Origin of the sequence: Afipia clevelandensis ATCC 49720, assembly GCF_000336555.1 — a bacterium.
In the GTDB taxonomy this organism is placed as follows: domain Bacteria; phylum Pseudomonadota; class Alphaproteobacteria; order Rhizobiales; family Xanthobacteraceae; genus Afipia; species Afipia clevelandensis.
Window position 1 is genome coordinate 1,976,770 of sequence record NZ_KB375281.1, and the last position, 57,671, is coordinate 2,034,440.

Here is a 57,671-nt window from a genome sequence, read left to right on the forward strand (position 1 = left end):
CGCCGCGCAGGCGGACACCTATCCGAAAATGCTCCGGCTCAACGCGAAAGAGCACGGCAACGAGATCGCGCTGCGCGAAAAAGATTTCGGCCTCTGGCGTGTCTTTACGTGGAACGACTATCAGAACCGCGTGCGCGACTTCACCCTCGGCATGGTGGAGCTTGGCATCAAGCGCGGCGATGTGATCGGCATCATCGGTGACAACCGCCCGGACTGGGTGGCGGCGGAAGTGGCGGCCCATGCCGTCCGCGGCATGTCGCTCGGCATGTATCGCGAGTCGCTGCCCGAAGAAGTGCTCTATCTGCTCACCTACGGCGAAACCAAGATCGTGTTCGCCGAGGATGAAGAGCAGGTCGATAAACTGCTTGAACTGGGCGACCGCGCGCCGCATCTCAAGCACATCGTCTATTCCGATCCGCGCGGCATGCGCAAATACGACGATCCGCGCCTGATCGAAGCCGATGTACTGGCGAAGATGGGCCGCGACCGCGCCGCCCGCGAGCCACAGCTTTACGACCAGATGGTGGACGCGACCGCCGGCGACGACGTCGCCATTCTCTGCACCACCTCGGGCACCACCTCGAATCCCAAGCTTGCCATGCTCAAGGCGGGCTCGGTGCTGCGTCACTGCGCGACGTATCTGTCCTTCGACCCGAAAGGCCCGGACGACGAGTACGTGTCCGTGCTGCCGCTGCCCTGGATCATGGAGCAGGTTTACGCACTCGGCAAAGGCCTGCTGTCGCGGATGAAGGTCAACTTCGTCGAGCAGTCGGACACCATGATGCACGACTTCCGCGAGATCGCGCCGACCTTCGTTCTGTTCGCGCCGCGCATCTGGGAAGCCATCGCCGCCGACGTCCGCGCCCGGGTGATGGACGCCTCCTCGCTCAAGCAGAGCCTCTATGAGACCGGCATGAAGGCCGGACTCTCCGCGCTCGAAGCGGGCAAGAAGTCGATGGTGGCGGAAACGCTGGTGTTCCGCGCGCTGCGCGACCGGCTCGGCTTCACCCGCCTGCGCTCGGCCGCCACCGGCGGCGCGGCGCTGGGCCCGGACACCTTCAAGTTTTTCCGCGCCATGGGCGTGCCGCTGCGCACGCTCTACGGCCAGACCGAAACCCTCGGCGCCTTCACGCTGCATCCGGCAGATGCGGTCGATCCGGACACCACCGGCGTCCCGATGGGCGAGTCCGTCGAAATCCAGATCGTGGACCCGGACGTCAACGGCGTCGGCGAGATCGTGGTGCGCCACCCCAACATGTTCTCGGGTTATTACAAGAATGAGGCTGCCACCGCCGCCGACATGCGCGACGGCTGGATGCATTCGGGCGACGCCGGCTACTTCAACAAGGCGAAGCAGCTCGTTGTGATCGACCGCATCAAGGATCTGGCGCAGACCGCGCGCGGCGACCGCTTCTCCCCGCAATATATCGAGAACAAGCTGAAGTTCTCGCCTTACGTCGCCGAAGCCGTGGTACTCGGCGACGGGCGCGACTATCTCGCGGCGATGATCTGCATCCGCTTCTCGATCGTCTCGAAATGGGCGGAGAAGAACCGGATTTCGTTCACGACCTATACCGACCTTTCCTCGCGGCCGGAAACCTATGACCTGCTGCGCAAGGAAGTCGAGGCGGTGAACGCCACGCTGCCGCCCGCGCAGCGCATCTCGAAATTCCTGCTGCTCTACAAGGAGCTCGATGCGGACGACGGCGAACTGACCCGCACCCGCAAGGTCCGCCGCACCGTGATCAACGAAAAGTATGCCGACATCATTGATGCGATCTACGGCGGAAAGCCGGACATCGACATCGACACCGTGATCCGTTTCCAGGACGGCACCACGCAGCGCATCCGCTGCACCCTGCCGGTCATCGACCTCGGAACGCCACACAAGACGGCGGAGGCGGCCGAGTGAACACCCAGCTCCTGATTCAGCTTCTCATCAACGGTCTCGTTGTCGGCACGCTCTACGGCGTCGTCGCGATGTCCTTCGTGCTGATCTACAAGGCGACGCAGGTGGTCAATTTCGCGCAGGGCGAACTGCTGCTGGTCGGCGCATGGGTCTGCTGGGCGCTGCTCACCAAATACCATGTGCCGTTCTGGCTCGGCATGCCGATCACCCTGGTCTTCATGTTCGTGCTCGGCATCGCGATCCAGATCGTGATCCTGCGGCCGATGATCGGCGAGCCGATCATCTCGGTCATCATGGTGACAATCGGTCTCTCTACCGTGCTGCAGGCGCTGATGAAGTGGATTTTCGGCATCAACCTGCAGCCCTTCCCGCAGATCTTCCAGACCAAACTGGTCAATATCTTCGGGTTGCAGGTGCAGACGGTCTATATCCTCAGCCTCGTGGTCTCCGGACTGATGATGGCCGGCATGGCCTGGTTCTTCCGGGTGTCGAAATACGGCCTCGCCATGCGCGCGACCGCGTTTAACCAGCAGGTCGCACAGTCGCTCGGCATTTCGGTGAAGAGCGTGTTCGCGATGGCTTGGGCGATTTCGGCTACCGTCTCGGCGGTCGCGGGCATTGTGGTCGCGGTCGTCAACGGCGTCTCATCCGGCCTTGCCGCCTACGGCATCAAGGTGTTTCCGGCCACGATCCTCGGCGGCCTCGACAGCGTCGGCGGCGCGGTGCTCGGCGGCATCATCATCGGCCTGCTCGAGAACGTCGCCCACTTCGTCGACAGCGAATATCTGCACTGGGGCAACCTGTTCGAGATCGCGCCGTTCTACGCGCTCATCCTCATCCTGATGATCAAGCCTTACGGCCTGTTCGGCACCAAAGACATCGAGCGGATCTGAACCATGGCCGGCCAAACCCTCCTCCCCGCGGGCGACTATCGCAGCACCTACGCTGCGGACACGACGATCTTCCCGACCAGGACCAGCCGCAACATGCTGATCCTCGGCATCGTGCTGATCTGCTTTGCGCCCTACGTGCTGAACGAATACATGCTCAGTCTGCTGATCCAGATCGGCATTTTCGGCATTGCCGCGCTCGGCCTCAACATCGTGGTCGGATTCACCGGCCAGATTTCGATCGGTCACGCGGCCTTCTTCGGCTTCGGCGCATTCACCTCGGCCTATCTCTCGAACCACCACGTGCCGGTGTTCTTCTGCATTCCGCTGGCGGGTGTGGTGACCGCGCTGGTCGGCCTGATCTTCGGCCTGCCTGCTGCGCGCCTGAAAGGCCTTTATCTGGCGATTGCGACGCTGGCGGCGCAGTTTATCCTGATCGACTTCTTCAACCGCGCCGAATGGTTCACCGGCGGCAGTGTCCCCGCCATCGCCGAACCGTTCTCGATCTTCGGCAAGGTCCTGCGCGGCGACAAGCAGTATTTCTATGTCGTGCTGGCCTACGTGATCGTGTGCTTCTTGCTGGTCACGAACCTGATGCGCACCCGCGACGGCCGCGCGCTGGTGGCGGTCCGCGACCATTATCTCTCCGCCGAGATCATGGGCATTAACCTCACCAAATACCGCACCCTCTCCTTCGGCCTCGCCGCATTCTTCGCAGGCGTCGGCGGCGCGCTTTATGCTCACTACAATCAGGTGGTCTCCAACGAAGGTTTCGGCATCGACCGCTCGATCATCTTCCTGGCCATGATCATCATCGGCGGCGTCGGCTCGATCATGGGCACGCTGATGGGCACCGCCTTCATGGTGCTGTTGCCGGAATCGATGGAATGGGCGAGCGCCGCCCTCAGCGGCAGCTCTATCGACCATGTGCTCGGCCTGAAGAACAACATCGCCTGGCTGCGCGAAATCGCCATCGGCATGGTCATCATCATCTTTCTGATGTGGGAGCCCGACGGGCTTGCGCATCGCTGGAAACAAATCAAGGCTTACTGGAAACTCTACCCGTTCTCGCATTGAGGTCGGAACGGGCTCACAACAAAAAGACCTCGAGAGGAAACCGGAGGAAGACAACAATGAAGATGAGAGCACTTCTCGGCACCGCCGCACTGGCGGTTACGTTCGGCGCGACATCGGCGATGGCACAAAAAGCCATCTCGCTCGGCCACCTCGCCGACTATTCGGGCCCGACGTCGGACGTCGGAACGCCGTTCGGTCAGGGCGTCGCCGACGCCTTCGCCTATGTGAACAAGAACGGCGGCATCGCCGGCGCGAAGGTCAATCTCGACACGGTCGACTATGGCTATCAGGTGCCGCGCGCCATCGCGCAGTACAAGAAGTGGTCGGGCGGCGACAAGGTCTCGGCCATTCTCGGCTGGGGCACGGCCGATACCGAAGCGCTGAAGAAGTTCGTCGCCGAAGACAAGATTCCGGACATTTCCGGCTCGTACGCGGCGGCCCTGTCGGATCCGACCGGCGCGGGCGGCAAGACCGAAGCTGCGCCTTATAACTTCTTCTACGGCCCGAGCTACTCGGATGCCCTTCGCGGCATGCTGACCTGGGCGGCGGAGGACTGGAAGTCCAAGGGCAAGCCCGGCAAGCCGAAGTATGTCCACATGGGCGCCAACCATCCGTATCCGAACGCACCGAAAGCCGCGGGTGAAGCGCTCGCCGCCGAACTCGGCTTCGAGGTTCTGCCCGCCATCGTGTTCGCCCTCACCCCGGGCGATTACAGCGCGCAGTGCCTGACGCTGAAGAGCTCGGGCGCCAACTACGCCTATCTCGGCAACACCGCCGGCTCGAACATCTCCGTGCTGAACGCCTGCAAGGCGGCCGGCGCCGATGTCCAGTTCATGGGCAACGTCTGGGGCATGGACGAGAACGCCGCGAAGGCCGCGGGCGCTGCCGCGGATGGTGTGGTGTTCCCGCTGCGCACGGCTGTGGCCTGGGGCGGCAATGCTCCCGGCATGAAGATGGTGCAGGAAATCTCCAAGATGTCGGATGCGGCCGGCACGGCCTATCGTCCGGTGCACTACGTCGCGGGTGTCTGCACCGCGCTTTACATGAAGGAAGCCGTCGAGTGGGCCGCCAAGAACGGCGGCGCGACCGGCGAGAACGTCAAGAAGGGCTTCTACCAGAAGAAGGATTGGGTGCCGGCCGGAATGGAAGGCGTCTGCAATCCGTCGACCTGGACCGAGAAGGACCATCGCCCAACCATGAAAGTCGACATCTATCGCATGAAGGTGTCGGGCGCGACGGACGCACCGGTGGCCGATCTGGTCAAGAACGGCACGGTCAAGCTCGAGAAGGTGAAGACCGTCGACCTGCCGCGCAAGGCGGAATGGCTCGGCTGGTAAGACCTGCTCCCTCTCCCCGCTTCGCGGGGAGAGGGTTGGGGTGAGGGGCAACACTTCGGCTCGAAGCAGCGCCCCTCACCCCAACCCTTCGCTACGCTCAGGCTTCGACCTCCTCCCGCAAAAGGGGGAGAGGTTCAAAACCCAGGACGACCGACGTGCAAACCGAAACCGCGACCACCGCAAAGCCTGCTCCCGCCGCCGCCACCGCAGCGCCGCTGCTTGCCGTGAAGAACATCGAGGTCGTCTACGACAATGTCATCCTCGTGCTGCGCGGCCTCAGCCTCGATGTGCCCAAGGGTGCGATCGTCGCGCTGCTGGGCGCCAACGGCGCGGGCAAGTCGACCACGCTGAAGGCGATCTCCGGCCTGCTCAAGACCGAGGACGGCGAAGTCACGCGCGGCGAGATCATGTTCGACGGCGAGCGCATCGACGGCATCGACCCGGACAAGATCGTGCGCCGGGGCATTTTTCAGGTCATGGAGGGCCGCCGCATCATCGCGGACATGACCTCGCTCGAAAATCTGCGGCTCGGCGCGTTCACGCGCAACGACAACAAGATCAACGACGACATCGAGATGGTCTACAATTATTTCCCCCGCCTCAAGGAGCGCACCGGCCTTGCCGGTTATCTCTCCGGCGGCGAACAGCAGATGCTGGCGATCGGCCGCGCCATGATGGCGCGCCCGAAAATGATCCTGATGGACGAGCCGTCGATGGGTCTGTCGCCGCTGCTGGTGAAGGAAGTGTTCTCCATCATCAAGCAGATCAACCGCGACCTCGGCGTCACCATTCTGCTGGTGGAGCAGAATGCCCGCGCGGCGCTCTCGGTCGCGAGCCATGGCTACATCATGGAACAGGGCAAGGTGGTGCTCGACGGCACCGCCGACGAACTGCGCAACAACGAGGACGTCAAGGAATTCTATCTCGGCGGCGCTGGCGACCAGCGCAAGAGTTTCAAGAACCTGAAGAGCTTCAAGCGCCGCAAGCGCTGGCTGTAAGGCAGGACCGACACGTAACGGCGTCATCCTGAGGTGCGAGCCGCCATCGTAGCCAAGTTACACAGGCTACGCCTGATCTGGCGGCGAGCCTCGAAGGATGGGCTTCAACTAACAGGTCACCCTTCGAGGCGCGCAAGAGCGCGCTCCTCAGGGTGACGGATCGCGATACAGGCCAATCCGATGACCAGTCACTACGATGCCCTCGAAACACGTTCGCCTGCCGCGCGCGAGGCCGATCTGTTTGCCCGCCTCCCCGGCGTGCTGGCAGCCGCGGCGAAGGCGCCTGCCTATGCAGCGCATTTCAACGGCATCGACCTTGCCTCCATCACCAGCCGCAATGCGTTGGCGAAGCTGCCGGTGCTTCGCAAATCCGACCTGCCGGCGCTGCACAAGGCTGCCCCTCCGTTCGGCGGTTTTGTCGCCGCGCCTGCCGGATCGTTCGGCCGCCTGTTCACCTCACCCGGACCGATCTTCGAGCCGGAAGCCGCTGAAACCGATCCATGGCGCGGGGCGCGCGCCGTGTTCGCCGCAGGCTTTCGACCCGGCGATATCGTGCTCAACACCTTCAGCTATCACCTCACCCCCGGCGGCTTCATCTTCGATACTTCGGCGCGCGCGCTGGGCTGCGCCGTGATCCCCGGAGGCCCCGGCAACACCGAGCAGCAATTCGAGCTGATCGAAACCTATCGCCCTGTCGGCTATTCCGGCACGCCGGATTTCCTCAAAATCCTGCTCGATGCGGCGGACAAGACCGGGCGCGATGCCTCCTCGATCAGGCGCGCGGTGGTGTCCGGCGCAGCATTCCCGAAATCGCTGCAGGAGGAAATGAAGGCCCGCGGCGTCGACGCCTATCAGAACTTCGGCACCGCCGATCTCGGCATTGTCGCCTACGAGACCGCGGCCCGCGAAGGCCTCGTGGTCAACGAGAACATCATTGTCGAAATCGTGCGCCCGGGAACGGGCGATCCCGTGGCCGACGGCGATGTCGGCGAAATCGTCGTGACCACCCTCGATCCGCACCACCCGGTTGTTCGCCTGGCGCTCGGCGACCTCAGCGCCGTGCTAGCCGGAGCCAGCCCCTGTGGGCGGACCAACATGCGCATCAAGGGCTGGATGGGCCGTGCCGACCAGACGACGAAAGTGAAAGGCATGTTCGTGCGTCCCGAACAGATCGCCGAAATCGGCAACCGGCACCCCGAACTCGGCCGCCTGCGCCTGATCGTGACCCGCGAGAGGGAAACCGACGCGATGACGCTTTCGGCGGAAACTGCAACCCCCGCCGACGCATTGCGGGATGCGGTTGCATCGACCCTGCGCGCCGTGACAAAGCTGTCCGGCAATGTCACTTTGGTCGCCCCCGGTTCGCTCCCGAACGACGGCAAGGCGATCTCGGACGAACGCAAGAACGATTAGCGGACCACCGGCCCAACGGCGGTCCCGGCAGGAACAAGGGAAATCGCCGAAATGGGAATTTTCGAAGGTCTGAAGGTCATCGACTGCTCGAGTTTCATCGCAGCACCATCTTCCGCCACCGCGCTTTCCGACTTCGGTGCCGACGTCATCAAGATCGAGCCGCCTGGCGCGGGCGATCCTGTCCGCAACCTGCCCAATCTGCCTGGGTATCCGATCAGTCCGCACAACTACGCGTGGATGCTGCAGGGCCGCAACAAGAAGAGCCTCGCGCTCGATCTCTCCAGGCCGGAAGGCCAGGCCGTGCTGCGCAAGCTCGCCGCCGAAGCCGATGTCTTCATCACCAACTTCCCTCCCCCGGTGCGCAAGAAGCTCGGCGTCACCTATAAGGATCTCGCTCCTCTCAACGGCCGGCTGATCTATGCATCGTTCAGCGGCTATGGCGAAACCGGCGCGGAAGCCGACAAGCCCGGATTCGACAGCAACGCCTGGTGGGCGCGCTCCGGCCTGATGGACCTCGTGCGCGAAACCGACGAGACCACCCCGGCCCGCTCGATGCCCGGCATGGGTGATCATCCCTGCGCCATGTCGCTGTTCGCAGCCATCGTCACCGCGCTCTATCAGCGCGAGAAGACCGGCAAGGGCACGCAGGTGATGTCAAATCTCATGGTGAACGGCATCTGGTCGAACGGCATCTACGCGCAGGCCGCGCTGTGCGGCGCGACCTTCCAGAAGCGCCCGCCGCGCCAGCAGGCGCTGAACGCCGTGACCTGTCACTACAAGTGCGCCGACGACCGCTGGATCATCCTGTCGCTGCTCAACGAAGAGAAGCAGTTTCCGGTGTTCGCCAAGGTGATCGAGCGCGAGGACCTGCTCGCCGATCCGCGCTTCGAGACCAAGCCAGTGCGTCACAAGCATGCGGCGGAACTGATCGCGATCCTCGACAAGGTGTTCGCGAGCAAGCCGCTTTCACATTGGCGCAAGACGCTGGACGGCAACGGACTGATTTTTGGCGTTGTCGGCATTCCGCAGGATATTCCGGACGACGAGCAGATGCGCGTCACCGAAGCCGTGGTGCCGTTTGTGGACAGCGACCTGCGCACCATCAACACGCCGATCTTCATCGAAGGCGCGAAGAAGGTGCAGCCGCGCATGGCGCCGAATGTCGGCCAGCACAGCGACGAAGTGCTGAAGTCCGCCGGCTTCAACGATGCCGAGATCGCCAAGATGCGCGCGGCCGGGATCGTGGCGTAACTCCCTCTCTCCCCGCAGGCGGGGAGAGACAAGGAAGCGCGATCATCTACCCATCGTCATTGCGAGCGAAGCGAAGCAATCCACTCTTTAAGAGAAAGTATGGATTGCTTCGTCGCCATAGCGCGTTGAAGACGCGCGTAAACGCGCTAATGGCTCCTCGCAATGACGGAATTGAGCTACCTTTCCTTCGGAAAACAGAATCCGGTGCGCGTATCTTTCGCACCGGCAGCCTGACACGTCAGCGCTTCGGCGCAGGTCCATGACGCGAAGCTCTTGTCGGGCGTGACGTCCTCGCCCGCGACAGCGCACACAGCGCCCCAGCCGTTGACATAGGTCGTCCCGAGCAACTCATTCGACCTGCGTGCCTGCGGGCGTGCAGAGAATGCGCGCGAGAAATCTGGCGCACGGCCATCGCCGAATGCAGCGAGAATGTCACGGCGGCGTTCCTGATCGCCGAAGAAATGCGGCGATGCTGCCGCCACCACCGCACCCGCCGCCCATTCGGGGCGTTCCTTGCCCGGAAAATGAAAGCCACCGACCGCGCGGGTCTGGTGGCAGCCGCCGCAGGTCATGTCATCAAGACGGCGCGCGAAGCCTGCCGGAGATTGCAGATTTTCGAGCGGCGCGTTTGCCGACGCCTTTGCCAAAGCCGCAACAATTTCATCGTCCGCAAATAAATCGCGGGCCTTGTCCTCGGGATTTTCCTGCGCCGGCGTCACGTTGACGACGCTGGACGCGAGAAAGCGATCCGGCAGCACGATGGCTCCGCGATCAAGCTCCGCGATGTGCGCGGGATCAAGCAGCCACGCCTTGAAGTCCGCGAGCAGCTTTTCATCGCCGCGAATGCGCGTTGCGTCGATCTGGTTCTCCATCGGCGATTCCACGAAGTTCAGTCCATCGAAGCGGAACACCTTCATCAGGTAATCCGCCCTGCCCTCGAAATCGTTCGCATCGGCTGACGCCCGCGAGACCTGCACATTGATTTCGATCCGGTCGATGGCGTCACGGGTGATCCATTCCAGCGCACCGCCTTTTGCCGTGAGCATCGCGGACGGTTGATCAGCCAGCGCGAGCCAGCGCCGCGCCAGTTCGGCGCAGGTGATGTCCGCGCCTGCAGGCTTCGCCTTCATGACAAGATTGAGCGTCATCGGCAGTCGCGTCGGCGGATTGTTCTTGTCCGCAGAGTCATGATTGGCGATGGGCCGATAGATCAGCCGGATTTCGCCGCACGCATCGGGAGAAACAAACGCGCGGTCCATCCGGTTGACAATGCCGGCCAGATCGAACCGCGTGCCGGGCGTGTTCAGGGCATCGCGATCGAACAGAAACAGCCTGTCGAGATCGTCGTGATGATCGAGGACGTAGCTGTTGAAATCGCGGTCGGTCGCTTCCTGAAGCGGTACCATCGACGGCAGCGCGAACAGGTCCGCACTGGTGGCGCCGGGTTCGGCGCCGAGCAGTTTGCCGAGGCTCAGTCCAGTGTCGTCGAGCGGCTGCAGGATGCCGGGATCGGTGATGGCGACGCCGCGCTCCATTACCGCCGCGTGCACAGGCGTCACCGGTTGCAACATCGGCGACAGAACACACAACGTCCAAAGCATCAGGCGCATTTGCATGACCATGGTTGTGCGACGAGACCGGCCGTTTGCCAAGTCAAAGGTCGGAGAGCCGCTGCCGATAAAAACAACGGTGTCCCGGGAATAATTCTGAAATAGCCTAGACCGGCGCGCTGACGGGATCCGCGCTGTCCCGCCATTTGCGGAGCCGCGAGAGTGCGATCACCAGCAGCGCGAAACCTGCCAGTGCCCAGCAAAGGATCGGAGTCCATTGCAACAGGGCGTCATATGCGGAATTCCGGGTCAGGCCGCCGCTCACGGCAGCAATGCGCGCAAACGTCGCCACCGCCAGCGCCGAGAACATCAGTCCGAGCACCTTGCCTTCCGCGCCGCCGCTGACCGCGATGGCGGCAGCGACCGCGCTCATCAGGATGCAGCCCCACGCCGCGCCAGCGAGGAATTGCATCGCGATCATGGTGTTCAGCCCGGTCGCGTTTTCCATGCCGAACACCGCGCCTGCGCCGAGCAACCCCGCGCAGCCGATCACCAGCAAGCCGCCGAGGCGGCGCGTGATGAAACTCGCCGGGAACATCGCGATGTTGAATCCGATCCAGTAGACCGGCATCAGCCATTGCAGGTCCGGCTGCTTGGCAAAGCGCAGGAATAGCGGCGCGCTGTTGACGCTGAAATGCAACTGATAGCCGAGCGCCAGAACAAGTACAGCGGCGATGAAGATCAGCGCCAGTGTGCTCCATGATTTCGGAATCGTAAGCGGCTTACGCTCCGGCGCGACGAGCTTGCCTTCGCGCAACTGCTGTTCGATCCATGACATGGTCAGCGCCGTCACCAGCAACACCACGGTCGAGATCACGAACGGGATGCGCGGATCGTGATTGCGCAGCACGACGCCGAGATAGGGCGAGACCGCGCCCGCGATGCCGTAACCGAGCATGGTGAGGCATGACAGGATCGGGATCGACGGCTTCGCCGCGAACTTGCCGAGCAGCGCGAGCGGCGGCGCGCGCAGCGCGGAGGATGTGACGACCCATGTCAGCGTCAGCGCGATCAACGCGATCTTCGCATTGGGGCCGAGATCGGCGACGAACGGCAGCGCCAGGAAGGCGGCGCAAGAGACAACCGTCAGCCAGATGACAACACGGCTCAATCGTCCCGCAATGGGTGTCATGCGGTCGGCGGCGATGCCCATCAGCGTGTCGGTGATGGTGAAGATCGCCTGATCGACCAGAAGGATGACGATCACGGCGCCCGGCGGCAAGCCCACCTTGGCGGCAAGCTGCGGGAGGTAGATCACATAGATTGTCCAGCCCAGCGTGAAGAACAACTGCAGCAGCGCGAGATAAACGCCGACCTTGCCGGTTGGCGCATTCGCCGGCGGCGCATCCGAAGCCGCGTTCCTGTCCGCTGTACTTACCTGACTCATCTTCACCCCGATCAGCTTACCGGTCTCCGAGACTGCGGGCTGCCTTCCGCAGACAATCCCCATTGTAGCTGTTTGACGGCGCTGCCGCGAACAGGGTTCATCGAGAAATTCCATCGGGCCGCCAGACCCTTGCCGGGCGAATCGGCTTGCGGTGGAAATTTTTGCCATCCGGCGGGACTCTGTCCGAACGATTGGCTAACATCGGCGTTGATCAACACAGGGCAAGCGTAACCAAGGCAAGCTGAACAGCAGATTCGGAGCCGGACCATGACGACGGCCAAGCCAGAGACAGCAACTCTCCCGGTTGTTTCGTTCGAGGAGCAGTTGAAGCACGCCCGCGAACTTGTGGTCGAGGGACAGCGCCTGCTGTATGTCGCCAATCGCGACCTCAAGGCCGGACGCAACGTCGTCCGGCGCACCCAGCAGCTTCTTGCCGACACCGAAAGCGTGTTCAGCGCCAAGCGCCGCCTTCAGGCCAGCACCGGATCAATCGGGCTCGGCGGCACGCCGCCCGCCTCGATAGCCTCGCCCGCCGCAAGGCAAAGATCCTCCCTGTAACGCCCGGCGACGATCTGCACGCCGACCGGCACGCGGCCGACCAGACCGGTCGACACCGTCAGCCCCGGCATGCTGATGAACGGTAGCGCGATCTGCGGCATCTGTGCCCGGATCACCCGGTGCAGCGAGGCTTCGCCCTTGAGATCGAGTTGCCACGCGAACGGCAGTTCGCCGCATGGCGGCATCACAATCACCGCGTAGGTCTCGAAGAACATTTCCCACGCGCGCACCAGGGTCGCGCGCCGGGTCAACAGTTTTGAGAACACCGCAAGATCGAGCGAACGCGCCACCTTCTCCTGATCGCGCAGAATGGCCAGCGCGCCCGGATCGCCCTCGCGCTCGGCCATATCCCGCAGCGCATCATAGCCATCCGACAGCCAGAGTTTCATCTGCAGGTCGGCGGCTTCCGCGAACGGCGGTATCTCGGTGATCTCCTCGACAGTCCAGCCTGCGCGCTCCAGCCGCTTTCCGGCGTCGGCGACGGCGTCGCTAACCTCCTTGACCGTCTCCAGACCGTCAGGCCGCAGACAGATCGCCGCCCGCTTCTCGCGCGCCGGGCCTTCGAAGGGCGCGGGCACCCACCACGGATCGCGCGGATCGCGCTGCGCCATGGCGTGGAAGGCGAGCCGCACATCGCCCACGGTCCGCGCCAGCGGGCCGGATACCGCCGTAATCTGCGGGCCGATCGGCCGCTCGGGGGACGAAGCGTTGAAGGCCGGAATGCGCCCCAGCGTCGGCCGCAGGCCATGCACGCCGCAGGCATAGGCCGGATAGCGGATCGAGCCGGCGATATCGGTGCCATGGGCGATGTGCCCTATACCGGCGGTCAGCGCCGCCGCTGCGCCGCCGGACGATCCGCCGGGCGTGATCCCGGGATCGCGCGGGTTGCGCGTGTCGCCATGGACGAGATTGGTCGTGAACCAGCGGGATGAGAACGCCGGTGTGTTGGTACGCCCGACGATGACCGCCCCCGCCTTGCGCAGGTTATCGACCACGGGACTGTTGGTCTGCGCCACAAGGTCACGCTGCAGGGCGAGGCCGTTCGTGGTAGCGAATCCGGCCTGATCGACATTGACCTTGATGGTAATCGGCACACCCGCGAGGGTCCCCGCGTCCGCGCCTTTCGCAATCGCGGCATCGACCGCATCGGCCTGCGCCAGCGTCTCTTCCGGGCGATGAGCGATCACGGCGTTGATGGCCGGATTGACCGCATTGAGGCGGTCGATGGCGGCTGAGGCAGCCTCGCGCGCCGAGAGCTTTCTGGACCGGATCTGCGACGCAAGTTCAGTAGCGGAGAGACGCCAGATGTCGTTCATTTCAACTCCCATTCAACTGTTATTGGCGCTTCGATGGCGCGGCCTTATAGTCGGGGACAAAATACCCGCACGCAATGATTGCCCGTTCATTTGCCCATGACAAGGCCGCCGTCCCGGTGGCCGTTCTGCATTCATACAATCAGGATTTCGGCCATGAAGACTCTCATCGTTTCCGCCCTCGCAGCGATCCTTTTCAGCACCGCCGCCGCCAGCGCCGCCGGCCCCGGCGACAAGGTGAAAATCACCATCGAGAAATGGCGCAAGCCCGGCACCAACAATGTCGGCACCGCGGATATCAGCGTCACCAACGACAATGATTTTACGGTGAAGGATATCCGCGTCGGCTGTGACTACATGTCGAAGACCGGCGGCCGCAAGATCGAGACCGACCAGCGGCTGTCCGTCACGGTCAAGGCGAAGACCACCAAGCTGTTCAAGAAGGTCAAGTTTCCGTACATCGACCAGGAGACAGCGGCAGGATCGTGCAAGGTCGAAAGCGCGGCGCAGGGATAAGTTCTTCGTCATTGCAAGCGAAGCGAAGCAATCCAGAGAAAAAAGCTGGATTGCTTCGTCGCAAGTGCTCCTCGCAATGACGACCGCTACGCCCTTGCAGGACTTTCCTTCTTGCTGGCGAAACTGGCGAAGATCCGGTCAATCACCGGCCAGAACAGCAGCACAATCGCCAGCGTGGTGATGGTGCCCACAAGGCCGTTGGACCAGAACACCTTGATGCTGCCGCCCGAACCGATCATGGCGAGACGGAATGCGTCTTCCGCGCGGCTGCCGAGCACCAGTGCCAGCGTGAACGGCGCCAGCGGGATGCCGATCTTCTTGAACACATAGCCGACCACGCCGAACAGCAGCATCAGCCAGATATCGAACATCGCGTTCTGGATCGCGTAAGCGCCGATGGCGCAGGACACCACGATCATCGGCGCAATCGCCGCGAAAGGCACGCGCAGGATCGAAGCGAAGATCGGCACCGTGGTCAGCACCAGAACCAGACCGACGACGTTGCCGAGATACATCGAGGCGATCAGGCCCCAGACGAAATCCTTGTGCTCGACGAACAGCAACGGACCGGGATTGAGACCCCAGACCATCAGGCCGCCGAGCAGGATCGCGGCAGTGCCGGAGCCCGGAATGCCGAGCGCGAGCATCGGCAGCAGCGCGGCGGTACCCGACGCATGGGCGGCGGTCTCCGGCGCGAACACGCCCTCGATGCGGCCCTTGCCGAAAGATTCCTTGTCCTTGGAAAAACGCTTGGCGAGATTGTAGCCCATGAAGGAGGCAGCGATTGCGCCGCCCGGCGTGATCCCGAGCCAGCAGCCGATCACCGATGAGCGGATCAGCGTCGCCCAGTATTTCGGCAGATCCATCCAGACATTGAGAACGGTGCGCAGGCTGATGCGCGCCGCATGGCCGCGCAGCGCGAGCCGCTCTTCCATGGTGAGCAGGATTTCGCTGATGCCGAACAGGCCGATCACCGCGACCAGGAAGTTGATGCCACGCATCAGGTCGGTCGACTCGAATGTCATGCGCAACTGGCCCGACACCGTGTCGAGGCCGACACCGGCCAATAGCAGGCCCAGCGCCATCGAGATGATGGTCTTGTGCTTGGCTTCACGGCCAAGGCCGACAAACGAGCAGAAGGTGAGCAGGTAAACCGCGAAGAATTCCGGCGGGCCGAACTTCAGCGCGAAAGTGGAAATGGCGGGCGCGAGGAACGTAATCAGCATCACCGCGACCAGCGAGCCGATGAACGACGAGGTGAACGCGGCCGTCAGCGCTTCCGCCGCCCTGCCCTGCTGCGCCATCGGATAACCGTCAAAAGTGGTCGCGACCGACCACGCTTCGCCGGGGATGTTGAACAGGATCGAAGTGATCGCGCCGCCGAACAGCGCGCCCCAGTAGATGCAGGACAGCATCACGATGGCCGAGGTCGGGTCCATCGAGAATGTCAGCGGCAGCAGGATCGCGACACCGTTGGGGCCGCCGAGCCCCGGCAGCACGCCGACGAAAATGCCGAGCACCAGCCCGACCATCATCAAGGCGAGAATCTTCCAGGTGAAAAGAACCGCGAAGCCGTGAAACAGAAGGCCGAGTGCTTCCATGATCGTGTCCCCTCTTCCGGCCTAGCGTCCGAAGGCCGCTTCGAGCGGTCCCTTCGGCATGATGACGTCAAAGGCGATGTCGAATGTCACGAACATGATCGCGACGAAGATGAACGCGGTCAGCAGCGACTTCCACCATGCGATCTTGCCGGTGATGCCCATGAAGCCCGCGACCAAAAGGAAGCTCGCGACATAAAGGCCGAGCCACTGCATCGCGAGGCAGAACAGCAGTGTTGGCACGAACACCTGCAGCACACGTCCGAGCTGCGCGCGGGTAACGAACGTCTCCGTTCCCTCGCTGCGCTTGAGCGCGACGCTTACCAGGCCGAACAGCGCCGCGCCGCCCAGGATGATCGACAGATAGAACGGGAAATAGCCGGCCTGCGGGCCGGTATCGTCCCACGATGCGCCGGTGCGCCAGTTGTCCCACCCCAGCAGCGCGGCGAGCGCGAGCAGGACCACCATGACAGCCATTTCGACGGTGCGGTTGTTGACGACCGCTGGCGAATTCTCATCCGGCGCGTTCGGATCGTCGACGACGATTTCAATGTCCTTGGCCATGGGTCACGCATCTCGCTGGCTGAAGCCTCGACCCGCGTGCGGGGAGAGGCCGAACCGCGCATGCGGTTCGGGTGAAGGCAAATCGGGTGAAACTGAAATTCCGGTACGTGCTCCCTCACCCCGCGAACGGAGTGAGGGAGGAGCGCATCACTTCGCGACGAAACCCGCTTCGGTCATCAGCGACTTGTTCAGGGCGTCGTCTTCCTCAAGGAATTTGAGCATGTCCTTGCCGTTGATATAGACCGGCTTCAGAGCCTGCTTCTCCATATATTCCTTGTATTCGGCGGTCTGCGTCACCTTCTTGAACAGGTCGTCGTAGAATGCGGTCTGCTCGGGCGTGACCTTGCCGGGAAGGAACATCGCGCGCAGCATCAGATACTGCATGTCCAGGCCTTCTTCCTTGCAGGTCGGAATGTCGTTCCACGACTGCGTTTCGGTGACCTTGGTCTTGTATGAAATGCGTTCCTTGTCGAACACGCAGAGTGCACGGACCTGACCGGCGCGCCAGACCTCAAGGTTCTCCGACGGATTGTTGACGTTCGACTCGGTGTGGTTGCCGACGAGCTGGGTCGCAGCCTCGCCACCCGACTTGTAAGGCAGGTAGGAGAACTTCGCGCCGGTCTTCTTTTCCATGAAGACGGTGAGCACGTGGTCTTCACGCTTCGAACCGGTACCGCCCATCTTGAACGGGGTGCTCGAGGCCTTGGCGGCGGCGATGAACTCCTTCACCGTCTTCGGGCCGGAGGCGCTGTCCCACAGCACGAACTGGTCCATCGCGATCACCGACACCGGCGTGAGATCGCGCCAGTTGAACGGAATCTTCGCCGACAGCGGCAGCATGTAGATCAGCGAATAGGCAATCAGCACCTTGTTGGCATCGCCGTCGCTGCCCTTCATGTACATCAGCGCTTCCGCGCCCGACGCGCCACCCTTCAGCGACACGATGACCGGCTGCTTCATCAGATTGTTCTTCTGAATCGCGGCCTGCATCATGCGCGCCATCTGGTCGGACGCACCGCCCGCGCCAGCCGCGACCACGATTTCCACCGGCTTGGCCGGCTCCCAGGCCATCGCCGGCGTCGCCGCCAGCAGCGCAAGCACACTCGTCGCCCTGATGAGATTCTTCATGCCGTCTCCTCCTTGGTTTCCCGTTTGGCCGGGCGTGCGCCAGACCTTGTTGATGTGTCCGCTATGCTGCGGACTGTGAATTCAGAGCCGTCACGCCACCGCGTTACGCCACTGCCGCCTTCGCCCGCGTCCCGGATCGACCGGTCAGCACATCCATCGCCGCCAGCACGCCGCCCTTCTTGTGCGGCACCTTGGCGAGATCGAGCGCCATTTCGACACCGGACAGCGTACCCATCAGCATCAGGTCATTGAAGTGCCCGAGATGGCCGATGCGGAACACCTTGCCCTTGATCTTGCTGAGGCCGGCGCCGAGCGACATGTCGAAATTGTCGAGCGTCACCTTGCGGAACTGATCGGCATCATGCCCCTCGGGCATCACCACCGCGGTGAGGATCGGCGAGTATTCACGCGAATCGAGACAGAGATTTTCGAGGCCCCATGCGTCCACCGCCGCGCGGGTCGCAGCCGAATAGCGCTTGTGACGGGTGAACACATTGTCCAGCCCCTCTTCCAGCAGCATCGCGATGGCTTCCTTCAGGCCATAGAGCATATTGGTCGCGGGCGTGTAGGACCATGACCCGCTCTTGTTGGCGGCGATGATCTCGTGCCAGTCCCAATAGGAGCGCAGCGAAGCATTCTTCTTCGAGGCCTCCAACGCCTTGTCCGACACCGCGTTGAAGCCGAGACCCGGCGGCAGCATGAGGCCCTTCTGCGAACAGGACACGGTGACGTCGACACCCCAGCCATCGTGATCGTATTCGATGGAGCCGAGCGACGAGATGGTATCAACCAGCAGCAGCGCCGGATGCCTGGCGCTGTCGATCGCCTTGCGGATTTCGGGAATGCGGCTGGTGACGCCGGTGGAGGTCTCGTTGTGAACCACCATCACCGCCTTGATGGCGTGACTCTTGTCCTTGGCCAGATGCGCCGCGATGTCCTCCGGCTTTGCGCCATGGCGCCAGTCGCCCGGAATGAATTCAACATCGAGCTTCAGCTTGTCGGCCATCGCGCGCCACAGCGTCGCGAAGTGTCCGGTCTCGACCATCAGCACCTTGTCGCCCGGCGACAGCGTGTTGACGATGGCGGCTTCCCACGCACCGGTGCCCGAGGACGGATAAATGATGACAGGATTTTTCGTCTTGAAGACCTTCTTCGACGCGGCAAGCACATCCAGACCGAGTTGCGCGAATTCAGGGCCGCGGTGATCAATGGTCGGCATGTCCATCGCGCGGAGCACACGATCAGGGACATTGGTCGGCCCCGGGATCTGGAGAAAATGCCGTCCGGTATGGACAGAGGCGTTGGACATTGATCGGCGCTCCCTCAGGCTTTTGTTTACAAATTTGCATGCAATTTTTGTGCATCGCAAACTATTTCCAATTTCAAATTGTATTCATAATTTTGTTTCTGACAACAAGAAAATCGAGTATTACTCGTTTAACAAAGGAAAAACCTGCCAATCATGCGGTTTTTGAATATGCTACGGCAGATCACTGCCTTGGAGGATGTGCATTTTGAATAATCTTTTGCGTGCAAACTCCCTTGAGGTTGTCGAAACCTCCCCCGCGTCCCTGCACGACGATCTGCTTGGCCAGATCCGTGACTTTATTGTCGAGGGCCATCTCGAGCCGGGCAGCCGCATTCCCGAGCGTGAACTGTGCGAGCGGTTCAACGTCTCGCGCACGCCGCTGCGCGAAGCCTTGAAGGTGCTGGCGTCGGAAGGCCTGATCGAACTGTTGCCCAATCGCGGCGCGCGCGTACGGCAGTTTTCCGAACAGGATATCCGGCATCTGTTCGAGCTGATCGCCGGCCTCGATGCCCTCGCCGGCCGCGCGGCCTGCGAGCGCATTTCCGACGACGACATCGCACAGATCGAGCGCATGCATCTGGAAATGTACAGTCATTACATCCGGCAAGAACTGGCCGATTACTTCCGGCTCAACCAGAAGATTCATCAGGCCATCGTGGATGCCGCTGCGAACCCGTTCCTGAGTTCGAGCTACGCCACTGCCAACGCCATGGTTCGCCGCCTGCGCTATTCCGCCAATCTCGTGCGCCGCGACCGCCTGAGCGATGCGATGCGCGAACACGAAGCCATTGTGGACGCTCTGCGCCGCCGCGACGGCGACGAACTCAGCAAGCTGATGTTCGATCACATGCGCGGCAAGTGCGAAGCGGTCTGCGAATACATGCGCGAACACCAGCCGAGCGGGCGCGCGGCGGATGTGTCCACGCTGCGCGAGGAAAATTGACGTTGCTGCTCGTCATTGCGAGCGAAGCGACGAAGGCAGAGAAACTCCCTCTCCCCGATGGGGAGAGGTGAAGAAAGAGCGAGTTCGCTTCGCTCGCAATGACGACTTTTAGGGCCCCCAGAGTACCGAGAACCACATGGCTCATCAGAAAGCCGCAACGGGAAACGCCACCGCAGACAGCAGCGCCCTCGCCGCAAAGCTCGCGCGCGAAGTGTCCGGCGACATCCTGTTCAATCCGTTCGATCTCGGACGCTACGCCACCGATGCGTCGTTCTATCAGATCAAACCGTTCGGCGTGGTCGTGCCCCGCACCATGGACGATGCGCTGCGCGCCATGGCGATTGCGCGCGATGACGGACGGATCGTCACCCCGCGCGGCGGCGGCACCTCGCAATGCGGCCAGACCATCAACAACGGCATTGTCATCGACGGCTCGAAATATCTGAACAAGATCATCTCGCTCGATGTCGAGAAGCGCACCTGCGTGGTCGAGCCGGGCATCGTGCTCGACGATCTCAACCGGCAGCTCAAAAAGCACGGCCTGTGGTTTCCGGTTGACGTCTCGACCGCCTCGCGCGCCACCATTGGCGGCATGGCCGGCAACAATTCCTGCGGCGGACGTTCGCTTCGTTATGGCACCATGCGCGACAACACCATTTCGATGGATGCCGCGCTGGCCGACGGCACGCTTTTACATTTTGGCGAGATGCCGCGCGACACCGCCTGGCAGAATGTCCAGCAGCCGGGGCGCGATCTATTCCGCGACATGCTGGCGCTTGGCGAGCGCGAAGCGCCGGAGATCGCCGCGCAATTCCCGCATGTGCAGCGCCGTGTCGGCGGCTACAATCTCGACGCGCTGACGCCGCAGCCCATCAATAATATGGCGCATCTGCTGGTCGGCTCCGAAGGCACGCTTGCGTTCACGACTCGTGTCGAACTCAAGTTGTGGCCGCTGATCGGATCGAAGGTGTTCGGCGTCTGTCATTTCGGCAGCTTCTATGAAGCGATGGACGCCACCCAGCATCTGGTGAAGCTGAAACCGATCGCGGTCGAACTGGTGGACAGCACCATGGTCGCGCTCGGCCGCGACATCGCCATGTTCCGCCCGACCATCGAATCGGTGGTGAAGGGCGAACCGGAAGCGCTGCTGGTGGTGGAATTTGCCGAAGCCGACCAGGCCGCCAATCTCGCCAAGCTCAAGCAACTTGGCGAACTGATGGGCGATCTCGGCTTCGGCTGGGACCAGCCGAAGCGCAAATGGGGCGGCGTGGTCGATGTGATCGAGCCCGCGATGCAGGCGGCGATCACCGACTTCCGCACCTCCGGCCTCAACGTCATGATGTCGATGAAGCAGGAAGGCAAACCTGTTTCCTTCGTCGAGGATTGCGCGGTGCCGCTGCCCCATCTCGCTGATTACACCGACCGTCTCAACAAGATATTCGAGAAGCACGGCACGCGCGGCACCATGTACGCCCACGCCTCCGAAGGCTGCCTGCATGTCCGTCCCGTGCTCAATCTCAAGCTCGACAAGGACGTCAAGGCGATGCGCGCCATCGCCGAGGAAGCCTTCGCCATGGTGCGCGAGTATAAAGGCTCGCATTCCGGTGAACACGGCGACGGCCTTGTCCGTTCCGAATTCCATGCGCAGATGTTCGGCCCACAGATTGTTCACGCCTTCGAGGAAGTGAAGGAACGCTTCGATCCGGACAACACGCTCAATCCCGGCAAGATCGTTCACCCGCCGAAAATGGATGACCGTTCGCTGTTCCGCTATGCGCCCGGCTACAAGGTCGAGAACATCAAGACTGTGATGGACTGGTCGGCGTATCCCGGCGCGGCTGGCGGTTTCCAGGGCGCTGTCGAGATGTGCAACAACAACGGCGCCTGCCGCAAGCTCGAGGGCGGCGTGATGTGCCCGTCCTATCGCGCCACACGCAACGAGAAGGACGTGACGCGCGGGCGCGCCAATACGTTGCGCCTCGCCATCTCCGGCCAGCTTGGCCCGGATGCACTGTCATCGGATGCCATGATGGAGACGATGAAGCTGTGCGTCTCCTGCAAGGCCTGCCGCCACGAATGCCCGACCGGCGTCGACATGGCGAAGATGAAGATCGAGGTGCTGGCCGCGCGTGTTGCGAAACATGGCCTCACCCTTCGCGACCGCCTCGTCGGCTATCTGCCGCATTATGCCGGTCTCGCCGCGCGCGTTCCGTGGATCGCGAACATGCGCAACCGCAGCGGCCTTCTTCGCTCGCTGCTCGAAAAATTCGCCGGCATCAGCGCCAGGCGCGACCTGCCGGAATTCCGCAGCGATGTGTTCGCGCCCGCCGGTATCGCCTTCGGTCCGGAGGATGGCCGCGAGGTGGTGCTGTTTGCCGACACCTTCAACCGCGCCTATGAGCGCGAAAATCTTGACGCGGCGCTACGCGTGCTGGTTGACGGGGGCTATCGCGTTCACCTGCCCCGCGCGCGCGACGGCAGACGTCCGCTGTGTTGCGGACGTACGTTCCTGTCGGCTGGACTGGTGGACAACGCGAAGGCAGAACTTGCGCGCGTAGTCGAAACCCTGATCCCGTTTGCGGAACGCGGCATTCCCATCGTCGGTCTGGAGCCGAGCTGTTTGCTCACGCTGCGCGAAGAACTGCTGTCGCTTCGTTCCGATAGTGCTGCAAAGACCATCAGCGCCCATGCGCTGCTGTTCGAGGAATTTCTGGTGCGCGAGGCCGAAACCGGCCAGCTCAAATTGCCGCTTGGCGCCATTGACAGGAGCGCGCATGTCCACGGCCATTGCCACCAGAAGTCTTTCGGCGCGTTCGCACCGGTGGAAAAGATTCTGCGGCTGGTGCCGGGCCTGAAGGTCGAGAAAATCGAATCCAGTTGCTGCGGAATGGCCGGCGCGTTCGGCTATGGCGCGGACACCTATGATGTGTCGATCCAGATGGCGGAAGCATCCCTGCTGCCCGCTGTGCGCAAGGCTGCCGAGGACGCTCTGATCGTGGCGGACGGCACCTCCTGCCGCCATCAAATCAAGGACGGTTCGGGCCGCGGCGCATTGCACGTCGCGCGCGTCCTTGCCATAAGTCTGGACAACGGCGCTGCGAGCGCCTCCGCTTCTTCCTGATCCCTCCTCAAAGGACACATGATGACCGCCCTGACCCTCGACGTTGCCCGCAAGATTTCCGACGCCGCCCTCGCCAAGTGCCGCGAAATGAAGCTGAAGCCGATGGCGATCGCGATCCTCGATGCGCGCGGCACCCTCAAGACCTTCGTGGCGGAAGACAATACCAGCCTGCTGCGTGGCGACGTCGCCCACGGCAAGGCCTATGGCGCGCTGGCGCTGGGCATGGGCTCGCGCGCGATCTTCAAGCGCGCCAACGAGCAGCCGTATTTCGTCGACGCCATCAACACCATGGCGCGCGGCGCGCTGGTCCCCGTTCCGGGCGGCGTCCTCATCAATGACAAGGACGGCAACCTGCTCGGCGCTATCGGCATCAGCGGCGACACCTCCGACAACGACGAATCCGCCGCCCTTGCCGGCATCGCCGCCGCGGGCCTTGTCGGCAACGCAGGATAATCTCCCCGGAGAGATTGATGACGTTTCCACGCGCCTCGTCCGCCCTGTCGCGCTTCACCGTGCTGGATCTGACCCGGATACGCTCCGGGCCGACCGCCGTGCGCCAGTTGTCGGATTGGGGCGCGAATGTCATCAAGATCGAGGCGCCGACCGACCTCGCCGACAGCGAACAGCCGGGCGGTCCGCGTCACGGCCCGGACTTCCAGAATCTTCATCGCAACAAGCGCGCGATGACGCTGAACCTGAAGGACCCGAAGGGACTTGAGGTGTTCAAGCGGCTCGCCGCGAAAGCCGATGTCATTGTCGAAAATTTCCGTCCCGATGTGAAGTCGAAGCTCGGCATCGAGTATGAGAGCATGCGCGCGATCAATCCGCGCCTTGTCTATGCCAGCATTTCCGGCTTCGGCCAGGACGGGCCTTATGCCAAACGTCCGGGCTTCGACCAGATCGCGCAGGGCATGGGCGGGCTGATGTCGATCACCGGCCTGCCCGGGCAAGGCCCGGTGCGTGCCGGCATTCCCGTCGCCGATCTCACCGCGGGACTCTTCTGCGCGCTCGGCATCATGACAGCGCTCTTGGAGCGCGACGTCTCCGGCGAAGGCCAGTGGGTGCAGACCTCGCTGCTGCAGGCGCAGATCTTCATGCTCGATTTCCAGGCCGCGCGCTGGCTGGTCGATGGCGATGTGCCGCAACAGGCGGGAAACAATCATCCGACCAGCATTCCGACCGGCGTGTTCAAGACTGCGGACAGCTTCATCAACATCGCCACCACAGGCGGCGCGATCTGGGCGCGCTTCGCGCAGGCGATCGACGCCCCTGACCTGCTGACGCATCCCGATTACGCGACCATCGCGCTGCGCTCGAAGAATCGTGACGCACTCAACGCCGCCATTGGCACCTATATGGCAAAGCGTCCCACGCAAGAGTGGATCGAAATCCTCAACAGGGCCGGCGTGCCCTGCGGGCCAATCTATTCCATCAATGAAGTGTTCGACGATGCGCAAGTGAAGCATCTGGGCATCGCGCAGCCTTTGCCCGATAGCGGCAAACAACTCGTCGGCCAGCCCTTCACGCTCTCGCGCACGCCCAGCCGCATGGCCGCGCGGCCGCCGCTCGTCGGCGAGCAGACCCGTGATGTGCTGACAGAATTCGGATTCAGTGAACAGGAAATCGCCTCGCTCCAGCAGAGCAAGGTCGTCTGAACTTTAAGGATATGCCCATGGCTTCGACCGACAAGGTGATCTCGCGCAAGGACGGCAACGTCGGCTATGTGATCTTCAACAATCCGGAGCGGCGCAACGCCATGTCGCTGGAGATGTGGGAAGCATGCACGGCGCTGATGACGCAATACGCGCAGGACGACAGCATCCGCGTCGTGGTGCTGGCGGGCGCGGGCGACAAGGCCTTTGTCGCAGGCGCGGACATTTCCAAATTCGGCGACGAACGCGCGAGCGAGGAAGGCGTCAGGAAATACAACGACGCGGTGGAAGCCGCCTATGCCAGCGTCCATGAATTTCCCAAGCCGACCATTGCGATGATCCGCGGCTTCTGCGTCGGCGGCGGCATGGGCATTGCGAGCTGCTGCGATCTGCGCATCGCCTCAGAAGATGCACGCTTCGCCGTGCCCGCCGCCAAACTCGGCCTCGGCTACGGCTATCCGGGCGTGAAGCGGCTGATGGATGTGGTCGGCCCCTCCTTCACCAAGGAAATCTTCTTCACCGCACGGCTGTTCGACGCAATGGAGGCGGTCGAGATGGGCCTCGTCAACCGCGTGGTCGAGAACGGCGAACTTGAATTTTACGTCAAGGACTACGCCACCACCATCGCCGCCAACGCACCACTGACGGTGGATTCGATCAAGTTCATCGTCGGAGAAGCCTGCAAGGACGAACTCAAGCGCGACATGAAGCGCTGCGAGGACATGGTCGACGCCTGCTTCAAGAGCGAGGACTACAAGGAAGGCCGCGCCGCCTTCATGGAGAAGCGCAAGCCGGTGTTCAAGGGGCGTTAAGCGGCGAAGATATACCGAATGCCGTCACCCTGAGGTGCGCCGGCGGCAACGCCGCCAAGCCTCGAAGAGCGATGGCACGAACCTACAGGTCATCCTTCGAGGCTCGCAAGCGCTCGCACCTCAGGATGACGCTCCCCGCTCAATATCTATCTCCTTCAACTCCCGCCTCACCTCAGCCGTCGTCGCCGGTTCGCCGCCTGCGGCGCGAACCCGTTTCACGGCATCCTTCACCAAGGCCTCGTTGGTCCTCGGATCGCCCCACAGCGCATCCTCCAGCCCCACACGCACATGACCGCCGCGCGCAACGGTATGCGGGATCAGCGACGTGATATCGACGCCGAGGCCCGCGATCATCCATGGCGCGCCGGGCGTTGTCTCCGCAAGCAAGTCCAGATGGATATCGAGATACTTTTCGCGCGGAGGAAAGCCCCAGGCGAACTCATCCGAAAACATGAAGCGATAGATCGGCGTCGGTGATGGCGGCGCAATTGCTGCCAGCGCTGCGCCAAGCCGTGTGAAACCGGGCTCATAGACAGCATAACTCGGATGGACATTGTGAGCGCGGGCGATCCGCATCCCCTCCATGATATCCTCGTGCGGGTTCGCGTAGACGCCGCCATGGGCAAGATCGTCAAACCGCGAAATATGCACCGAGCCGGGATCGATCACCGCCCATTCGATCAGGCCGCGCTTGGCCAGCTCCAGCGTGTGCCCGAAGCGATTGGTGTTCTGCTCCTGTCCCAATCCCGGGCTTGGAATGGTCGGATAGACGATCACATCCACCGTGGCGCGGATGCCCTCGATGATGCGCGCGTAAATCTCCCAGTCGTCCCTCTGACGGCCCGTTGTCACATCATAGGCATGAGCGTGAATGATGGCCGCGCCCGCTTCCGCACACGCAATGCCGTCCGCAACGATGGCTTCGACGGCAACAGGAATGCCCGGCTGCTTGGCGCGGGTCCACGGGCCGTTCAGCGCCGCTTCGATCCAGACCTTGCCCATCGCACTACTTCCCGGTCCAGACCGGCTTACGCTTCTCCGCAAACGCCGCGAGGCCCTCCTTCGCATCCTGAGTCATGGCCAGCACCGCAATCTGCGATTCGGTATAGGCAATCCCCTGATCGAACGACATCGATGCCAGCGCGCGCATCGCATACTTGCCACGGCGGATCGCGGTTGGTGACTTGTCGGTGAGGCGTCCGACCAGCCATTCCACCTTGGCGTCGAGTTCAGCGGCAGGGACCACATGATTGAGCAGCCCCGCGTCCTGCGCCTCGCTTGCCGTGAACGGTTCGCCGGTGAAACACCACTCACGCACCAAACGCGGCGGCGCGATGGCTTGCAGCAGACTCAGCACCTGCATCGGAAACACACCCACCTTCACCTCCGGCAGACCGAACATCACATTATCTGCCGCCACCGCCATGTCGGTCATGCACAGAAGACCGATGCCGCCCGCCATGCAGACGCCATTGATGCGGGCAATGGTCGGCTTGGTGGCATTCTGCGCCGTGCGCAGCATGTCGGCATAGGCGAGATTGGGCTGGGAGAGATCGAACGCGAAGCCCGCGCCAGGCTGCAGATCGGCACCCGCACAGAACGCCTTGTCGCCCGCGCCGGTCAGCACGATCACGCGCACGTCATTATCTTCATGCGCGCGGCGGAAACCATCGACAATCCCCGCGATGACCGACCCATTCAGTGCATTGCGCTTCTCGGGCCGGTTGATCGTGATCCAGAAGGCATGGCCGCGCTTCTCGTGCAAAACCGGTGCGTCAGACATTCCCTGTACTCCTCAAGCGGCGTCCTGCGCGGCCTCGATCTCCGCGACCACAAAGCCGGTGGTGACCTGATCGCCCTCCGCGGCATTCAGCGCGGTGAGCTTGCCCGACACCGGCGCCACATGCACATGCTGCATCTTCATGGCTTCCAGCACAATCACCGGTGCGCCGGCAGTGACAATGTCCCCGGCCATGGCCAGCACCGACACCACACGCCCGTTCATGGAAGCGCGCAGCTTGCCGTCTGATCCCGCCGCACCGGCCTTCATCACAGCCATATGGGACAGGTCGCGCACATGAGACGTGACGCCGTTGAGGCTAAACCAGAGGTTCCCACCGTCGCGAACGAAGGTTGCAAAGCCGAGAACGCCGTCGCTGGTGAAGTGCAGCACATCGCCGTCGCGCGTCCCGAGCGCTAATGTGTATTCGCTATCCGCTAGCCCGACCTTGAAGAGATCGCCGCGCTCGCGCCGCACGGTCGGCTCGATGACATGGCCGTCGAGGTGAAAGCGCATCGGGATCGGATAGCCATGTGCGAGGCCCAGTCCCTGCTGAACATGAACCCGCCCGATGGACGCGGCATGCACCAGCAGCGCGGCGACGGCGGCATGAAGCCCATCGCCGGGTTGCGGTGACAACAGCTCGGCGGAGTGTTCCGCGATGAAAGCGGTGGTCGCCTGCCCCGCCGCGAATGCCGGGTGATCAAGGCAACGCGCAAGGAAAGACTGATTTGTGGTGACGCCCAGCGCCGTCATGCGATCGAGACCGGCGATCAGCTTCCGCCGCGCCTCGCCACGGCTCGCGCCATGGCTGATGACCTTGGCGATCATCGAATCGTAGAACGGTGGAATCTCGCCGCCGGATTCCAGCGCATCTTCCACACGCAAATCCGATGGTGCATGCCAGCGCAGCATCGTCCCCGACTGCGGCATGAAATTATGCGCGGCGTCCTCAGCGCAGAGGCGCACCTCGATGGCATGGCCGGAAAACTTGACGTCCTCCTGCTTCAGCGGCAATGGCTCGCCGCTGGCGACGCGCAACTGCAGTTCGACCAGATCGAGGCTGGTGATCGCCTCCGTCACCGGATGCTCGACCTGCAGCCGCGTGTTCATTTCCATGAAGTAGTAGTTGCCGGTGTTATCCAGCAGGAATTCCAGCGTTCCGGCTCCTTCGTAATTGATCGCCCTGACGGCGGCGACAGCCGTCGCGCCCATACGTTCGCGCAAGTCCGGCGACACCGCTGGCGATGGCGCCTCCTCGATCAGCTTCTGATGGCGGCGCTGCACCGAGCAATCGCGCTCGCCAAGATGGATGGCGTTGCCATGACGATCCCCGAATACCTGAATCTCGATGTGACGCGGCTGGATGATCGCGCGCTCAAGAATCACATTCGGATCGCCGAACGCATTCTGCGCTTCGGAGCGCGCGGCGCGCAGCGCATCCGGAAATGCGGCGTCTTCCGCCACAAGCCGCATGCCGCGCCCGCCACCGCCAGCCACCGCCTTGATCATCACCGGAAAGCCGATGCGCTTCGCAGCCGTGAGCATCGTGGCGTCGCTCTGATCCTCGCCCTGATAGCCCGGCACGCAGGGCACGCCCGCCTTCTGCATGATGTCCTTCGCGCCCGCCTTGTTGCCCATGGCGTGGATCGCTTCGGGTGACGGGCCGATGAAGACAAGCCCCGCCTCGCGGCAGGCTTTGGCGAAATCCGCATTCTCCGCGAGGAATCCGTAGCCGGGATGCACGGCATCCGCGCCGCTCGCCTTCGCGGCAGCCACGATGGCGTCGATCCGCAGATAGGACTGAGAAGGCTGCGATTCACCGATCCAAACCGCCTGACCCGCCTCGCGGACGTGACGGGCATTCGCGTCGGCGGTCGAATAGACCGCGACGGTCTCGTAGCCCATGCGCCTGGCCGTGCGCATCACGCGCAGGGCGATCTCGCCGCGATTGGCGATCAGGATTTTCCGGAACGGCGTCAGCTTCACTTCGCTTGTCATAGCGTTCATGGCCGCGCCACCGAGAACTGGACTTTCTGCGGATTGCGCTGCTCAGCCTCGCGGCAGATTGCCAGCACGTTCTGGAGCACAGCCCGCGTGTCGCGCGGATCAATCACCCCGTCATCGAGCAGCCGCCCGCTGGTGGCGAACACGTCCATCTGGCCGTCAAAAACATTGATGATGCGCGATTTCATCTCCTGCAATTTCGCCGGGTCCATCGGCTTGCCCTTCCGCGCCGCGCCCGCCTCCGCGACGATCGCCATGGTTTCCGCCGCCTGCTCGCCGCCCATCACCGCGGTTTTCGCGTTCGGCCACGAGAAACAGAAGCGCGGATGGAAGCCGCGTCCGCACATGCCGTAATTTCCGGCACCGAACGACGCACCGCAATAGATGGTGATCTGCGGGACCGTGGCGTTGGTCACGGCCTGGATCATCTTCGATCCGTGCTTGATCATGCCGGCTTCCTCGTAAGCCTTGCCGACCATGTAGCCCGTGGTGTTGTTCAGATACAGGATCGGCGTGCGCGACTGGCAGCAGGCCTGAATGAAATGGGTCGCCTTGTTGGCGCCGCTCGGGTCCAGTGGGCCGTTGTTGGTGATGATGCCGATGGCGTGGCCGCCGATGCGGCCGTGGCCGCAGACCGTCGCAGGTCCGTAGTTCGCGCCGAACTCCAGGAATTCCGAACCGTCGAGAATGCGCGCGATGATCTGTTTCATGTCGACGGGCCGCTTGTGGTCCATCGGCATGATGCCGAGCAGTTCTTCCGCATCGTAAAGAGGCGCACGCGATTCTTCATCGCTTGCGGGCTGCGCGCGATCCCAATTGAGATCGGCCACGATCTGCCGCGCGATGCCGAGCGCTTCGCGGTCGTCCTCGGCGAGATAATCGCCGAGGCCGGAAATGCTGGTGTGCATCTCCGCACCGCCGAGCTCTTCCTCGGTGGCGATTTCGCCTGTTGCCGCCTTCAGCAGCGGCGGCCCCGCGAGGAACGCGCGCGTGCGCCCGCGCACCATCACGATGTAGTCGGACAGACCGGTCTGGTACGCGCCGCCGGCTGTGGATGAGCCATGCGTGACCGTGATCACCGGCAGTCCCGCAGCAGAGAGCAAGGCGAGATTGCGAAATGTCGTTCCGCCGCGAATGAAATCCTCGACGCGGTACCGCATCAGGTTCGCGCCCGCGCTTTCCACAAGCTGAACCGACGGCAGCTTGTTTTCCAGCGCGATCTCCTGCGAACGCAGCCGCTTGTCGAGACCCATCGGCTGCAGCGATCCGGCCTCGATTCCGGAATCGCTCGCGGTCACCATGCAACGCACGCCTGAGACGAAACCAATCCCCGCGATGGTGCCGCCGCCGGGAATGCTTTTCTCGGGGTCGGGCGTATCCAGACAATATCCAGCCAACGCCGAGAGTTCGAGGAACGGCGCGCCGGCATCGAGCAGCAGCGCGATGCGCTCGCGCGGCAGCAACTGCCCGCGCTCGTGGAACCGCTTCTTGGATAGTTCGGAAGCCGCGACGGTCCGCCCCACCACGGCATTGACCCGCGCGATCTGCGCCAGCATTCCCGCGCGATTGGCCTGATAGCTTTCGCTTGTGGGCGAAATGGAATTCTCGATTACCGCCATGGATAACTTTGCTTTCAGGCCGCCGATGTCGTGTTGAAATGATCGACGAACTGCTGGCGCAGTTCGACCTTGCGCAGCTTGCCGGTGGCGGTCATCGGCATCTCATCCAGAATCCGCACCAGCTTCGGGATCTGGAATCCGCCGAGCGTCTTGCGGCAATGCTCGATGATGTCCGTCTCGCGCGCCTGCGCGTTGGGTTTCAATTTGACGAAAGCCGACACCGCCTCGCCCCATTGCGGATGCGGCAGGCCGACCACCGCGGCGCTCACCACCTCGGGATGCGCGAGCAGCGTTTCCTCGATCTTGACCGAGGCAACGTTCTCCCCGCCGGACTTGATCATGTCCTTCTTGCGGTCGATGAACAAGACTTCACCGTGCTCGTCGATCAGCGCCAGATCGCCGGTATGGTGCCAGCCGAATTTCCGCGCTGCCGCCGTGGCTTCGGGGTCCTTGTAGTAACCCATCATCACGTTCGGCCCGCGATGGACGATCTCGCCGACCTGTCCGGGCGGCAACAGATTGCCATCGTCGTCCATGATCGCGGTCTCGTTGACGATCATGGACTCGCCCCAGTAATTTCCGAAGCGCGCGAGTTGCCGATTCGGCTGCGACATGGTGGTCGCCGGATACATTTCGGTCTGGCCGCTCGGCTGCACGAAGGTCGGACACAGCTCAGCGATGCAGCGCTCCAGCAATGGACGCGGCATCGGCGCCATGGTGTAGACGCAGGTGCGCAGGGTCGAAAGATCGAACTCCTTGCGGCGCGGATGTTCGAGGATCGCCTGATACATCGCGGGCAGGCCGATGAAGATGGTCAGCCTGTCGCGCTGGATAGCCTCCATGCAGGCGACCGGATCGAACCCACGCATGATCGCCATTCTCCCGCCGACCGACAGATAGGTCAGCAGCAGGACATGGGCCGCGCAGTGGAACAATGGAAATTGCCCGCTGATGCCGTCGTTGCGGTCAAGATGCATTTCGATGGCGTTGCTCATCGCCGCCATCACGACCGCGAGATGGCAGTGCATCGCGCCCTTGGGCCGCGATGTGGTTCCCGAGGTGTAGATGATCATCGCGAGATCGCGGTCGTCGAACGCGATCTCCGGCTCGACGTCCGATTGCCCCTTGATCAGATCGTTGAAACTTTCGAGGCCCTGCTCCTTTGCCTTGCCGGTGAGATCGACCGCGATCAAATCAACACCGCGCTTTTCCAGCGCCGCGCGCCGCTCCGGCTGGGCATGCAGGTTGTCGTCAATCAGCGCGAAGCGGACCTCGGCATGACCGAGGATGTAATCCATGTCGCCCGGCCCGAGCATGGTGTTGATCGGCACCCAGACCAGACCGGCACGGTGAATCCCGAACAGCGCTTTGACGAATTCGACCGAGTTGTTGCAGATGGTCGAAATTTTCTCGCCGGGCTTGAGGCCGCGCGCGAGGAGATAGTTCGCGAAGCGGTTGGCATCGTGATCGACCTCGGTGAAGGTCACCTGACGCGCCCCGTCGGTCAGCGCGATGCGGTCGGGAAATCGCTTGGCGGCGCGGCGCAGGATATCGCCCACAGCCACGCGCCCGATACGCCCGGGGCCGGGCACGCCGCCCGTTGCGGTCAAATCGCTCATGACGTCATCTCCCTGTCTCAGCCTGCGGCTCTTTATTGTCCGCTTCGACTCAATGCATCAGCTTGAGAATTTTCCGCGCTTCGGCGGGGGAGGCGATCTCGCGGCCCGCGTTCCGCGCGCATTTGACGATGCCCTCGATCAATTGCCCGTTCGAGGTCACCTTGGTGCCGTCACCGAGATAGAACGTGTCTTCGAGGCCGGTGCGCAGATGGCCGCCGAGTTCGGCGCAGCGCTGATGCAGCGGCCAGATGTCCTCGCGGCCGATGGCAGTAACGCTCCAGTTGGAATCGGAGAGCTTCAGCTTCAGCAGGATCGGCAGCAGGTCGGGATCGGCCGGCATGCCGGAGGCGACGCCCATGACGAAATTGTACTCGAGCGGGCCGGAATACATGCCGTTCTGCTTGTACATCGCCACGCTGCGCACGATGCCGACATCGAAGCACTCGAATTCCGGCAGCGTCTTTGTGATCTTCATCACGTCGAGATATTTCTGAATCTTGTCCGGCGGATTGTCGAACACATGCGGCGGCCAGGCCCAGGAACCGTCAGCCTTCACCTTGAGGTAGTTCAGTGACCCGGCGTTGCAGGCCGCCATTTCCGGCGCGGTCTCGCGCACGCAATCCAGCGCGCCTTGATAGTTGGGGCCGCTGACGCCGGTGGTGTGGTTGATGATAACGCCGGGGCATGCCTCGCGGATCGCCTGTTGAACTTCCTTCGACAGGTTCACGTCCCATGACGGGATGTGCCCCTGATCCGGCTCCTGCCGCCGCAGATGCATGTGCATGACCGAAGCGCCCGCGTCATACGCCGCCTTGGCCTCCCGCGCCATTTCCTCCGGCGTGACCGGGACGTGATGCTGCTTGGGATTGGTCAGCACGCCATTGAGCGCGCAGGTGACGACGGCCTTGTCCATTCCGGGTCCTCGAGGTTCGATCGTGCGATTGCTCCCAACGATAAAAGGCCGGTCTGCCAGCGTCTTGTGAAAACTAGCTGGCCTTGCCACAATTTTCCGGGCGTGACGGCTTAACGCAAGTCTGCGCCGCAAGAACGGGCCATAACTTCGTGGATACGGAGGATGCCGATGAATGCCCCGGAACGGTTCGTAGATGAACCGGCCAGCCCTTTTCTGACCCCGGAACACCTGGCGTTCCGCGACATGCTGCGGCGCTTTGTGACGACCGAAATCGAGCCTTTTGCAGCGCAATGGGACGAAGCCGGGGAATTCCCCCGCGAGCTTTATCTGAAGGCGGCCTCCATCGGCCTGTTGCAGCTCGGCTTCCCGGAGGAATATGGCGGCGTGCCCTGCGACCGCTTCATGTCCATGATCGCGGCGCAGGAACTGGCCCGCGCAGGCGCAGGCGGTATAAGCGCCAGCCTGAAAAGTCACACCATCGGCGCGCCGCCCATCGTCTATGGCGGGTCAGACGAACTGAAAGCGCGGGTGCTGCCGGACATTCTGGCAGGCCGGAAAATCTCGGCGCTCGCCATCACCGAACCCGGCGGCGGCTCGGATGTTGCCAGCCTGCGCACCACCGCACGGCGCGACGGCGACCATTACGTGGTCAAGGGCGAAAAGACCTTCATCACCTCCGGCATGCGCGCGGACCACTACACTGTCGCCGTGCGCACAGGCGGCGACGGCGCGGGGGGCGTCAGCCTGCTGCTGATCGAACGCGATACGCCCGGCTTCTCGCGCACGCCTTTGAAGAAGATGGGCTGGTGGGCGTCCGATACGGCGACGCTCTATTTCGACGACTGCCGCGTGCCCGCCGGCAACCTGATCGGCACCGAGAACGCCGGTTTCAAGCTGATCATGAAGAACTTCAACAGCGAGCGGCTAGGCCTCGCGGCGGGTTGCACCGGCTTCGCACGGGTCTGCGTCGAAGAGGCCATCGCCTATGCGCGCGAGCGAAAAACCTTCGGTAAGCGCCTCGCTGATCATCAGGTGATCCGCCACAAGATCGTGGATATGGCGCAACGCGTGGCGGCCACGCAGGCGATGCTGGAAATGCTGATCTGGCGGCTGGAGCAAGGCGACAATCCCGTGGCTGAGGTCTGCATGTGCAAGAACCAGGCGACGCAGACCATGGCCTATTGCGCGTCCGAAGCGGTGCAGATTTTCGGCGGCGCGGGCTTTATGCGGGGGCCGAAAGTCGAGCGCATCTACCGCGAGGTGAAGGTCAATGCCATCGGCGGCGGCACCGAGGAAATCATGAAGGATCTGGCGAGCCGCCAGATGGGACTTTGAGAACAGAAGAAAACATCAGGAAACGCAATGCAGTTCACGCAGGAACACGACGGCATCCGCCGCACCATGCAGCAGTTCATCAAAAACGAGATCAACCCGCACGTCGATCAATGGGAGCGCGAGGGAATCTATCCGGCGCATCAGGTGTTCAAGAAGATGGGCGACCTCGGCCTGCTCGGCCTGTGCAAGCCGGTGGAATATGGCGGCGCGGGCCTTGATTACAGCTACGGCATGGTGATGGCCGAAGAACTCGGCGCGATCAACGCCGGCGGCGTCGGCATGTCGATCGGTGTGCAGACCGATATGGCGACACCCGCGCTGGCGCGGTTCGGCTCGGACGAGATGAAGCGTGAATTCCTTGCGCCATCCATCGCGGGCGACATGGTGGCCTGCATCGGCGTGTCCGAACCCGGCGCAGGCTCGGACGTCGCCTCGATCAAGACCACTGCCCGCTCCGACGGCGACGACTACATCATCAACGGCGGCAAGATGTGGATCACCAACGGTACCCAGGCCGACTGGATGTGCCTGCTTGCCAATACCGGCGAAGGTCCCGTTCATCGCAACAAGTCGCTGATCTGCCTGCCGATGAAGACCAAGGGCGTCGAGGTGCTGCGCAAGCTGGACAAGATGGGGATGCACTGCTCGGACACCGCCGAAATCAAATTCACCGACGTGCGCGTGCCGAAACGTCACCGCATCGGCGAGGAAGGCAAGGGCTTCACCTACCAGATGATGCAGTTTCAGGAGGAGCGGATGTGGGCGATCGCCGCCTGCCTGAAGTCGCACGAAAAGACCATCGACGAGACCATCGACTATACGCGCCAGCGCAAGGCGTTCGGCAAGCCGCTGCTCGACAACCAAGTGATCCACTTCCGCCTCGCCGAACTGAAGACCGAGGTCGAACTGCTGCGCTCCCTGCTCTATCGCGCCTGCGAGGAATACATCGCGGGAAACGACGTGACGCCGCTGGCGACCATGGGCAAGCTGAAGGCCGGACGGCTGGGCCGCGAAATTCCCGACGCCTGCCTGCAATACTGGGGTGGCATGGGCTTCATGAACGAAACCCGCGTCAGCCGCGCCTATCGCGACCGGCGGCTCACCTCCATCGGGGGCGGCGCCGATGAGGTGATGTTGAGCATCCTCTGCAAATACATGGGCACGTTGCCCGAACAGTAAGCGCTTGCGTTGGATATTGATCCGCGCTGTATAACGCCGGACATTTCAAGGATAGACCGCCATGATCACGCTGTATCACTGTTCGAGTGCGCGCTCGTTTCGTCCGCTATGGACGCTGGAAGAAATCGGCATCCCCTATGAGCTGAAGATGCTGCCCTTCCCGCCGCGTTTCCTGAAGCGGGAGTATCTTGAGTTAAATCCGCTCGGCACCATCCCGTTCCTGATCGACGGCGACACGCGGATGACGGAATCGTCAGCGATCTGCCTTTATCTTGCGACGAAGTATGGCCCGACGCCGATCAATGTCGCGGTCGATGAACCCGCCTATGGCGCCTACCTGAACTGGCTGTTCTTCGGCGAGGCCACACTGACCTTCCCGCAAACCATCTACTTTCGCTATTCCCAGCTTGAGCCCGACGAGAAGAAAAATCCGCAGGCCGCAGCCGACTACGCGCGCTGGTTCCTCGCCCGCCTGCGGTCGCTGGAGACGACGGTCGCGGAATCGGAGTGGGTCTGCGCCGGGCGTTTCACGGCAGCGGACATTTCCGTCGGCTATGCCCTGATGTTCGCGCAGTCCAACGGACTGTCGGCGCAGTTCACGCATGCCGTTGCCGCCTATTGGGAGCGGCTCAAGCAGCGCGAGGGCTTCCGCAAGGCCATCGCCGCGCAGGACCGCGCCAGTGCGGAGCAAGGCGTCGCGCCGCGAGTCCCGGCTGCAACCTAGGCCCGCATCCCAGTCAGATCGCTCGCGACATCGCGCCCGTTGATGATTTGCAGCCGGCGCGAGCCGGAAAACAGCGCGGTCGGCTTCAGCCCGTAGATCCGGCGCAGCGAATGGCTGAAGTGCGTCGAATCCGGATAGCCAGCATCGAGCGCGAAATGCGCCAGATTCCGCTCGACATTCACGTGATGCAGGATGTTGCGCCCCCGCTTCCATGCGCGGAAGGTCTTGAAGTTCATCCCGGTCTCATCCTTGAACAGATGCAGGAAGCGCGACAGCGACAGCCGCACATCGGTTGCGCAGTCATCGCCCGAAATGTTGCTCGATGGCCTGGCCTGGAACCGTGAAACAACCTCCGAAATGCGCGTATCGAGTTCGCGCGGCCTCAAGCGCCGGTTGAGGAAAATCTGGTCGAAGTCAGCGGACGTGAAGCCGCCGGTGCCGCCGAGCGCCATGGTTGCGTAGATTTCACGAAAGCGCGCCGCGATTTGGCCCGCCGTGGCGGGATCGTTGCACTGGCGAATGATTTCGGCGAGATCTTCGTCGCAGACCGATTCCGGCTCGATCAGAAGGCCGAGCTTTTCGCGCGACTCGGCGGTGATCCTGTGCGGCACATAAGCCGGAATCGCGAATATCTCGCCAGTGCGCGGCGCTTCACCGGCGATTTCGAGACGCGCGGTCCCATAGACCGGGACGCAGATCGTAAGTGCACCGAGCGTCCGCACCGACGGATTGCCGTGCAGACCGGCATAGAACACGCGCTCTGAACTGATCAGCATGAACCGCTCGGAGCGGCCGCACGGCGACTTGCGCATCGTTTTCTCCCAAAGCATGTTTCACGGGCGATTGTTCGCCTCTTGTGATTGATTAGCGGGCCTTCTCCGGTGTCGCGATTTTCCCCGCGCCCATATAGCCGAACAGAAATCCGGCGACCTTTCGCTTCTGGATTTCCTCGCTGCCCTCGGTGATGCGGTAGCGCCGGTGATGGCGGTAGATATGCTCGAACGGCTTGTGCCGCGAATAGCCCATGCCGCCATGCACCTGCATGGCGCGATCCGCCGCCTCGCAGCACAGCCGGTTCGCCCAGAAATTGCACATCGACACCTTGTCGGACAGCCGGTGCTCGACCTCGGCCTGGGTCATGCGGTCCATTTCCCACGCTGTCTTGCGGATCAGGAGCCGCAGCATCTCCGCCTGCGTTGCAAGCTCCACCAGCGGAAACTGGATCGCCTGATTTTCCGACAGCGCATGGCCGAACGGCTTGCGCTCGCGCGCATAGTGCACGCTCTCGTTGATGCAGTAGACCGCCGCGCCGAGCGAGCTTGCCGCTTGACGAATCCGGTTCTCATGCACAAAGCACTGCGCCAGCGACAGGCCGCGCCCGACTTCGCCGAACAGCGCAGCGTCCGGCACGAACACGTCGGTGAAGCTGACGCGCGGGTGATCGGTCGGCATGTTGAAGGTCCAGAGATATTCCTCGACCTTCACGCCTTTCGTATTCGCCGGAACGAGAAAGCAGGTAATACCCCGCGCATCGCCATCGTTGCCCGACGTGCGCGCGAACGTCGCGCAGTGGGTGGCGACATGCATGCCCGTGGTCCACATCTTCTCGCCGTTGATGACCCAGCCGCTGACGCCATCGCGCGTGGCCTGCACGGCGGTCGTTTCCATGTGGGTGGCGTCGGAGCCGTGGTCCGGCTCGGTCAGGCCGAAGGTGATGCGGTACTTGCCGGTGAGCGAGCCTTCGATCATCGCCTTCTGGTCGTCGCGGCCGTAGCGATCCAGCATGGTGACCAGCGGAAAGTTGCCGACAATGGAGTGCTCGTTCTGCAGGTCGTTGTGCAAACCGAGTCCCTTGGCGGCGAAATGCTCGCGGATCACTGCCATCCAGAGATTGGAGCCATCCTTGCCGCCATAGCGTTTGGGAATCGCGAAGCGCAGATGCCCGGCCTTGTCGGCGAGGGTCTTTGCCTGACGCAGCAGGTCTTCCCATTCATGACGCGGCAGGCCGCCGTTGTCGAAATCCGTTCGCGCCCATTCGCGGCGATGATCGAAAAAGCGGATGTTGTCGTCGCGCTGCTCCAGCGGCCTGATGGTTTGCTCGATGAATCCATCAAGCTCGGCGAGATACGCAGTCAGGTCATCAGGCAGCGAGAAATCCAACGCGCAACTCCCGGACGTCCATCGGCTTGTTTGCCTTGCGTTATGCTGCCAATGACAGCCGCAACGGATGGCGAATTAAGATAAGCGCGGAGGCGTTAGTCAAGCGCTTAATTAAATTGTGAAACGGCTTGTTTGCTGGTCTATTTCGCGCACGACAACATCGCGCAAATGTTGCAACGCAGCGCAAGAAACGTCTGAGGAAACGTCCATGGCCTATGAATTCGCCAAGGTGGACCGCAAGGGTCCGCTCACCGTCATCACGCTCAACCGTCCCGAGGTGATGAATGCCGTGCATTCGCCGATGCACTTTGAAATGCATCGCGTTTTTGACGAATTCAACAAGGACCCGGACCAGTGGATCGCCATCGTCACCGGCGCGGGCGACCGGGCGTTCTCAGCAGGCAATGATCTGAAGTGGCAGGCGCAGGGCGGCCAGCGCGGCTGGGACACCAGCGGCTTTGCCGGCCTCACCCACCGGTTTGACTGCGACAAGCCGATCATCGCCGCGGTCAATGGCGTGGCCATGGGCGGCGGTTTTGAGATCGCGCTGGCCTGCGACCTCATCATTGCATCGGAGAACGCCACCTTCGCCCTGCCCGAGCCGCGCGTCGGTCTCGCCGCGCTGGCCGGCGGTCTGCATCGCCTGCCGCGTCTCATCGGCCTCAAGCGCGCCATGGGCATGATCCTCACCGGGCGTCATGTCTCCGCGAAGGAAGGCCTGGAGCTTGGCTTCGTCAACGAGGTCGTGCCGAAGGGCGAGGCCCTCGCGGGCGCCGAGCGCTGGGCCAATCTCATTTTGCAGAACGGCCCGATGTCGATCCGGGCCTCGAAGCAGGCGATGCACCGTGGCCTCGGCGCATCGCTGGAGCAGGCGCTGGCGGAACAATTCGACTATCCCGCCGTGAAGGCACTCGCCGCGTCGGAAGATTATGTCGAAGGTCCGAAGGCCTTTGCGGAAAAGCGCCCGCCGCAGTGGAAGGGGCGGTAATCCACCATCGACCGGAATACCAATTCAACGTCATTGTCATTGCGAGCGAAGCGAAGCAATCCATCTTTCTTGAAGATATAGATTGCTTCGTCGCGTCGCTCCTCGCAATGACGGTTAGCATTGCTTGCCCTCCCGCTCCCGCCGGTAGGACGCATAGTTCGGCTGGTCGATGGCCAGCTTGTCCATGGTGGTCTGCCAGACATGCTCGGTCAGTCCCGGCGTATCAAAACCAACCTCGCCGCTGGCGATCCGCGCGGACAGCAAACGATTCAAGTCTTCCAGCGAGCCGGTCTTGCCGAGCAGCTTTGAAAGCCGCTCAAGCTCGGCCGCATCGCCGGATGCCTCAAGGGTGAACTGACGCACCACAAGATCGAGCGCGTTGAGGCCGACGCGCAGCTTGAACGCGGTGTGACCGGACAGCTTCGGCGCGACGTCGTTGCGGAGAAAGTCCGCGACCGCGTTGATCAGTTCGGCCGGTGTCGGTTGATCCTGCATCCACACATCCTCCCAACTTATCGTTGGCGCATGACGTTGTCCGAAAACCGCTCCTCGCCCTCGGGGCGAGCCCGAGGGCAAGTTTTTCGCATCATCCGCCGCTGCGCGGGGCGAGCAACCGCAACAGGTCGATCTCGGTTTCCGAGGCGCGGCGGCCGATCATGGCGCGTTCCATGGAATGATCGGGGCCGGCGCGAAACCGCTGCATCATGCCGCAGCACATGATTCCCCACCGCAGCGTGCCCAGCGTCTCCCAGAACATCACCCGCGCGACATCGACCGGACGGCCGGACGCAGATTCATACGCCGCAAACAAATCCTCACGCGACCCGAGGCCGCCGACCGGCTTGTCGATCTCGCCGAAGCGCCAGGAGTTCACGCAGATCCAGCCAAGGTCTTCCATCGGATCGCCAAAATGCGCCAATTCCCAGTCCAGCACCGCACGAACGCCCTCGGGGCCGATAATGAGATTGCCGTGACGGAAATCGCCATGCACCAGCGTCACCGTGCCGGACGTCGCCGGCGTATGGTCGCGCAACCAGCGCAGCGCCAGATCGAACACCGGGCGCGGCCAGTCGAACGATTGGTATTCCGCCGTCAGATCATCGAGTTCACTCGCGACCGTCATCAGCCGCAGTTTCGGCAGACGCGCCTTGTCCAGCGCATGAATGCCCGCAACGATCTTGCCGAGTTGCCCCGCCAATATGTTGCGCGCTGGCGCAAACTCGGGGTCGCGCAAAATCTTGCGCGGGATGGTTTCGCCCTCGACGCGGTCCATGACAAAGCCGCTGCCGAGGCCATCCTCCGGCTGCAAGACGTAGCGCACCCGCGGCGACGGAATTCCGGCTTCATAGGCCTGCTGCATCAGCACCGCTTCGGCGTCGAGACCGGCGGCACGGCCAGGCGCGGCGCCATAGCCCGGCGGCGCACGGCGCAGAATGACCGCGATATCTCCTTCGGGATGCAGGACGCTGAACGACCAGGTTTCCTGGCTGGCGCCGCCGGACAGTTGAGCCAGCCGATCCATGCCTGCGGCTCCCGGAAACCAGCGCGTGACGCTGGCCTTGATCGCGCTTTCAATGGTCATCGGGCTTTGGGGCTTGTTGGCTCTCGAGTTTGAGCCGGACCGTAAATAAAATCGCGTGCGCGGGCAACCCGCGCACGCGATGCCATTCAGAGCGGTTCGCTCAGAACATCAGGCCTTCCTTGACCAGCACCCAGCGGCCGCCCTTGACCTGCTGGACCTGCGTCACCGTGCTCGCAAGATGGTTGGTCTTGGAGAACTTGGTCGGCGGCGAAGAGAAGATGTCCTGGAACACGTCGCCGGATTCCATCGCATCGAGCACCTTCTGGCCGGTCAGGTCCTTTCCTGCCTTTTTGACGTAGTGCGCGAAAGTCATCATCGCGTTGTAGCCGATGATCGCCTGGGTGTTTGCGTCGGAGCCGAAGGCCTTCTTGTAGTTGTCCAGCCAGTCCTTGACCTTGCCCTTCGCCGTGTCGGCATAGGGAATCTCGAAACCGGCAGCGGCATAGAGACCCTCAACGGCATCCTTGCCGAGCGCGGGCACTTCGAGCACGTTGGTCGGCGTGGCGCCGAGGAACGTAACGTCCCAGCCCAGCTTCTTGGCTTCCGCCATCGCGCCGATGGTTTCGCGGATCACCGTGCCGAGCACGACGAGATCGCAGCCGTCGGACTTCATCTTGGCGACCTGAGCGCTGAAATCCGACGCGCCGCGCTTGTAGCTTGTGATCGACGCCGGCGTGATCTTCATCGCCGTGAGTTGCTGATTGAAACCGTCGAGCACGCTTTTTCCGTATTCGTCATCCTGATGCATGATGCATGGCTTTGCGAACTTCTTCGTCTCGACCATGTACTTGAGCGCGGCGCGCGTGCTCTCCACATAGGGCAGGATGTTGTTGAACTTCAGCCGCTCCTGCGGTTTCGCCGGATCGAACTTGAAGGTGAACTCCGCCGCCGTCAGCGGGAAGAGCTGCAGCACGCCTGCATCGAACAGGATGTCCTGTGCGGCCAGCACGGTGGGCGAGCCCATCGGACCGACCATGGCGAAAATCTTGTCCTTCTCGATCAGCTTCTGCGACGCCAGCACCGCGCGCTTTGGATCGTAGCCGCTGTCCTCAATGATGAGCTTGATCTTGCGGCCATTGATACCCCCGGCGGCGTTGATTTCATCGGTCGCCATCTTCATGCCGTTGGCCACCGGCACACCCCAGCCCTTGATCGGGCCGGACAGATCCTGATGCGAGCCGACCACGATCTCGGCCGGCGAGATGCCCTCATTTGTCACCTTGGTCTGTGCGAAGGCCGGCGACTGGGTCAGCGCGAGCGCCCCCACCGCAAGGCCCAACGCCTTGAACGATTTCGACATAACGGTCTCCTCTCTGTTGGCCCATGTTCAGCGAAGGCCGGGCCTTGTTATCTTCGCCGTTGGACGGCCCTTTCGGGCCGCGGAATGCTTTTCATCGTGTGCGCAATGACCGGCGCGCCTATGCCATCGCCCCTGCCCGATACATTGCGTCGATTTCCGCTGCGTAGGACTTGTTCACGAAACTGCGCTTCAGCTTCATGGTCGGCGTCAGTTCTTCGTCCTCGGGCGTCAGTTGCCTCTCGATCAGGTGGAATTTCTTGATGGTTTCGACCCGCGCGAAGTTGACGTTGACCGCCTCGATTTCCTTCCTGATGAGATCCTGTATCTCCGGGGCGCGGCACAGGCTCGCGTAATTGGTGAACGGAATGTCGTAGTCCTGCGCAAACTTCTCCACATTTTCGTGGTCGATCATCACAAGACACGTCAGATACGGCCGCTTGTCGCCGATCACCACGGCGTCCGAGATATACGGCGAGAACTTCAACTGATTCTCGATTTCCGACGGCGTGATGTTCTTGCCGCCGGAGGTGATGATGATGTCCTTCATCCGGTCGGTGATCTTGACGAAACCCTCGTTGTCGATGGTGCCGACATCTCCGGTATGCAGCCAGCCCTTCTCGTCGATGGTCTCGGCGGTCTTTTCCGGCTGGTTCAGATAGCCCATGAACAGGTAATCGCCCTTGATAAGGATTTCTCCCTTCGGGCAGATCATGACTTCGCCCCACGGCGCGGCCTTGCCGACCGAGCCGAGCTTGATGCGTTCGTTCGGCATCAGCGTCGCCACGCCACAGTTTTCGGTCTGGCCATAGACCTCGCGCATGTCGAGGCCGATGGCGAGATACCAGCGGATCAGGTCCGGCGAGATCGGCGCGGCGCCGGTGAAGGCGATGCGGACGCGGTCGAGCCCGAGCATGCGGCGGATGTTGCGGAACACCAGCCAGTAAGCTGCCTGGCCCGCCAGACGCAGATGCAGCGGCGGCGTCTCACCCTCCAGCCTGTAGTCGGTCAGACGCTGGCCGATGGCAAGCGCGTGACGGTACATCCATTGCTGGAACGGCGTCGCGTCCTTCAGGGCGATGGTGATGGCCGAATAGAATTTCTCCCAGATACGCGGCACGGCGAGAAATGCCGTCGGCTGCACCTCGCGCAGATTGTCCGGCACCGTTTCCGGGCTTTCCGCGAAATTCATGATCGAGCCGACCGCGATGGACAGATAGTAACCACCGATCCGCTCGGCGACATGGCACAGCGGCAGGAACACCAGCCGCTCCTCGTGATCGGTCGGCACCAGCAGATGATCGGCATAGCGCATCTGATGCACGACACTTCGATTGGAATGCATCGCGCCTTTCGGCGGGCCGGTGGTGCCGGAGGTATAGACCAGAATGGCCAGATCGTTCGGGCCGCGGCTTTCGATCATCTGGTTCCACAGCGCCTCGCGGCCCTGCATGTGATTGCGGCCCAGCGCCATGAATTCGTCCAGCGACATCACCATCGGATCGCTGAAGCCGCTCAGGCCCTCCATGTCGAACACGACGATCTTCTCAAGCGTCGGGCAACGCGCGCGGCAGGCCAGAATCTTGTCGAGCTGCTCGTCATCCTCGGCGAAAATCACTTTCGTCCGCGAGTCGTTGATCAGGTATTCGACCTGGGAGGCCGAGTCTGTCGGATAGATTCCGGACGAGACGCCGCCCGCGCAAAGCACGCCGATATCGGCGAACACCCACTCCGGCGTGGCATTGGCGATGATGGATGCGACATCGCCGGGCCTGAAGCCCGAGGCATCGAGCGCGTAGGCGATCTCCTTGGCCGTCTGCAGCCATTGCCGCCAGCTCGTCGACTGCCAGACGCCAAGATGCTTCTCCCGGATCGCCGGCTTGTCGCCGCGCGTTTCAACCGCCAGCAGAAAACTCTTCGCGATGGTGTCCGCGACGGTCATCACTGCGGGTCTCGCCATAGCTCGCTCCCTGTCCTCGCCGCGTGTCAGGCAGCGTGCGTTCTCTCCTGTTCTTTTCCGCCCGGTCTTTCCGCCAGGCTTTCAGTCTGCCGCGCCTATCGCCAATTTCTTAGCGCCAGGTCTTCTTTTTCTTCCAGCGGCGCTCGCCCCGCGCGCCGTCTTCCTTGGCGCCGAGGTAGAATTCCTGAATATCCTGCGATTGCATCAGCCGTTCGCAGGTGTCGTTCATCACCACGCGGCCGATTTCCAGCACATAGCCATAGTGCGCCGTTTCCAGCGCGACCTTCGCATTCTGCTCCACCAGCAGGATCGACATGCCCTGCTCTTCATTCACACGCCTGATGATGGTGAAAATCTCTTTCACCAGGATCGGCGACAGGCCGAGCGAAGGCTCGTCCAGCAACAGCAAGGTCGGGCGGTTCATCAGCGCGCGGCCGATGGCCAGCATCTGCTGCTCGCCGCCTGACAGTTGTCCCGCCGGCTGGTTGATGCGCTCGCGCAAGCGCGGGAAATAGCCGTAGACCCGCTCCAGATCCGCAGCGACGCCATCGCGATCCTTGCGCGGATACGCCCCCATCATCAGGTTCTCGCGCACGCTGAGAAACGGAAACACCTCACGGCCTTCGGGCACATGGCTCAAACCGAGGCGCACGATCCGGTCCGCTTCCATGCGCTGGATCGGCTGGCCTTTGAACTCGATGGAGCCTTTCTGCGGATCGAGAATCCCGGAGATGGTCTTCAGCACCGTGGTCTTGCCCGCGCCGTTGGCGCCGAGCAGCGTCACGATCTTGCCGCGCGGCACTTCAAGGCTGATGCCCCGAATGGCCATGATCGGCCCATAGTAGCTTTCGATATTGGAGAGCTTGAGAATGATGTCGGGGCTGCTCATGACATCGTCCTCATGTGCCGAGATAAGCGGCGACGACATCGGGATGCGCCTGCACCTCGGCCGGCGCGCCCATCGCCAGCACACGGCCGTAGTTCAGCGCGATCACCCGGTCAGAGACGCGATTGACCAGCGTCATATCGTGCTCGACCATCAGCACGGTGATGCCGAGCTCGGTTTTCATGTCGCGGATCCAGAACGACATGTCGTCGGTCTCCTCCACATTCAGCCCGGATGACGGCTCGTCCAGCAGGATCAGCTTCGGCTCGGTGCACAGGGCACGGGCCAGTTCGATCACCTTGCGCACGCCATAGGGCAGCCCGGAGATCAGCTTGTCCCGATGGGCGGCAAGGTCAAGAAAATCAATGACCTGTTCGACGCGGCGGCGATGCGCTTTTTCGTCGCGGCGCACGTTCGGCAGAAACAGCAGCTCTTGCCACAGGCTCGTGGTGGAGTGCCGGTGCCGCCCGACCAGCAGATTGCTCAGGACGGTGGCGTTCTCGAACAGTTCGATGTTCTGGAAGGTGCGCGCGATGCCGAGCCTGGCGATGTCATAGGGCGGCGCGGCGGTAATGTCCTGATCCTCGAAATAGAGCTTCCCCGAGGTCGGCTGATAAAGCCGCGAGATCAAATTGAAGATCGAGCTTTTGCCGGCGCCATTCGGCCCGATGATGGAGAGAATTTCGCCCTTCTCGACGGCGAAGCTGACCGAATCCACCGCTTTCAGGCCGCCGAAATGCAGCGAGATATTTTCCGCGCGGAAACAGCTCATCGGTTCCGCTCCGATTTGACGTAAATCTTCTGCCGCTTGAAGGTCGCGCGCTTGTAGAGCGGGAAGAGCTGGAAGAAGAGCTTGATCTTCAGCCAGCGGCCATAGATCCCGTATGGCTCGAACAAGATAAACAACATAATGATCAGGCCGTAGATCGCGCCCTTCAGGCCGTTCGCCGAGGCAACCGCCGCGATGTTCGCCTTGATATGCGCCGCCTGCTCCGCTCCCGCGCCGAACGTCGCCGCCAGCCCCGCGATCAGGCCGGGAATATCATCCTTGAGGAAGGTCAGGAACGGATCGACCATCACGATGAAGATCGCGCCCAGCACCGCGCCATGCAAACTGAGCACGCCGCCGATGATGATCACCATGATAAATTCAATGGAGAGCTGCAGCGTGAACATTTCCGGACTGATGAAGGACATCTTGTGCGCAAAAAGACAGCCCGCGAAACCCGTGATCGCTGCACTCAGGGCAAACGACTTGACCTTGTAGCGCGCGACATTGATGCCCATGCTCTTGGCGGCGGTCTCGCTGTCGCGGATGGCGACAAATGCGCGGCCGGTCGGCGAGCGCATCAGGTTCAACGTCCCGACGATGACAAGGATCAGAAGCCCGAGACAGAGGTAGTAGAACGTCGGGCTGTCGCGCGGCACGGTGCTGCCCAGCAATTCGATGGTCTTGACCCGCATACCATCATTACCATGGGTCACGCTTTCCCAGCGCGCGAGCACCTCCTCGACAATCAGCGCGAAGGAAATCGTCGCGATCACAAGATAGATGCCCTGCAGCCGCAGCGCCGGAAAGCCGACCATCGCGCCGATAATTCCGGTCAGGATGCCGGACGCAAGAAAATACACCGGAAACGGCACGCCGAGCTGGTGCAGATAGCCGGCGGTGTAAGCCCCGATGGCGAGAAACGCCGCGTGCCCCAGCGACGCCTGTCCGGTGAAACCGGTGAGGATCATCAGGCCCACGCCGACCGTGGCGTAGATGCAGACGAACACGAGCTGGCTCATCAGGTAGCTTGAGAGCGTGAACGGCGCGATCACCAGCAGGATCAGCAGCGCACCGTATGACCACAGGTAGCCGCTGTGGGGGATCAGCCGGATGTCGTCGTTATAGTCTGTCTTGAACAGGAACCGCATGCCGCGCCCTCAGACTTTCTTCCGCGTGTGGATGCCGAAGATGCCTTCCGGCTTCAACAACAGGACCGCGAGCAGCACGATGTAAGGGGCGACGTCCTTCCATCCCTGCGGCAGATAAAATCCGGCCATGCTTTCGATCACACCGATCATGATCCCGCCGACCACCGCGCCGGGAATCGAACCGAACCCGCCGAGTACCGCCGCCGGAAATGCCTTCAATCCGAGGACAAGGCCGACATTGGAGTGAATGAAGGTGATGGGCGCGAGCAGCACCCCGGCGCAGGTCGCCACCGCGGCACTGATCGCCCAGACAATCGAGACCACCCGCTTGACCGGGATGCCCATGTAATAGGCCGCAAGCATGTTCTCCGAACTCGCGCGCATCGCCGTGCCGAGGGTGGTCTTGTTGAAAAACAGATAGAGCACGCCGCAGAGAATGACGGTCGCAGCGATGACCGAGAGCTTGTCATAGGCCAGCACCAGGCTGCCGAGCCGCAGCACGCCATGGCTGAACGGCGTTTCGATCTTGAGATCGTCGGTTCCCCAGATCATGCCCGCGACCGAGCGCAGGAAGAAGCCGAGGCCGATGGTGGCCATGATGATCGAAAACTGCGGATAGCCGAGGATCGGCCTCACCACGAGCCGTTCGGCGAGCATCCCGAATAGCGCCATCGCCGCCACCGCGGCGACAAAGCCAAGCCAGTAATTAAAGCCGAGAAGACTGATGAAGGTGAAGGCGAAGAATCCGCCCAGCATCATCAGATCGCCCTGCGCGAAGTTGACGACTTCGGTGGCTTTGTAAACGAGCACAAAGCCAAGTGCGATCAGGCCATAGACACAGCCGAGCGCAATACCGCTCACCAACTGCTGAACGAAGTCCAGCATCCCGGTTATCCCTCCCCCAACGTGCCGCGATTCTAACGATCGCATTTGGTCACGCCGCGATCCTAACGATCGCCTTGTTCAGTTCTTGTGTCGACTTGCTATGCGTTTTTGCACGAGCTTTTTGGCAATCAGACCTCAAACGGCGACGGCGTGTCAACAACAGCCGCGCTAGTTTGGCGGTTCGCAAGTCCGCAGCTGCCTCCTCGGCACGTCCATTTGCGGACTTGCGAACCAAAAACCGCACTAGAATTATATTTTGCTAGTGTCCTTTTGAATCCGAAGTTCGCTATCGAATGCGCTGCAAAATGAGACGAACTTCGGATTCAGGACACTAGGTGCGCTGCATCAAAATGAAAAAGGCCGGGATTGCGCCCGGCCTTCAAGTTGTGCGCGCGTCTTGGGCACGCAGGGAGGATGTTTGGGCCTTACTTGGCCTCGGCCCGCTTCGGCGGCGTCGCCGGCCACGACTTGATCAGCGTGTCGTAGTCGACGGTTTCGCCCTTCGGCTTTTCGTTTGCCAACTTGCGCTGCGGCGCGACGTTGCCGTCCTTCGCAGACTTGGCGAACCAGAACTCAGCCGTCTCCTTCTTGTTCAGCTTCGGACCGCAAGCGCCCTGCACGCCCGACTTCTCGAGACGTTCAAGTACCGAGTCCTGCGCCGCAGCGAGCGAGTTCATCGCCTCCTGAGCGGTCTTCGCACCGGACGACGCATCGCCGATGTTCTGCCACCAGAGCTGGGCCAGCTTCGGATAGTCCGGGATGTTGTTGCCGGTCGGAGACCACTGCACGCGCGCCGGCGAACGGTAGAATTCGATCAGGCCGCCGAGCTTCGGCGCACGTTCGGTGAACGACTTGTCCCAGATGTCGGATTCACGGATGAAGGTGAGACCGACATGGCTCTTCTTCAGCGACACCGTCTTCGAGGTGATGAACTGCAGATAGAGCCAGGCAGCCTTCCGGCGATCCGGCGGCGTCGACTTGAGCAGCGTGCCCGAGCCCACGTCCTGATAACCGAGCTTCATGCCCTCCTTCCAGTACGCGCCCTTCGGCGAAGGAGCCATGCGCCACTTCGGCGTGCCATCGGCGTTCATCACCGGCAGACCGGGCTTTACCATGTCCGCGGTGAAGGCCGTGTACCAGAAGATCTGCTGGGCGATATTACCCTGCGCCGGCACCGGCCCCGCTTCGGAGAAGGTCATGCCCTGCGCCTGCGGCGGAGCATACTTCTTCAGCCAGTCGAGATACTTCACGATCGAATAGACCGCCGCGGGTCCATTGGTGTCGCCGCCGCGCTCGACGCTTGAGCCGACCGGACGGCAGCCTTCCATGCGGATGCCCCACTCGTCGACCGGCAGACCGTTGGGAATGCCCTTGTCGCCGTTGCCGGCCATGGACAGCCAAGCGTCGGTAAACCGCCATCCGAGCGACGGATCCTTCTTGCCGTAGTCCATGTGGCCATAGACCTTGACGCCGTTGATTTCCTTGATGTCGTTGGTGAAGAAATCCGCGATGTCTTCATAGGCCGACCAGTTCACTGGCACGCCGAGCTCGTAGCCGTACTTGGCCTTGAACTTCGCCTTGTATTCCGGATTGGTGAACCAGTCGTAGCGGAACCAGTACAGGTTCGCGAACTGCTGATCGGGAAGCTGGTACAGCTTCTTGTCAGGCGCGGTCGTAAACGAGCGTCCGATGAAATCGTTGATGTCGAGATAGGGATCGGTGACATCCTTGCCCTCTCCGGCCATGTAATCCGACAAGGCAATGGTCTGGCCGTAGCGGAAGTGGGTGCCGATCAGGTCGGAGTCGTTGATCCAGCCGTCATAGACGTTCTTGCCGGACTGCATCTGGGTCTGCAGCTTTTCGACGACGTCGCCTTCCTGGATCAGGTCATGCTTGAGCTTGATACCCGTGATCTCGGTGAACGCCTTGGCGAGCGTTCCGGCTTCATATTCATGGGTGGTGATCGTTTCCGAAACGACATTGATCTCCATGCCCTTGAAGGGTTCAGCGGCCTTGATGAACCACTGCATTTCCTTCATCTGGTCTTCCTTCGACAATGTCGAAGGCTGGAATTCGCTGTCGACCCACTTCTTGGCCGCCGCTTCGTCAGCGAAAGCCGGTCCGCTGATCGCAGCCGACGATGCAATCAACGCGACTGCGCTCGCCATCGTCAAAAGACGATACTTCCCGGTTAGATGCCGCATTTGTTTCCTCCGTTGAAACATAACCTCAGCTCCGGGTTGATCCCGGATCTGCCTTCTCTCGACCCGCTAGACGTTGCGAAATATGACAACAGCCGACGCGAGCGAAATGGCGGTAGCGATCCACAGACTCGAAACCTCGACGCCCTCCCCGATGGGAAGTGTCGCAATCGTGTCCGTGCCCGCAAATGCAATCCACAAAAGATGAATGACCGCGGCGAGGATCAGCGAAATGAACAGCCGGTCGCCACGGGTGGTGGGGATTCTCAGAATTCCGACACGCTCGGCTTCGGGATAGCGAACCGCGAGCCATGTCATGACCGCGAGCGTGCCGGCCAGCAGGCAGAAGAAGATCGCCGTCGGGGCCGTCCAGGCCATCCATGCGATATTTTCCATGGCTACACCCGCCCCAGCGCGAAGCCGCGCGCGATATAGTTGCGGACGAACCAGATCACCAGCGCGCCCGGAATGATGGTGAGGACACCGGCCGCGGCCAGCAGGCCCCAGTCCATGCCGGAGGCGGAAATCGTGCGCGTCATCGTTGCCGCAATCGGCTTGGCGTTGACCGAGGTCAGCGTGCGCGCCAGCAGCAGTTCGACCCACGAGAACATGAAGCAGAAGAACGCCGCGACGCCGATGCCGCTTGCGATCAGCGGCATCAGGATTTTCACGAAGAAGCGCGGGAACGAATAGCCGTCGAGGAACGCGGTTTCATCGATCTCCTTCGGCACGCTGGAGATGAACCCTTCGAGAATCCAGACCGCCAGCGGCACATTGAACAGACAGTGTGCCAGCGCCACCGCCCATGGTGTATCGAACAGGTTGATCGCGGAATAAAGATTGAAGAACGGCAGCGCGAACACCGCGGGCGGCGCCATGCGGTTCGACAGCAGCCAGAAGAACAGGTGCTTGTCGCCGAGGAAGCGGTAGCGCGAGAATGCATAGGCGGCGGGCAACGCGAACGAAATCGAGATCACCGTGTTGATGATGACGTATTTCAGAGAATTGATGTAGCCCGAATACCAGCTCGAATCCGTGAAGATGCGCTGATAGTGCATCAGGGTCGGCTTGTTCGGCCACAACGTCATCGTGGTAACGATTTCCGTGTTGGTCTTGAAGCTCATGTTCACGAGCCAGTAGATCGGCAACAGCAGGAAAATCAGGAACAGGCCGAGGATGATGCGGCGCCCGGGAATGGTATGCATCACGCGCCTCCCGCCGGTTGCGCACGCTCGTTATCCGCGTTCGTCATCACGGTGTAGAACACCCAGCACACAATCAGGATGACGAGGTTGTAGACGATCGACAGCGCCGCCGCCTTGCCGAGGTCGAACTGTCCGAGCGCAATCTTGACTAGTTCGATGGACACGAATGTCGTGGAATTGCCCGGGCCGCCGCCGGTGACGACGAACGGCTCGGTGTAGATCATGAAGCTGTCCATGAACCGCAGCAGCACCGCGATCAGCAGCACACGCTTCATCTTCGGCAACTGGATCGCGGTGAACACCGCCCAGCGCGATGCGCCGTCGATCTGCGCCGCCTGATAATAGGCATCGGGGATCGACTTCAAACCGGCATAGCACAACAGCGCGACGAGGCTGGTCCAGTGCCAGACGTCCATGACAATGATGGTGCACCACGCATCGAAGCTGTTCGATACATAATTATAGTCCAGCCCTATCTTGTTCAGCGTGTAGCCGAGCAAACCAATGTCGGGCCGCCCGAAGATCTGCCAGATGGTGCCGACCACGTTCCATGGAATGAGCAGCGGCAGCGCGAGAATGACGAGGCAGGCCGCAACGCGCCAGCCTTCGCGTGGCATCGACAATGCGACCAGGATGCCGAGCGGCACCTCAATCGCCAGAATGATCGCGGAGAAGAGCAGATTGCGTCCGAGCGAGGCCAGGAAACGATCGCCGAGATCGGTGCTCGGATCAAGCAGTTCCTTGAACCAGCCGACCCCATTCCAGAAGAACTTGTTGTTTCCGAATGTGTCCTGCACCGAATAGTTCACCACCGTCATCAGCGGCAGGATCGCGGAGAACGCCACGATCAGGAACACCGGAAGGACCAGCAGCCAGGCCTTGTTGTTGATCGTCTTGTCCATCAGGCGTGCCCCTCGACCAGAAGACTGTCCGCATAGACATGCATGTGAGCCGGATCGAACACGAGACCGGCTGTGTTGTCGGGCGCCGAGAAGCCGTTCGGCACCTTGGCCGCGAATTTGACGTCACCTATCCGCACGCGCGCAAACCGCACGCGGCCGAGATCGTCGATCCGCTCGATCTTCGCGGACAGCAGACCGGGCGCGGGTGGCGCAACCTCGACGAATTCCGGCCGCACGCCGATTTCGATTGTCGCGCCAAGCGGCAGGCTGCCGTAGGTGCGGTTCAGCTTGATCGTATGGCCGCCGATCGTCGCTTCATTGCCCTTCACCTCGGCCGGCACGATGTTCATGCCGGGCGATCCGATGAAGTAACCAACGAAGGTATGCGCGGGTTTTGCGAAGAGTTCTTCCGGCGTGCCACTCTGCACCACGGCACCGTCGTGCATCACCACCACCGTATCGGCGAAGGTCAGCGCCTCGGTCTGGTCGTGGGTGACGTAGATCATGGTCAGATCGAGCGCCTGATGCAGCGCCTTGAGCTTGGAGCGCAATTCCCATTTCAGATGCGGGTCGATCACCGTCAGCGGCTCGTCGAACAGCACCGCCGCCACGTCCGAGCGCACGAGACCACGGCCCAGCGAAATCTTCTGCTTGGCGTCGGGACTGAGACGCACCGCCTTGCGGTCGAGGAAGGGTGTGAGGTCGAGCAGATGGGCGATCTCCGCGACACGCTTGCCGATCGCATCGCGCGCCAGCCCGCGATTCTTCAGCGGGAAAGCGAGATTTTCACCGACCGTCATGGTGTCGTAGATCACCGGGAACTGAAACACCTGCGCGATGTTGCGTTCGCGCGTGCTGGCGTTGGTTATGTCCTTGCCATCGAACAGCACCTTGCCATGCGATGGCGTGACGATCCCCGAGATGATGTTCAAAAGCGTGGTCTTGCCGCAACCCGAAGGACCGAGCAGCGCATAGGCACCGCCCTGCCGCCAGGTCATGGTCATCGGCTTCAGCGCATAAATATCGCCACCGTAGGAATGCGCCAGATCAACAAGGTCGATGCGAGCCATGATGCGCCCTCACCGAGCTGCCGGCGCGGCGACAAGCCGGCCAGTCTGATCGAAAACAAACAGGTCGTTCGGATCGAGCACCGCATCCAGCTCCTGTCCTGGCAGGAATTCATGAATGCCCGGCAGCACCGCGACCCAGTTGTAGCCCTCGCGCGTCAAATGCACGAAGCTCTCGGAACCGGTGATCTCGGTGACGTTGACCGTTGTCACGAATGCGTGGCGTCCATTGGACGGTGTTGCCACATCAAGCTGGTGCGCCCGGAAACCGACCTTGTAAGTCCCGTCGCTTAGGCCTTCATAGAGGCCGGCCACGGACGCGCGCTCACCGCCGGAGTAAAAGATCGAACCGTTCTTCTTCTCGATCCCGACCGTGTTGAGCGGCGGATCGGAAAACACTTCGGCGACTTCCATGGTCTCGGGCCGCCGATAGACCTCCGGAGTTGCACCAATCTGCAGCGCCCGCCCCTCGCCCATGCAGATGGTGCGACCGCCGAGCAGCAGCGCTTCGGACGGCTCGGTCGTGGCGTAGACGAAAATCGCGCCAGACTCTTCAAAGATGCGCGGCAGTTCGCTGCGCAGTTCCTCGCGCAGCTTGTAATCGAGATTGGCGAGCGGCTCATCGAGCAGAACGAGGTCCGCGCCCTTGACCAGCGCGCGGGCGATCGCGGTGCGCTGCTGCTGGCCGCCGGACAGTTGCAGCGGCGTGCGTGTCAGATACGGCTCCAGCTTGAGCAGCTTCGCTGCCTCCCGAACGCGGCTTTCGATCTCGCTGCTGGCCACGCCCTGCACGCGCAGCGGCGAAGCGATGTTTTCGTAGACGGTCAGGGTCGGATAATTGATGAACTGCTGGTAGACCATCGCGACCGAGCGTTTGCGCACATCGAAGCCGGTGACGTCCTTGCCATCGACCAGCACGCGCCCCGAGGTCGGCTTGTCGAGCCCGGCCAGGAGCCGCATGATCGAGGTCTTGCCGGAGAGCGTCGGTCCGAGCAGCACATTCAGCGTGCCGCGCTCCAGCGTCAGCGACACGTCGCTGATCCAGTTGGCGCCGTTCACCTCGCGCGACACATGATCGAGAGTAACGCTCATGCGCGGCCTCCCGCTTCCTTCAGCGGCACATCCATGCCGCTGCGATGCGCGGCGATCCACTCGTCCAGAGCCTTTACCTCATCCGTGGACAGGCGCAGGCCCAGCTTGGACCGCCGCCAGACAATGTCTTCCGCCGTGCGCGCGAATTCATGCGTCATCAGATACCGCACTTCGCGCTCCGTCAGCGTATCGCCGAACACCTGTCCGAGGTCAGCCGCGGACGATGCCTTGTCGATAACCTTGCTGGCGCGCGTACCATAGGCGTGCGCAAGGCGAAGCGCGAGAGACCGCGACAGGAACGGATTGTCGCGGATCAGTTCGTCCGCGAGCGCCGGGATGGCGGAGACATCGAGATCGCCGCCGGGCAGCGGCGTGCTTCCGGTCCATCCGGCGGGTTTCGCCTTGCCGGGCAGATACTGTTCCAGCCGCTCCAGCGCCTCCTCGGCGAGGCGGCGATAGGTGGTGATCTTGCCGCCGAAGATCGAGAGCAGCGGAAGGCCGCCCGGCGCATCGAACTCGAACACATAGTCGCGGGTCGCGGCCTTGGCTTCGCTGGCGCCGTCATCGTAGAGCGGGCGCACGCCGGCATAGGCCCACACGACGTCCTCGGGCTTCACCGTTTTGGCGAGATAGTCGTTTACCGACTGGCACAGATAGGTGATTTCTTCCGCCGTCGCCTTCACCTTGGAGGGATCGCCGTCGTAATCGCGATCCGTGGTGCCGATCAGCGAAAAATCGTTCTGGAACGGAATGACAAAAACGATACGGCCATCGGCATTCTGGAATGTGTAGGCCCGGTCATGATCGTAGAGCTTCCGCACCACGATATGCGAGCCCTGCACCAGCCGGACCTTCGCCCTTGCATTGACACCGGCGCGGCGGTTCAGCACGTCTTCCACCCACGGCCCGCCGGCATTGACCAGCGCGCGCGCCTGGATACTGCTTTTCGCGCCGGTGACCGTGTCTTCCAGCAGGATTTCCCAGCAATCGCCATCGCGCCTCGCCTCGACAGCGCGCGTGCGCGTGCGGATCACCGCGCCGCGATCCGCAGCATCGCGTGCGTTGAGCACCACAAGGCGTGCGTCATCGACGAAGCAATCCGAGTATTCAAAGCCCTTGGTGAAACGGCCCCGCGCCAGTGGCTGGCCCACCGGATCGCGGGCGAGATCGACCGTGCGCGTGGCCGGCAGCAGACGCCGCCCGCCGAGATGATCGTACATGAAGAGGCCGAGCCGCAGCAGCCATGCCGGGCGGAGCCCTGCGTGATGCGGCAGCACGAAGCGGAGCGGACGGATGATATGCGGCGCGATCTGCCACAGCACTTCGCGCTCGATCAGCGCCTCGCGGACCAGACGAAACTCGTAATATTCGAGATAGCGCAGGCCGCCGTGAATAAGCTTGCTCGACCACGACGAGGTGCCGCTGGCCAGATCGTTCATTTCGCACAGGAAGACGGAATTGCCTCGGCCAACGGCGTCGCGGGCAATGCCGCAGCCGTTGATGCCTCCGCCAATGATTGCGAGGTCGAAAACCTGTCCCACCACGTCTCCCCGGCGCTCGCTATTTTCATTTATAGCGATTTCGCTTTCGATTTCGATTAAATCACAACTATAAGCGAAAGCAAGCGTGGTGATGACTTTGTGGGCAACGGACCGCACTGCTGCAAAAATATCCATAATATCAGAAGGATATCCGACTTGCGGCGCGGCGCGTTGAGGCGTCAGCCGTCAGACGGATTTGAAAGTGAGTGCGGCGAACAGACTGCGGTTACGCGACGTCCGCCGGCTTGTCCGGCATCGCCGCGATCACGTCGATGCCGCGGCTGTTGCAGATCGCCTGCAGCCCGGCGGGCAGCGGCAGATCGGTCACGAAGGTATGGATCTGGCTGAGATGGGCGATGCGGACGGGCGCATTGCGGCTGAGTTTGGTGCTGTCGGCCACCAGCATGACGCTGCGCGCATTGGCGATGATGGCCTGCGCCGCCTGCACCTCGCGATAGTCGAAGTCGAGCAATGCGCCCTCTTCATCAATCGCAGATGCGCCGATGATGGCGTAATCGACCTTGAACTGGGTAATCAGGTTGTTCGCGGTCGAGCCGATCACCGCGCCGTCAGCGCGGCGGACGGTCCCGCCGGCCACGATCACCTCGATACGCGGATGGCGATACAGCAGCATCGCCACGTTCAGGTTATTGGTGATGACCAGCAGGTCCTCGTGCGCCGTCAGCGCGCTCGCGACCTCTTCCGTCGTGGTGCCGATGTTGATGAACAGCGAGCAGCCATTTGGAATTTGCGCCGCGGCCGCCACGCCGATCGCCTTCTTCTCGTCCGCGGCCACGAACCGGCGCGCCTCGTAAGCAAGGTTCTCCACCCCGGAGGCGATGATCGCCCCGCCGTGAACCCGCGTCATCGACCGGCGGTCGCACAGGTCGTTCAGGTCCTTGCGGATGGTCTGCGCCGAAACCTCGAAGCGCCGGGCCAGATCCTCCACCGTGACCCGGCCGGACGCGCGCGCAATGTTCAGAATGTCGGACTGGCGGTTGGAAAGCTCGGTCATTCAGCACCTTAACCCTAGGGGGCCAATGGTGCTGCCGTTGCCGCGCGTGGTCAACTCGGCATTTCGGCGGACTGCGCAAGTGGTTAAATCCGCCAGTTACGGCCCGCTCAGACCGCCGTCTTGCGATGCCGGATCGGCGCGCCGAAGGTCAGGCTGGCCGCCGCGTCGATGATGCTGTTGGTGTCGATACCATAGTGACGATAGAGGTCGCCGATGGTGCCGGTCTGGCCGAATTTCTCGACGCCAAGCGCCTCGACGCGATGGCCCTGCACGCTGCCGAGCCACGCCAGCGTCGCAGGATGACCGTCAATCACCGTAATCAGTCCGCAGTCGCGCGGCAACGGCGACAGCAAACGCTCGATATGGCTCAACTCGCGCGGCCCACCGGCGCGGCGCAGCTTGCGTGAT

The 57,671-nt window shown here is 62.3% G+C and carries 50 protein-coding genes (2 of these 50 only partly in view); 18 read left to right on the plus strand and 32 right to left on the minus strand.

The features are described 5' to 3' along the window. From HMPREF9696_RS09485 to HMPREF9696_RS09515, 7 genes are all read left to right on the plus strand, one after another. Positions 1–1,912 carry the 3' portion of a long-chain fatty acid--CoA ligase gene (locus HMPREF9696_RS09485; RefSeq protein ID WP_002712771.1) on the plus strand. It extends 20 nt beyond the left edge of the window, so the window shows 1,912 of its 1,932 coding nt (coding positions 21–1,932); the start codon falls outside the window, past its left edge; its stop codon occupies positions 1,910–1,912. Then, a complete protein-coding gene (locus HMPREF9696_RS09490; protein WP_002712772.1) occupies positions 1,909–2,802 on the plus strand; it encodes a branched-chain amino acid ABC transporter permease in 894 nt (297 codons plus the stop codon). Before HMPREF9696_RS09485 ends, HMPREF9696_RS09490 begins: the two co-directional genes overlap by 4 nt. A 3-nt stretch (positions 2,803–2,805) precedes the next feature. Next, positions 2,806–3,876: a branched-chain amino acid ABC transporter permease gene (locus tag HMPREF9696_RS09495; protein WP_002712773.1), complete on the plus strand. Its 1,071-nt coding sequence runs from the start codon at positions 2,806–2,808 to the stop codon at positions 3,874–3,876. A 56-nt stretch (positions 3,877–3,932) separates the two neighbouring features. After that, entirely contained in the window at positions 3,933–5,213 is a 1,281-nt protein-coding gene (locus HMPREF9696_RS09500; RefSeq protein WP_002712774.1) for an ABC transporter substrate-binding protein, read from the plus strand. A gap of 155 nt (positions 5,214–5,368) precedes the next feature. Beyond that, positions 5,369–6,211, plus strand: coding sequence for an ABC transporter ATP-binding protein (locus tag HMPREF9696_RS09505; RefSeq protein WP_002712775.1), 843 nt, complete (start codon positions 5,369–5,371; stop codon positions 6,209–6,211). 180 nt (positions 6,212–6,391) lie between these two features. Next, on the plus strand, positions 6,392–7,624 hold the full coding sequence (locus HMPREF9696_RS09510; protein WP_002712776.1) for a phenylacetate--CoA ligase family protein: 1,233 nt from the start codon (positions 6,392–6,394) through the stop codon (positions 7,622–7,624). Between the two features lie 51 nt (positions 7,625–7,675). Further along, entirely contained in the window at positions 7,676–8,875 is a 1,200-nt protein-coding gene (locus HMPREF9696_RS09515; protein WP_002712777.1) for a CaiB/BaiF CoA transferase family protein, read from the plus strand. Between the two features lie 176 nt (positions 8,876–9,051). Here HMPREF9696_RS09515 and HMPREF9696_RS09520 read toward each other — a convergent pair whose 3' ends face one another. Together HMPREF9696_RS09520 and HMPREF9696_RS09525 are read right to left on the minus strand one after the other, a co-directional pair. Next, positions 9,052–10,497 carry a hypothetical protein gene (locus tag HMPREF9696_RS09520; RefSeq protein WP_002712778.1) on the minus strand — a complete coding sequence of 482 codons (1,446 nt, stop codon included), beginning with the start codon at positions 10,495–10,497 and terminating at the stop codon, positions 9,052–9,054. 94 nt (positions 10,498–10,591) lie between these two features. Then, positions 10,592–11,872 carry an MFS transporter gene (locus HMPREF9696_RS09525; protein ID WP_040301941.1) on the minus strand — a complete coding sequence of 427 codons (1,281 nt, stop codon included), beginning with the start codon at positions 11,870–11,872 and terminating at the stop codon, positions 10,592–10,594. Positions 11,873–12,139: 267 nt separating this feature from the next. On the opposite strand from HMPREF9696_RS09525, the gene HMPREF9696_RS09530 reads away from it, so the two are divergent. After that, complete coding sequence (locus tag HMPREF9696_RS09530) at positions 12,140–12,430, plus strand: hypothetical protein (RefSeq protein ID WP_002712780.1); 291 nt, start codon at positions 12,140–12,142, stop codon at positions 12,428–12,430. Here HMPREF9696_RS09530 and HMPREF9696_RS09535 read toward each other — a convergent pair. Further along, positions 12,343–13,746 (minus strand): amidase family protein, encoded by a 1,404-nt coding sequence (locus HMPREF9696_RS09535; protein WP_002712781.1) that lies wholly within the window; start codon positions 13,744–13,746, stop codon positions 12,343–12,345. The genes HMPREF9696_RS09530 and HMPREF9696_RS09535 overlap by 88 nt on opposite strands. 153 nt (positions 13,747–13,899) lie before the next feature. Here HMPREF9696_RS09535 and HMPREF9696_RS09540 point away from each other — a divergent pair, with 153 nt between their 5' ends. After that, positions 13,900–14,259, plus strand: coding sequence for a hypothetical protein (locus HMPREF9696_RS09540; RefSeq protein WP_002712782.1), 360 nt, complete (start codon positions 13,900–13,902; stop codon positions 14,257–14,259). 86 nt (positions 14,260–14,345) lie between these two features. Here HMPREF9696_RS09540 and HMPREF9696_RS09545 read toward each other — a convergent pair whose 3' ends face one another. The 4 genes from HMPREF9696_RS09545 to HMPREF9696_RS09560 all read right to left on the minus strand — a co-directional run bounded on the left by HMPREF9696_RS09545 (position 14,346) and on the right by HMPREF9696_RS09560 (position 18,858). After that, the gene (locus HMPREF9696_RS09545; RefSeq protein WP_002712783.1) at positions 14,346–15,860 is read right to left on the minus strand and encodes a tripartite tricarboxylate transporter permease; all 1,515 of its coding nucleotides are present in this window, start codon (positions 15,858–15,860) and stop codon (positions 14,346–14,348) included. A gap of 21 nt (positions 15,861–15,881) precedes the next feature. Then, entirely contained in the window at positions 15,882–16,421 is a 540-nt protein-coding gene (locus HMPREF9696_RS09550) for a tripartite tricarboxylate transporter TctB family protein (RefSeq protein ID WP_002712784.1), read from the minus strand. Between the two features lie 147 nt (positions 16,422–16,568). Beyond that, a complete protein-coding gene (locus tag HMPREF9696_RS09555; RefSeq protein ID WP_002712785.1) occupies positions 16,569–17,549 on the minus strand; it encodes a Bug family tripartite tricarboxylate transporter substrate binding protein in 981 nt (326 codons plus the stop codon). 103 nt (positions 17,550–17,652) lie between these two features. Then, positions 17,653–18,858, minus strand: coding sequence for a pyridoxal-phosphate-dependent aminotransferase family protein (locus tag HMPREF9696_RS09560; protein ID WP_002712786.1), 1,206 nt, complete (start codon positions 18,856–18,858; stop codon positions 17,653–17,655). A 217-nt stretch (positions 18,859–19,075) separates the two neighbouring features. Between HMPREF9696_RS09560 and HMPREF9696_RS09565 the strand changes: the two genes are divergently transcribed. The 5 genes from HMPREF9696_RS09565 (at position 19,076) to HMPREF9696_RS09585 (ending at position 25,386) form a co-directional block, all read left to right on the plus strand. Next, complete coding sequence (locus HMPREF9696_RS09565) at positions 19,076–19,801, plus strand: GntR family transcriptional regulator (RefSeq protein WP_430642291.1); 726 nt, start codon at positions 19,076–19,078, stop codon at positions 19,799–19,801. 136 nt (positions 19,802–19,937) lie between these two features. Then, positions 19,938–22,922: an FAD-binding and (Fe-S)-binding domain-containing protein gene (locus tag HMPREF9696_RS09570; protein ID WP_002712788.1), complete on the plus strand. Its 2,985-nt coding sequence runs from the start codon at positions 19,938–19,940 to the stop codon at positions 22,920–22,922. A 21-nt stretch (positions 22,923–22,943) separates the two neighbouring features. Beyond that, complete coding sequence (locus HMPREF9696_RS09575; RefSeq protein ID WP_002712789.1) at positions 22,944–23,375, plus strand: GlcG/HbpS family heme-binding protein; 432 nt, start codon at positions 22,944–22,946, stop codon at positions 23,373–23,375. 17 nt (positions 23,376–23,392) lie between these two features. Continuing rightward, on the plus strand, positions 23,393–24,577 hold the full coding sequence (locus HMPREF9696_RS09580; RefSeq protein WP_002712790.1) for a CaiB/BaiF CoA transferase family protein: 1,185 nt from the start codon (positions 23,393–23,395) through the stop codon (positions 24,575–24,577). A 17-nt stretch (positions 24,578–24,594) separates the two neighbouring features. Next, positions 24,595–25,386, plus strand: coding sequence for an enoyl-CoA hydratase (locus HMPREF9696_RS09585; protein WP_002712791.1), 792 nt, complete (start codon positions 24,595–24,597; stop codon positions 25,384–25,386). A gap of 120 nt (positions 25,387–25,506) precedes the next feature. Here the strand turns inward: HMPREF9696_RS09585 and HMPREF9696_RS09590 are convergent, their stop codons facing one another. The 6 genes from HMPREF9696_RS09590 to HMPREF9696_RS09615 are packed head-to-tail and all read right to left on the minus strand — an operon-like array spanning position 25,507 to position 33,324. Further along, positions 25,507–26,388, minus strand: coding sequence for a beta-keto acid cleavage family enzyme (locus tag HMPREF9696_RS09590; protein WP_002712792.1), 882 nt, complete (start codon positions 26,386–26,388; stop codon positions 25,507–25,509). Between the two features lie 4 nt (positions 26,389–26,392). Then, positions 26,393–27,169, minus strand: coding sequence for an enoyl-CoA hydratase/isomerase family protein (locus HMPREF9696_RS09595; RefSeq protein ID WP_002712793.1), 777 nt, complete (start codon positions 27,167–27,169; stop codon positions 26,393–26,395). 12 nt (positions 27,170–27,181) lie between these two features. After that, a complete protein-coding gene (locus HMPREF9696_RS09600) occupies positions 27,182–29,176 on the minus strand; it encodes an acetyl/propionyl/methylcrotonyl-CoA carboxylase subunit alpha (RefSeq protein WP_002712794.1) in 1,995 nt (664 codons plus the stop codon). Beyond that, complete coding sequence (locus HMPREF9696_RS09605; protein WP_002712795.1) at positions 29,173–30,792, minus strand: acyl-CoA carboxylase subunit beta; 1,620 nt, start codon at positions 30,790–30,792, stop codon at positions 29,173–29,175. The genes HMPREF9696_RS09600 and HMPREF9696_RS09605 overlap by 4 nt, the downstream gene beginning before the upstream one ends. A 14-nt stretch (positions 30,793–30,806) precedes the next feature. After that, complete coding sequence (locus HMPREF9696_RS09610; RefSeq protein WP_002712796.1) at positions 30,807–32,411, minus strand: AMP-binding protein; 1,605 nt, start codon at positions 32,409–32,411, stop codon at positions 30,807–30,809. Between the two features lie 49 nt (positions 32,412–32,460). Next, positions 32,461–33,324, minus strand: a complete 864-nt coding sequence (locus HMPREF9696_RS09615; RefSeq protein WP_002712797.1) for a beta-keto acid cleavage family enzyme — start codon at positions 33,322–33,324, stop codon at positions 32,461–32,463. Positions 33,325–33,492: 168 nt separating this feature from the next. On the opposite strand from HMPREF9696_RS09615, the gene HMPREF9696_RS09620 reads away from it, so the two are divergent. The 3 genes from HMPREF9696_RS09620 to HMPREF9696_RS09630 all read left to right on the plus strand — a co-directional run bounded on the left by HMPREF9696_RS09620 (position 33,493) and on the right by HMPREF9696_RS09630 (position 36,562). After that, positions 33,493–34,659, plus strand: a complete 1,167-nt coding sequence (locus HMPREF9696_RS09620; RefSeq protein WP_002712798.1) for an acyl-CoA dehydrogenase family protein — start codon at positions 33,493–33,495, stop codon at positions 34,657–34,659. Between the two features lie 27 nt (positions 34,660–34,686). Beyond that, a complete protein-coding gene (locus tag HMPREF9696_RS09625; RefSeq protein WP_002712799.1) occupies positions 34,687–35,838 on the plus strand; it encodes an acyl-CoA dehydrogenase family protein in 1,152 nt (383 codons plus the stop codon). A gap of 61 nt (positions 35,839–35,899) precedes the next feature. Further along, complete coding sequence (locus tag HMPREF9696_RS09630) at positions 35,900–36,562, plus strand: glutathione S-transferase family protein (protein WP_002712800.1); 663 nt, start codon at positions 35,900–35,902, stop codon at positions 36,560–36,562. On the opposite strand, the gene HMPREF9696_RS09635 is transcribed toward HMPREF9696_RS09630, so the two are convergent. Continuing rightward, complete coding sequence (locus HMPREF9696_RS09635) at positions 36,559–37,374, minus strand: AraC family transcriptional regulator (RefSeq protein ID WP_002712801.1); 816 nt, start codon at positions 37,372–37,374, stop codon at positions 36,559–36,561. The genes HMPREF9696_RS09630 and HMPREF9696_RS09635 overlap by 4 nt on opposite strands. Positions 37,375–37,426: 52 nt before the next feature. Then, a complete protein-coding gene (locus tag HMPREF9696_RS09640; protein ID WP_002712802.1) occupies positions 37,427–38,722 on the minus strand; it encodes an acyl-CoA dehydrogenase family protein in 1,296 nt (431 codons plus the stop codon). Between the two features lie 208 nt (positions 38,723–38,930). Here HMPREF9696_RS09640 and HMPREF9696_RS09645 point away from each other — a divergent pair, with 208 nt between their 5' ends. After that, positions 38,931–39,710, plus strand: a complete 780-nt coding sequence (locus HMPREF9696_RS09645; protein ID WP_002712803.1) for an enoyl-CoA hydratase-related protein — start codon at positions 38,931–38,933, stop codon at positions 39,708–39,710. Between the two features lie 114 nt (positions 39,711–39,824). Here HMPREF9696_RS09645 and HMPREF9696_RS09650 read toward each other — a convergent pair whose 3' ends face one another. From HMPREF9696_RS09650 to HMPREF9696_RS09730, 17 genes are all read right to left on the minus strand, one after another. Next, entirely contained in the window at positions 39,825–40,205 is a 381-nt protein-coding gene (locus tag HMPREF9696_RS09650) for a DUF6285 domain-containing protein (protein WP_002712804.1), read from the minus strand. A gap of 91 nt (positions 40,206–40,296) precedes the next feature. Beyond that, the gene (locus tag HMPREF9696_RS09655; protein WP_002712805.1) at positions 40,297–41,292 is read right to left on the minus strand and encodes a phosphotransferase family protein; all 996 of its coding nucleotides are present in this window, start codon (positions 41,290–41,292) and stop codon (positions 40,297–40,299) included. A gap of 100 nt (positions 41,293–41,392) precedes the next feature. After that, on the minus strand, positions 41,393–42,592 hold the full coding sequence (locus HMPREF9696_RS09660; protein ID WP_002712806.1) for an ABC transporter substrate-binding protein: 1,200 nt from the start codon (positions 42,590–42,592) through the stop codon (positions 41,393–41,395). 118 nt (positions 42,593–42,710) lie between these two features. Then, positions 42,711–44,549, minus strand: a complete 1,839-nt coding sequence (locus HMPREF9696_RS09665) for an AMP-dependent synthetase/ligase (RefSeq protein WP_002712807.1) — start codon at positions 44,547–44,549, stop codon at positions 42,711–42,713. 109 nt (positions 44,550–44,658) lie between these two features. Further along, entirely contained in the window at positions 44,659–45,438 is a 780-nt protein-coding gene (locus HMPREF9696_RS09670; RefSeq protein ID WP_002712808.1) for an ABC transporter ATP-binding protein, read from the minus strand. A gap of 10 nt (positions 45,439–45,448) precedes the next feature. Next, the gene (locus tag HMPREF9696_RS09675; protein ID WP_002712809.1) at positions 45,449–46,207 is read right to left on the minus strand and encodes an ABC transporter ATP-binding protein; all 759 of its coding nucleotides are present in this window, start codon (positions 46,205–46,207) and stop codon (positions 45,449–45,451) included. Beyond that, a complete protein-coding gene (locus HMPREF9696_RS09680) occupies positions 46,204–47,355 on the minus strand; it encodes a branched-chain amino acid ABC transporter permease (RefSeq protein ID WP_002712810.1) in 1,152 nt (383 codons plus the stop codon). Before HMPREF9696_RS09680 ends, HMPREF9696_RS09675 begins: the two co-directional genes overlap by 4 nt. Positions 47,356–47,364: 9 nt before the next feature. After that, entirely contained in the window at positions 47,365–48,240 is an 876-nt protein-coding gene (locus HMPREF9696_RS09685) for a branched-chain amino acid ABC transporter permease (RefSeq protein WP_002712811.1), read from the minus strand. A 425-nt stretch (positions 48,241–48,665) separates the two neighbouring features. Then, a complete protein-coding gene (locus HMPREF9696_RS09690) occupies positions 48,666–50,444 on the minus strand; it encodes an ABC transporter substrate-binding protein (protein ID WP_002712812.1) in 1,779 nt (592 codons plus the stop codon). 66 nt (positions 50,445–50,510) lie between these two features. Next, complete coding sequence (locus HMPREF9696_RS09695; protein ID WP_002712813.1) at positions 50,511–50,837, minus strand: DUF2160 domain-containing protein; 327 nt, start codon at positions 50,835–50,837, stop codon at positions 50,511–50,513. Positions 50,838–50,839: 2 nt separating this feature from the next. Further along, on the minus strand, positions 50,840–51,646 hold the full coding sequence (locus HMPREF9696_RS09700; protein ID WP_002712814.1) for a carbohydrate ABC transporter permease: 807 nt from the start codon (positions 51,644–51,646) through the stop codon (positions 50,840–50,842). Beyond that, the gene (locus tag HMPREF9696_RS09705; RefSeq protein ID WP_002712815.1) at positions 51,646–52,548 is read right to left on the minus strand and encodes a carbohydrate ABC transporter permease; all 903 of its coding nucleotides are present in this window, start codon (positions 52,546–52,548) and stop codon (positions 51,646–51,648) included. Before HMPREF9696_RS09705 ends, HMPREF9696_RS09700 begins: the two co-directional genes overlap by 1 nt. Continuing rightward, positions 52,548–53,618: an ABC transporter ATP-binding protein gene (locus HMPREF9696_RS09710; protein ID WP_002712816.1), complete on the minus strand. Its 1,071-nt coding sequence runs from the start codon at positions 53,616–53,618 to the stop codon at positions 52,548–52,550. Before HMPREF9696_RS09710 ends, HMPREF9696_RS09705 begins: the two co-directional genes overlap by 1 nt. Positions 53,619–53,627: 9 nt before the next feature. Next, the gene (locus tag HMPREF9696_RS09715; RefSeq protein WP_002712817.1) at positions 53,628–54,707 is read right to left on the minus strand and encodes an ABC transporter ATP-binding protein; all 1,080 of its coding nucleotides are present in this window, start codon (positions 54,705–54,707) and stop codon (positions 53,628–53,630) included. Then, on the minus strand, positions 54,704–56,248 hold the full coding sequence (gene glpD / locus HMPREF9696_RS09720) for a glycerol-3-phosphate dehydrogenase (RefSeq protein WP_040301949.1): 1,545 nt from the start codon (positions 56,246–56,248) through the stop codon (positions 54,704–54,706). The genes HMPREF9696_RS09715 and glpD overlap by 4 nt, the downstream gene beginning before the upstream one ends. A gap of 226 nt (positions 56,249–56,474) precedes the next feature. Next, positions 56,475–57,263: a DeoR/GlpR family DNA-binding transcription regulator gene (locus HMPREF9696_RS09725; protein WP_002712819.1), complete on the minus strand. Its 789-nt coding sequence runs from the start codon at positions 57,261–57,263 to the stop codon at positions 56,475–56,477. A gap of 107 nt (positions 57,264–57,370) precedes the next feature. After that, positions 57,371–57,671, minus strand: the end of a protein-coding gene (locus tag HMPREF9696_RS09730; protein ID WP_040301346.1) for a transketolase. Its footprint extends 2,060 nt past the window's final position; 301 of the gene's 2,361 nt are visible here — the last part of the coding sequence; its start codon lies beyond the right edge, outside the window; the stop codon is at positions 57,371–57,373.

Excerpts from the sequence above, each read along its gene's own strand:
- HMPREF9696_RS09670 (WP_002712808.1), bottom strand. The coding sequence starts at position 45,438 with ATGAGCAGCCCCGACATCATTCTCAAGCTCTCCAATATCGAAAGCTAC.
- HMPREF9696_RS09525 (WP_040301941.1), bottom strand. The coding sequence starts at position 11,872 with ATGAGTCAGGTAAGTACAGCGGACAGGAACGCGGCTTCGGATGCGCCG.
- HMPREF9696_RS09615 (WP_002712797.1), bottom strand. The coding sequence starts at position 33,324 with ATGGACAAGGCCGTCGTCACCTGCGCGCTCAATGGCGTGCTGACCAAT.
- HMPREF9696_RS09715 (WP_002712817.1), bottom strand. The coding sequence starts at position 54,707 with ATGAGCGTTACTCTCGATCATGTGTCGCGCGAGGTGAACGGCGCCAAC.
- HMPREF9696_RS09725 (WP_002712819.1), bottom strand. The coding sequence starts at position 57,263 with ATGACCGAGCTTTCCAACCGCCAGTCCGACATTCTGAACATTGCGCGC.
- HMPREF9696_RS09690 (WP_002712812.1), bottom strand. The coding sequence starts at position 50,444 with ATGCGGCATCTAACCGGGAAGTATCGTCTTTTGACGATGGCGAGCGCA.
- HMPREF9696_RS09585 (WP_002712791.1), top strand. The coding sequence starts at position 24,595 with ATGGCTTCGACCGACAAGGTGATCTCGCGCAAGGACGGCAACGTCGGC.
- HMPREF9696_RS09660 (WP_002712806.1), bottom strand. The coding sequence starts at position 42,592 with ATGTCGAAATCGTTCAAGGCGTTGGGCCTTGCGGTGGGGGCGCTCGCG.
- HMPREF9696_RS09540 (WP_002712782.1), top strand. The coding sequence starts at position 13,900 with ATGAAGACTCTCATCGTTTCCGCCCTCGCAGCGATCCTTTTCAGCACC.
- HMPREF9696_RS09535 (WP_002712781.1), bottom strand. The coding sequence starts at position 13,746 with ATGAACGACATCTGGCGTCTCTCCGCTACTGAACTTGCGTCGCAGATC.
- HMPREF9696_RS09635 (WP_002712801.1), bottom strand. The coding sequence starts at position 37,374 with ATGCGCAAGTCGCCGTGCGGCCGCTCCGAGCGGTTCATGCTGATCAGT.
- HMPREF9696_RS09630 (WP_002712800.1), top strand. The coding sequence starts at position 35,900 with ATGATCACGCTGTATCACTGTTCGAGTGCGCGCTCGTTTCGTCCGCTA.
- HMPREF9696_RS09570 (WP_002712788.1), top strand. The coding sequence starts at position 19,938 with ATGGCTCATCAGAAAGCCGCAACGGGAAACGCCACCGCAGACAGCAGC.
- HMPREF9696_RS09695 (WP_002712813.1), bottom strand. The coding sequence starts at position 50,837 with ATGGAAAATATCGCATGGATGGCCTGGACGGCCCCGACGGCGATCTTC.
- HMPREF9696_RS09515 (WP_002712777.1), top strand. The coding sequence starts at position 7,676 with ATGGGAATTTTCGAAGGTCTGAAGGTCATCGACTGCTCGAGTTTCATC.
- HMPREF9696_RS09520 (WP_002712778.1), bottom strand. The coding sequence starts at position 10,497 with ATGGTCATGCAAATGCGCCTGATGCTTTGGACGTTGTGTGTTCTGTCG.
- HMPREF9696_RS09555 (WP_002712785.1), bottom strand. The coding sequence starts at position 17,549 with ATGAAGAATCTCATCAGGGCGACGAGTGTGCTTGCGCTGCTGGCGGCG.
- HMPREF9696_RS09605 (WP_002712795.1), bottom strand. The coding sequence starts at position 30,792 with ATGGCGGTAATCGAGAATTCCATTTCGCCCACAAGCGAAAGCTATCAG.
- HMPREF9696_RS09650 (WP_002712804.1), bottom strand. The coding sequence starts at position 40,205 with ATGCAGGATCAACCGACACCGGCCGAACTGATCAACGCGGTCGCGGAC.
- HMPREF9696_RS09610 (WP_002712796.1), bottom strand. The coding sequence starts at position 32,411 with ATGAGCGATTTGACCGCAACGGGCGGCGTGCCCGGCCCCGGGCGTATC.
- HMPREF9696_RS09545 (WP_002712783.1), bottom strand. The coding sequence starts at position 15,860 with ATGGAAGCACTCGGCCTTCTGTTTCACGGCTTCGCGGTTCTTTTCACC.
- HMPREF9696_RS09600 (WP_002712794.1), bottom strand. The coding sequence starts at position 29,176 with ATGAACGCTATGACAAGCGAAGTGAAGCTGACGCCGTTCCGGAAAATC.
- HMPREF9696_RS09685 (WP_002712811.1), bottom strand. The coding sequence starts at position 48,240 with ATGCTGGACTTCGTTCAGCAGTTGGTGAGCGGTATTGCGCTCGGCTGT.
- HMPREF9696_RS09510 (WP_002712776.1), top strand. The coding sequence starts at position 6,392 with ATGACCAGTCACTACGATGCCCTCGAAACACGTTCGCCTGCCGCGCGC.
- HMPREF9696_RS09560 (WP_002712786.1), bottom strand. The coding sequence starts at position 18,858 with ATGTCCAACGCCTCTGTCCATACCGGACGGCATTTTCTCCAGATCCCG.
- HMPREF9696_RS09700 (WP_002712814.1), bottom strand. The coding sequence starts at position 51,646 with ATGCATACCATTCCCGGGCGCCGCATCATCCTCGGCCTGTTCCTGATT.
- HMPREF9696_RS09705 (WP_002712815.1), bottom strand. The coding sequence starts at position 52,548 with ATGGACAAGACGATCAACAACAAGGCCTGGCTGCTGGTCCTTCCGGTG.
- HMPREF9696_RS09710 (WP_002712816.1), bottom strand. The coding sequence starts at position 53,618 with ATGGCTCGCATCGACCTTGTTGATCTGGCGCATTCCTACGGTGGCGAT.
- HMPREF9696_RS09620 (WP_002712798.1), top strand. The coding sequence starts at position 33,493 with ATGAATGCCCCGGAACGGTTCGTAGATGAACCGGCCAGCCCTTTTCTG.
- HMPREF9696_RS09530 (WP_002712780.1), top strand. The coding sequence starts at position 12,140 with ATGACGACGGCCAAGCCAGAGACAGCAACTCTCCCGGTTGTTTCGTTC.
- HMPREF9696_RS09590 (WP_002712792.1), bottom strand. The coding sequence starts at position 26,388 with ATGGGCAAGGTCTGGATCGAAGCGGCGCTGAACGGCCCGTGGACCCGC.
- HMPREF9696_RS09500 (WP_002712774.1), top strand. The coding sequence starts at position 3,933 with ATGAAGATGAGAGCACTTCTCGGCACCGCCGCACTGGCGGTTACGTTC.
- HMPREF9696_RS09595 (WP_002712793.1), bottom strand. The coding sequence starts at position 27,169 with ATGTCTGACGCACCGGTTTTGCACGAGAAGCGCGGCCATGCCTTCTGG.
- HMPREF9696_RS09645 (WP_002712803.1), top strand. The coding sequence starts at position 38,931 with ATGGCCTATGAATTCGCCAAGGTGGACCGCAAGGGTCCGCTCACCGTC.
- HMPREF9696_RS09655 (WP_002712805.1), bottom strand. The coding sequence starts at position 41,292 with ATGACCATTGAAAGCGCGATCAAGGCCAGCGTCACGCGCTGGTTTCCG.
- HMPREF9696_RS09675 (WP_002712809.1), bottom strand. The coding sequence starts at position 46,207 with ATGAGCTGTTTCCGCGCGGAAAATATCTCGCTGCATTTCGGCGGCCTG.
- HMPREF9696_RS09550 (WP_002712784.1), bottom strand. The coding sequence starts at position 16,421 with ATGGCCAAGGACATTGAAATCGTCGTCGACGATCCGAACGCGCCGGAT.
- HMPREF9696_RS09495 (WP_002712773.1), top strand. The coding sequence starts at position 2,806 with ATGGCCGGCCAAACCCTCCTCCCCGCGGGCGACTATCGCAGCACCTAC.
- HMPREF9696_RS09680 (WP_002712810.1), bottom strand. The coding sequence starts at position 47,355 with ATGCGGTTCCTGTTCAAGACAGACTATAACGACGACATCCGGCTGATC.
- HMPREF9696_RS09580 (WP_002712790.1), top strand. The coding sequence starts at position 23,393 with ATGACGTTTCCACGCGCCTCGTCCGCCCTGTCGCGCTTCACCGTGCTG.
- HMPREF9696_RS09665 (WP_002712807.1), bottom strand. The coding sequence starts at position 44,549 with ATGGCGAGACCCGCAGTGATGACCGTCGCGGACACCATCGCGAAGAGT.
- HMPREF9696_RS09575 (WP_002712789.1), top strand. The coding sequence starts at position 22,944 with ATGACCGCCCTGACCCTCGACGTTGCCCGCAAGATTTCCGACGCCGCC.
- HMPREF9696_RS09625 (WP_002712799.1), top strand. The coding sequence starts at position 34,687 with ATGCAGTTCACGCAGGAACACGACGGCATCCGCCGCACCATGCAGCAG.